Genomic DNA, 57671 nt, shown 5'->3' with positions numbered 1-57671 from the left:
TCGATGATCTTCCCGCACGGCCGAAACCGGCATTCCGACACACGTTTAAGTTTCAATCCTTGACTGCCGATGGCGCAAATAATAGGAATAGTCTGGCTTATCGCTTGTGAATACTTGACAGGGCAAAAACCCTGTTTAGGGCTATGGGGGGTGAATGCTCGAAGCGATGCGGGGGGACTCGTCGTCCGCCTCGTTGCACGGTCCGTCGTCCACTCCACCGGCGCCGACGACGGCTCCCGCTCCCGCCGCCTGGACGGCCGGACCATCCCACACCTCCCCGGACGCGCTGCTGTGCGACCTCGTCGCCGCCCAGGCGGCGCGGACGCCCTCCGCGCCGGCGATCCGCCAGTGGGGGACCGTCCTCACCTACCGCGAGCTGATCGGCGCCGCCACCACGCTTGCGCTGCGGTTACGTGCCCTCGGGGTGGGTCCCGAGGACCGGGTCGGGCTCTGCGCCAGGCGCACACCGCTGATGACCGTCGCCGTCCTCGGCATCATGATGGCGGGCGGCGCGTACGTCCCCCTCGACCCGGCGCACCCGCGCCGGCGGCTCGACGAGGTGCTCGACGACGCGGGGGTCGCGGTCGTCGTGGCCGACGGCCACGGCCGCATGCTGCTGGACGGATGCGGCCGTCCCCTGGTGGAGCCGGAAACGGACTCCGCGCCCGCGGCCGTGTCCGAAAACACCTCCGGAACCACCGGTGAAATCACTGCCGGAACCCCGAGGGAAAGCCTGACCGAAATCGCGGCGGAGCGCACCGGCGCGAGCCCTGACGAAATCCCCGGCATCCCCGACGGGATCACCGGCGGTGGCCCGGCGCTGCCGGGGAACGCCGCCTACGTCCTGTACACGTCCGGGTCGACCGGGCGGCCCAAGGGCGTCGTCGTGAGCCACGCGTCCGCGGTCGCGTTCGCCTCGGCCGCCGCGGCCCACTTCGGCCTGGACGGCACCTGCCGGTCGATCGCGTTCTCCGCGCTCGGGTTCGACGTCTCGGTGCTCGACATGCTCGCGCCGCTCACCGTGGGCGGCTGCGTGCAGCTCGTGCCGGACGACGACAGGACCGACCCGGCCCGCCTGCAGCGGTTCCTGGAGGCGCACGACGTCACCTGGGGGTTCATCCCTCCCGCCCTGCTGCCGCTGGTCGACCCGGCCCGGCTGCCGCACCTGCGCGACCTGGTCACGGCCGGCGAGCCGCCGGGCCCCGAGCAGGTGGCCCGCTGGTCGGCGCACACCCGCTTCCACAACTGGTACGGCCCCACGGAGACCACCGTCTGCGTGGTCGGCACCGAGCTGTCGGGGACCTGGGAGCGGTCGCTGCCGATCGGGTACCCCCTGCGCGGCTGCCGGGCGCACGTCCTGGACGAGGACATGCGCGAGTGTCCCGTCGGCGTCCCCGGCGAGCTGTACATCGGCGGGCCGCAGGTGAGCCGCGGCTATCTGGGCCTGCCCGGCATGACGGCCGAGAAGTTCGTACCCGACCCGTTCGACGCCGTGCCCGGGGCGCGCCTGTACCGCACCGGCGACCACGTCGCCTGGCAGGAGGACGGCCGGATCGCCTTCATGGGGCGGCTGGACCGGCAGGTGAAGATCCAGGGTCAGCGGGTCGAGATCGGCGAGGTCGAGTCGGTGGTGCGGTCCCACCCCGAGGTGGCGCAGGCCGTGGTCGACGCCCCCGGCGAGCTGGTCGCCTACGTCACGCCGATGGACGCGCCCGGACTGGCCGCCCTGCGGGTGCACTGCGCCGGGAGACTGCCGGTCTACATGCTGCCCACCCGCGTGGTGCGCGTCCCCTTCCTGCCGCTGAACGCCTCCGGCAAGGTCGACCTCGCCGCCCTGCGCGGTCTCGCCGAGGACATCTCCGGGACCTCGGGTGACGCGAACGGGGAGAACTCCGGGCTGGCGGGAATCTGGGCGCGGGTGCTCGACGCCCCCGCCCCGGGCCCCGACGACGACTTCTTCGAGCGCGGCGGGCACTCGCTGCGGGCGATGCGCCTGGTGTCGGCCATCAGGGCGGAGCTCGGCCGGGACATCTCGGTCGAGGACGTCTACGCGGCCCGCACCTACGGCGCCCTCTCCTCCGAGGTCGAGAACGCCCCCCTGCGGGACACCTCTCCCCCGGCGAACCCCCTGTCCGGCGAGCCCCCATCGCTGTCGCCCGCGCAACGGCGCATGTGGTTCGTGGAGCGGCTCGCCCCCGACACCCCCGCGCACAACATCGCGATGGCCGAGCGCGTACGCGGCCCGCTGGACCACCGCGCGCTGCGAGGCGCCCTGGAGTCCGTGGTGGCCCGGCACGAGACGCTGCGCTGGCGGATCACCTCCCGCGACGGCGTGCCCCACGTGACGGCCGTCCCGCCCGGCGAGGTGCCGCTCCCGCTCGACGACCTCTCGGCGCTCCCCCACCCCGAGGCCGCGCTGGCGGAGGCGCTGGAGAGCGAGGCGCGGACGCGGTTCGACCTGGCGCACGACTCACTGGTACGGGCCAGGCTGATCCGGATGGCCGAGGACGACCACGTGCTCGCGGTCACCGTTCACCACATCGTCTTCGACGGCTGGTCCCAGGACGTCTTCTACCGGGACCTGAGCGCCGCCTACCGCGGCGACCCGCCGGGTCCGGCGGGCGCGTCGTTCGCCGACTACGCGCGCTGGTCGAGGGAGCGCTCCGACGGCGACGGGCTCGACTGGTGGCGCGAGCACCTGAGGGACGCCCCGATGGTGCTCGACCTGCCCAGGGACACCCCCCGCCCACCTGTGCAAACTTTTTTTGGAGCGCTCCGAACAGCCGAGGTTGACGCCGAGATCGGAGACCGTGTCAGGAGGCTGGCGGTCCGGCTGGGGGTCACCCCGTACCCGGTGCTGCTGGCCGCGTTCGCGCAGTTGCTCTCCAGGCTGTCCGGGCAGCGGGACCTGCTCGTCGGCACCCCGTACGCCGACCGGGGGCACGTCGCGTTCGAGTCGCTGATCGGCATGTGCGTGCGGATGCTGCCGCTGCGGCTGCGCCAGGACCCGGAGGCCTCGTTCGAGGAGCACGTGGCCCGCTGCCGCGACGAGCTCGCCGAGGTCGTCTCGCACGGCGACGTGCCGCTGGAGCGCGTCGTGGAGGCGCTGCGCGTCCCGCGCGACCTGGGGCGCAACCCGGTGACGCAGGTGCTGTTCAACATGTACAACTTCGCCGAGCCCAAGCTGGACCTGCCGGGCTGCGTGACCGAGCCGCTGCCCGCCGGGCTGCCGGGCGCGCTGTTCGACCTGACGATGTACGTCAGCGAGCGCGGCGGCGGATACGCCCTGCAGCTCGTCTACAACCCCGACCTGTTCTCCGCCGCCAGGATGGACGCCCTGCTGGCCGGTTACGCGCACCTGCTGGGCGACCTGATCGCCGAGCCGGGCGGTGCCGTGCGCCAGGCCCTGATGGCCCCGCGGGAGGCGCCCGCCGCGCTGCCGGTCTGGGACGGTCCCGGGCCGCTGGAGACCCTGCACCGCGACGTCGTGGTGGAGGGCGCGGGGCGGGCCCTCGGGTACGCGGAGCTCACCGCGCTGCATCGGCGCACGACCTCGGCGCTGCGCGCGGCCGGGGTGCAGCCCGGCCAGGCGGTCGCGGTGCTCGGCGCGCGGGTCCCGGAGCTTCCCGGGCTGCTGCTGGGGGTGCTGGCCGCCGGGGCCCGCTGGGTGATCCTCGACCCGGCGCACCCGGCTCCGGTGCTGGCCGGGCAGGCCGCCGCCGCCGGGGCCGTGGCGGCGCTGCGCTGCCCCGGCGCCCCCGCCCTGGCGGGCCTTCCGGAGATCGCGCTCCCGGAGGAGGACGGCGGATCGTCGTGGGAGCCGCATCCGGAGCGCGGCTACCTGTCGCTCACCTCGGGGACCACCGGCGACCCCAAGCCGGTGGTGACCGGTGAGGGGCCGCTCGCGCACTTCGTCGGCTGGTACGCGAAGACCTTCGCGGTGACCCCGGGCGACCGCTTCGCCCTGCTGTCGGGCCTGGCGCACGACCCCGCGCTGCGCGACCTGTTCGTGCCGCTCGCCACCGGCGCCCGGCTGTGCGTGCCGGAGCGGGAACTGCCGCGCGACCCCGTCCGGCTCGTCGCGTGGCTGCGCGAGCACCGCGTCACCGTACTGCACCTGACCCCGCAGCTGGCCAGGATGCTCTGCGGGACCGGCGCGGTGCTGCCCGGGGTCCGGCTGGTCGCGACCGGCGGCGACCGGCTCACCCACGCCGACGCCGCGCGGCTGCGCCGCATGGTCCCGTCCGCCCGTCTGGTGGCCTTCTACGGCACCACCGAGACCCCGCAGGCCCACGCCTGGTACGAGATCCCCGGCTGGGTGCGCGAGAGCGCCGAACCCGTCCCGGCGGGGCGCGGCATCGAGGGCAGCGAGCTGGTCGTGGTCGGCGAGCACGGCGGCCGGGCCGGGGTGGGCGAGCTGGGCGAGGTGGTCGTGCGCAGCGCCAACCTGGCGACCGGCTATCTCGACCCCGATCTCACCCGGCTCCGCTTCACCGGGGACTCCTTCGCCACCGGCGACCTCGGCCGCCTCAACCCCGACGGCACGGTGACGATCGCCGGGCGCCGCGACGACCAGGTGAAGATCCGCGGCTTCCGGGTGGAGCTCGGCGAGGTGGAGGCGGCGCTGTCCGCCCACCCCGAGGTCCGCGCCGCCGCCGCGGTGGCCGACCGGGACGAGCGGCGCGAGACGGTGCTGCACGCCTACGCGGTGCCTCGCAGACCCGGGCTGGCCGCGCCGCGGCTGCTCGACCACCTGCGCGCGGTGCTGCCCGAGCACGCGGTGCCCGCCGAGGTGATCGTGGTGCCCGCGCTGCCGCTCACCCCCAACGGCAAGGTCGACCGTGCCGCGCTGCGCCCGCCCGTGTCCCGGCCGGGAGGCGAGGCGGGCGGCGAGGTGTCGGGCCCGACCGAGCGGGCCGTGGCCGAGGTGTGGCGGGCCGTACTCGGCGTGCCCCGGGTGGGCGCGGCCGACAACTTCTTCGAGATCGGCGGCCACTCGCTGGCGATCGCCGCCGTCCAGGCCCGCCTGGGCTCGGCCCTCGGCCGGGAGATCCCGATCGTGGACCTGTTCCGCCACCCGACCATCCGCGCGCTCGCCGCGCATCTCGACGGTGGAGGCCCCACTCCCGGCCTCGACCGCGCCGCACGGCGGCTCGCCGTGCGGCGGGACCGCCTCAAGGACCGCTCAAGGAAGCCGAGCTGACAACCGCGCAATCACCCCCACCCGGATCCGAGCCCAGCCTCGGCCCCACATCCACATCCACATCCACACCTGCACCCGCACCCGGGATCGGATTCGACCTCGCAGCCGACTCCGGACCGGACCCCGACCCCGAGACCGGAACCGGCCCCGCAGCCGGACCCGGACCGGACCCCGACCCCGAGACCGGAACCGGCCCCGCAGCCGGACCCGAGCCGGGCCCGGCGCCCGGACTCACCTGCGAATCGACGTCCTCCCCTCCTCCGGCCCCCGCGGCCGGGCCGACCCCCGCCCACCCCCTCCCCCACGAAGCCTCCGAAGCCTCCGAAGCCCCCCTCGAAGCAGCACCCGAAGACACACCCGAGACCGAACCGGCGACCGCACGACCTTCCGGAGCGCGAACCCGGCCGGTGAACCACCCGACAGCCGAGCCGGCGATCGAGTCGCCACCCACACGACCTTCCGCACCGGAAACCGAGCCACCCCCCGTACGACCCCCCGCACCGGCGCCGACCGCGCCCCGCATGGAAGAAAGGGACCCCCGCATGGCCGAGGAGCCCACCGTCGAACCGATCGCCATCATCGGCCTCTCGTGCCGGGTGCCGGGTGCCGGGGACGCCAGACAGTTCTGGCGCAACCTCGCCGACGGAGTCGAGTCGCTGACGCACTTCACCCGTGAGGAGCAGCGGGCGCTCGGCGTGCCCGACCACATCCTCGACGACCCGGACTTCGTGCCGGCCGCGATGATGCTCGACGACCACCAGGAGTTCGACGCCGCGTTCTTCGGCATGTCGATCAGGGAGGCGGAGATCCGGGACCCGCAGCACCGGCTCTTCCTCGAACTGTCGCACACGGCCCTGGAGGACGCGGGGTACGACCCGTTCAGGTACCCGGGCGAGATCGGTGTCTACGCCGGTTCCGGCGGGGACTTCTACCAGTGGATCAACATCAGGAGCAACGCGCAGGCCCACGCGAACGCGGGCTGGCTCGCCGTCATGGTCGGCAACCATGTCGACTACTGCGCCACGCTGTCGTCGTACAAGCTGGACCTGCGCGGTCCGAGCTACACCCTGCACACCGCGTGCTCGACCTCGCTGGTCGCGATCCACGTCGCCGCCGAGGCCCTGCGCAACGGCGAGTGCGACATGGCCCTGGCGGGCAGCGCGATGCTCGACCTGCCGCAGGGTCAGGGCTACGTGTACGACGAGGACGGCATCGTCTCCCCCGACGGCCACTGCCGGGCCTTCGACGCCAAGGCGGCCGGGACGATCTGGGGCAGCGGCGGCGGCGTGATCGTGCTGAAGCGGCTGTCGGAGGCGATCGAGGACGGCGACAACGTCCGGGCGGTCATCCTGGGCAACGCGATCAACAACGACGGCGCCAGCAAGGTCGGCTTCTCGGCGCCCAGCATGGACGGCCAGGCCGCGGTGATCGCCCAGGCGCTCGGGGTGGGCGGGGTCGACCCGCGTACCGTCACCTACGTCGAGGCGCACGGCACGGGTACCGCGCTGGGCGACCCGATCGAGGTCGCGGCGCTGAGCAGCGTGTTCCTCCAGGACACCGAGGACACCCAGTGGTGCGGCATCGGCTCGGTCAAGAGCAACATCGGCCACCTGGGCCAGTCGGCGGGCATCGCGAGCATCATCAAGGCGGTGCTGGCCCTGGAGAACGGGATGATCCCGCCCACGCTGCACTACGAGAGCCCCAACCCGAAGATCGACTTCACCCGGAGCCCGTTCTACGTGACGGGGACCCCCACCAAGTGGGAGCGCAACGGCTTCCCCCGGCGGGCGGGCGTCAGCTCGTTCGGCATCGGCGGCACCAACGCGCACATCGTGCTGGAGGAGGCCCCGGCGCCGTCCCGCCTGGAGCGTGAGCCCCGCCCGGCGCACCTGCTGCGGCTGTCGGGCAGGACCGACACCGCGCTGGCCGCCGCCGCCGAGCGCCTGGCCGCGCACCTGGAGGCCCACCCCGACGCCGACCTGGCCGACGTCGCCCACACCCTGCGGGTGGGGCGCAGGGAGCTGGCGCGCAGGAGCGCGGTGGTGGCCTCCGACGTCGCCGACGCGGTCGCCGCGCTCCGCGACCCCAAGCGCACGATCCCCGGCGCCACCTCCCGGCGCACCCCGCGCCCGGCGTTCCTGTTCTCCGGGCAGGGCTCGCAGTACGCGGGCATGGGCGCCGAGCTGTACCGCACCGAGAAGGTCTTCAGGGACGCGGTCGACGAGTGCGCCGAGATCCTGCGGCCGGTGCTGGGCGAGGACCTGCGTGAGCTGATCTTCGCCACCGGCGAGGAGGCCGGCGAGCGGCTGCGTCGGACGGAGCTGACCCAGCCCGCCCTCTTCACCGTGGAGTACGCCCTGGCCGCGCTGTGGCGCTCGCTGGGCGCCGAGCCCGCCGGGATGATCGGCCACAGCATCGGCGAGTACGTCGCGGCGACCGTGGCCGGGGTCTTCAGCCTGCCGGACGCGCTGCGGCTGGTGGCCGCCAGGGGCCGCCTGGTGCAGGGCATGCCCGCCGGGGCGATGCTCGCGGTGCAGCTCGCGCCGGACGAGATCGGCCCGCTGCTGCCCGACGGCGTGTCGGTGGCGACCGTCAACGGTCCCGGCACGTGCGTGGTGGCCGGTCCCCCGGCCCCGGTCGCCGAGCTGTCGGCCCTGCTGGAGGAGGAGGGCATCGGCAGGATGGAGCTGCGCACCTCGCACGCCTTCCACTCCTCGATGATGGACCCGATCCTGGGCGAGTTCCGCGCGCTGGTCGCCGGCGTCGAGCGGTCGGCGCCGAGCCTGCCGTTCCTGTCGAACGTGACCGGCACCTGGATCACCGCGGACGAGGCGACGGACCCGTCGTACTGGGCCCGGCACATGCGCGAGCCGGTGCTGTTCGGCGACTGCGTGGCGACCCTGCTCGCCGAGGGCGACTGGATCATGATCGAGTGCGGTCCCGGCAAGCAGCTGGCCGGGCTGGCGAGGGCGCAGACCCCGCCGGGCGCGGTCGCGCCGCTGCACTCCCTGCCCGGCCCCAAGGACACCGGTGGCGATGTGGCCGTGCTGTCGGCCGCGTACGGCACCCTGTGGGTGCACGGCGTCGCGCTGGAGGCGTTCGGCGAGGAGGGGCGCCGGATCTCGCTGCCCACCTACCCGTGGGAGCGCCAGCGCGCCTGGATCGACCCCGACCCGCAGGGCGCGTTCACCGGCGGCGTGGCCAACCCCGCGCCGGTCGAGGACGACCTGCCGCTGGACCGCTGGTTCAGCGTGCCGGTGTGGCGGCAGGTCCCGCCGGGACCGGTGCCGCCGGCCCCGGTCACCCGCGCCCTGGTGTTCGCCGACGACGGCTCCGCCGGGCTGGTGGACGCGCTGCGCGCGACGGGCGCCGAGGTGGTCGAGGTACGGCCCGGCGACGGGTTCTCCGCGGAGGGCACCGACGGCGTCTACACCGTGCGTCCCGCCGAGCGCGCCGACTACGACGCGCTGCTGTCGGCCGTGGGCGCGGTACCGGAGCGGGTGGTGCACGCGTGGACCGTCGGCGGCGAGCCCGCCGCCGGGACCGAGGGCACCTGGAAGGCTCAGGACCGCGGCTTCTTCAGCGTGCTCGCCCTGGTGCAGGCGCTGACCTCGGCGCAGCCCACCGACGCCACGGACGGGGTGGAGCTGACCCTGTTCACCTCGGGGGCCCAGGACGTCACCGGCGGCGACCTGGTCCGCCCGGAGCACGCGACCCTCGCCGGGTTCCCCCGGGTGGTGCCGCTGGAGACGCCGTGGCTGCGGGTGCGCCACGTCGACGTCGACGGACGCGACTGGGTCAGGCACGCCGCCGCGGAGCTGGGCAGGAGGCCCGAGCCGGACGAGGCGGGGCTGCTGCCCACCGTGAGCATCAGGGGTGGGCGTCGCTGGCTGCAGCACTACGAGCAGCTGGAGGTGCCCGCTTTGTCCGTGGAGGCCACGGAGACGGCCGAGGCCGTCGGCGGGCAGGCCGGTCCCCGCGACGGGCAGGTCTACGTCATCACCGGCGGTCTGGGCGGCATCGGCGTCTCCCTCGCCGAGGACCTGGCCGCGCGGGCCAGGGTGCGGCTGGTCCTGCTGTCCAGGTCCGGGCTGCCGGACCGGGCGGAGTGGGACGCGCACGAGGCCGGCCGCGCGGGCCGGGCGATCGCCGCGATCCGCAGGATGGAGGAGGCCGGGGCCGAGGTCCTGGTGCTCGCCGCCGACGTCACCTCCCCCGCCGACATGCGCCGGGTACGGGAGGAGACGGTCGCCGGGTTCGGCCGGGTGGACGTGATCGTGCACGCCGCGGGACTGCCCGGCGGCGGCATGGCCGAGATCAAGGAGCGGGCCGCCGCCGAGGAGGTGCTGGCGCCCAAGGTGGTCGGCACGCTCGCGCTGCGCGAGGCCTTCGCCGATCTCGACCTGGAGGCCGTCGTGCTCTGCTCGTCGATCACCGCGGTCGCGGGCGGCTTCGGCCAGGTCGACTACTGCGCGGCCAACAACTTCCTCGACGCGCACGCCAGGGGCGAGCACGGCTGGGGCGCGGCCACGGTCGTCTCCGCCAACTGGGGCAAGTGGCTGGAGGTCGGCATGGCGGCCGAGGTCGCCGCGCCCGCCGGTTTCGTGGCACTGCAGCGCGGCGACCGGATCAGGGCCGTCGACCACCCGGTGATCTCCGCCTGGCACGAGGCCGACGGCGAGGAGCTCGGCTGGGCCGGTGGCAGCCTCTCCCCCGACACCCACTGGGCGCTCGACGGGCACCGTATCTCCGGGGTTCCGGTGCTGCCGGGCACCGGCCACCTGGAGCTGGCCCGCTGCGCCAGCGAGGCGGTCCTGACCGGCCCCGGCGTCGTCGAGCTGCGCGACGTGGTGTTCGTCGAGCCGCTGTCGGTGGCCGACGGCGCCTCCGCCGAGGTACGGGTGACGTTCAGCACCGAGGCGGACGGCGCGGACTTCCAGGTGCGCAGCGTCATCGGCGGCGAGCAGCGCACCCACGCGCGCGGCACCGCGGCCAAGGTCGACGCCGGGCCGGCCGGGCGGGCCGACGTGGCGGCGATCATCGAGCGCTGCACCCCGGCGTCCGAGGAGCAGGGCGGCGTGCCGCTGTCCGGGCTGCTCACGCTCGGCCCCCACTGGGGCCACATGAGCAAGTGGTACATCGGCCAGAACGAGGCCCTGGGACTGTTCGAGCTGCCCGCCGAGCTGTCGGAGGACCTGGACGGCTGGGGCCTGCACCCGGCACTGCTCGACAGCGCCACCTCCTTCACCTGGATCGACGTCGTCGGCCACTACCTGCCGCTCGGCTACGGCCGCATCACCGTCAGGGACCGGCTGCCCGGCAGGTTCTGGAGCCACATGCGCTTCCGCGACAGCGGCACCGACGAGGTGCTGGCGGTCGACGTGACGCTCATCGACGCAGGCGGCGTGATCGTCACCGAGATCTCCGACTACGTGCTGCGCCGCATCAACACCGACGCCGTGGTGGCCGGGGTGACGGCCGACGCCGGGGCCCAGCGGGCGGGCACGGTCGCCGTCCCCGACCAGGGCGGCCAGGTCGCGACGACCGCCGGGGGTCCCGATGCGGTCGGCATCCGCCCCGCCGAGGGCGCCGAGGCGTTCCACCGGCTGCTGGCCACCCCCCTCGGCGCGCAGGTGGTGATCGCCGCGACCCCGGTGGCCGCCTACCTGGCCGGGGTCGGGTCGGTCACCCAGGAGACGGTCGAGACGGAGCTGGACCCGGCCGCCGTGTCGGACCGTCCCCGTCCCGGCGGCGCGGCGTCCGACGACTACGTGGCGCCGCGCGGCGACGTCGAGACCGCCATCGCCCGGCTGTGGAGCGAGGTGCTCGGCGGCGAGCGCATCGGCGTCGACGACGACTTCTTCGAGCTCGGCGGCAACTCCCTGATCGCCGTGCAGCTCATCGCCCTGATCCGCAAGGAGCTGGGCGTGCGGCTGCCGATGCGCAGCCTCTTCGAGGAGCCCACGGTGGCCGGGGTCACCGCGCTGATCGAGCAGGCGCGCGCCGCCGCGCCGCCGGCGGAGGCCGCCCCGGCCGCGAGCCAGACCATGATTCCCCGTCTCCCCCGCAGGAGTGAGCAGCAGTGACCGAATCCGTTCCCGACACCAAGGTCGTCCTCAACGACGAGGAGCAGTACTCCATCTGGCCCTCGGGCCGTGACAACCCGGACGGCTGGCACGACGCGGGCTTCACCGGCACCAAGGACGAGTGCCTGGCCCACATCGAGCAGGTCTGGACCGACATGCGTCCGCGCAGCCTGCGCGAGGCGATGAAAGCGGGAGACGCGGGATGACCGACCAGGTGGTGGACGTCTTCCCGTCCTCCTCGGGGCAGGAGCGCATGTGGTTCCTCGCCCGTTTCGAGCCCGAGCTCGCCGTCTACAACATCGGCATGCTCATGCCGATGAGCGCCCGCCAGCCGGTCGATCCGCGCCGGCTGGAGGCCGCCGTCACCCAGGTGGTGCGCCGCCACGAGGTGCTGCGCACCGTCTTCGAGTTCCGGGACGGCCAGGTGGTGCAGGTCGTCAGCGGCGCCTTCCCCCCGGTGCGGCTCACCGAGACCGACCTCACCCACCTGCCCGCCGGCGAGCGCGAGGCCGAGCTCGCCCGGCTGGCCAAGTCTGACTCGGTCACGCCGTTCGTGCTGGACCAGGCGCCGCTGTACCGGCTGCGGCAGGTGCGGATGGCCGACGACGACCTGCGGCTGATCTGCGTGTTCGACCACACCGTGTTCGACGGCGTCTCCAGCCACGTCTTCGTCAACGAACTGGAGGAGTGCTACGACGCCATCGGCGAGGGGCGCGAGCCCAAGCTGGCGGAGCTGCCCATCCAGTTCGCCGACTTCGCCGTCTGGCAGCGGGACCGGCTGACCGGGGCGTTCGTCGAGGAGGAGCTGGCGCACTGGCGGGAGCGGCTGGCCGGGATCCCGTCCGACCTCGCCCTGCCCGCCGACCGGCCGCGCCCGCGCAGCCGTTCCTACCGGGGCGAGGCGCAGCTGGGCGCGTTCTCCCCGGAGGTGTCGGCCGGGATCGAGCGCATGGCCAAGGACCTGAACTCGACGCTGTTCACGGTCATGCTCACCGCGTTCGCGACCGTGCTGGCCCGCTGGTCGGGGCAGTACGACGTCGTGGTGGGCACCCCGATCGCGGGGCGGCTGCTGCCGGAGACCGAGCCCGTCATCGGCATGTTCGTCAACGCCGTGGCGCTGCGCGCCGACCTGACCGGCGACCCGACGTTCGCCGAGGCGGCCGGGCGGGTGCGCACCACGGTCGCCGAGGCCCTGGACCACCAGGAGCTGCCGTTCGAGCGGCTGGTGGAGGCGCTGCAGCCGACCAGGGACCTGAGCGTGCCGCCTATCTACCAGGTGATGTTCAACCTGGCCCACGACACCAACGAGGGCCAGATCGCCAACGGGACCGCCAAGGTGGACCTGCAGCTGGACCTCAACATGCGCGGGGGGCGGCTGCACACCCGCCTGGAGTACAGCACCGACCTGTTCGACCGGCCCACGATCGAGCGGTTCGGCGCCTGCCTGCAGACGCTGGTCGAGGCCGCGGTCGCCGCCCCGGGGACGCCGATCTCCCGGCTGCCGCTGCTCACCCCCGAGGAGCGCGACCGCGTCCTCGCGCTCGGCACCGGCGAGGACCCCGCGCGTGCGCTGGAGGTCCTGGCGGGTGCGGGTACCGATACGACGCCGACCTCGCCGACCTCGCTGACCTCGCTCGTCGAGGCTCAGGTGGCCAGGACGCCGGACGCCCCGGCCGTGGTCACCGGTGCCGGGACGCTGACGTACGCGGAGCTGGACGAGCGCGCCACGGCCCTGGCGGGCTGGCTGCGCGGGATCGGGGTGCGGCGGGGCAGCCCGGTGGCGGTGTGCGCCGAGCGGTCGGCCGAGCTGGTCGTCGGCCTGCTCGCGGTGCTCAAGGCGGGCGGGGCCTACGTCCCCCTCGACCCGGAGTACCCGCCGTCGCGGCTGGCGTTCATGCTGGCCGACAGCGGGGCCCGGGTGATGCTGACCCAGCGTCACCTGCGCGACCTGCTCCCCGAGGGCGCCGTGAAGCCGGTGCTGCTGGACGCGCCCGACACCTGGGGACCGCAGCCCCCGGGAACGCCGCTTCCGGCCGTCGGCCCTGACGACGCCGCGTACGTGATCTACACCTCGGGGTCGACCGGGCGTCCCAAGGGCGTCGTCAACACCCACGGGGCCGTCGTCAACCGGCTCGCCTGGATGCAGGACCGGTTCGGCCTCACCCCGGCCGAGGCGGTGCTGCAGAAGACGCCGACGAGCTTCGACGTGTCGGTGTGGGAGTTCTTCTGGCCGCTGGTCACCGGGGCGTCCCTGGTGCCGGTCCGGCCGGGCGGGCACCGCGACCCCAACCACCAGCGCGACCTGATCAAGGCGCACTCGGTGAGCACCGCGCACTTCGTCCCCTCGATGCTGGCCCTGTTCCTGGAGGAGACCGGCATCGAGTCGTGCCACTCGCTCAGGCGGGTGATCTGCAGCGGCGAGGAGCTGCCGCCGCGCCTGGCCGCCCGCTTCCGCGAGCGGCTGCCCAAGGTGGAGCTGCACAACCTGTACGGGCCGACGGAGGCCGCGGTCGACGTGACCGCCTGGCGGGTCGAGCCGGGCGAGACGCCGGAGGCGCTGAACGCGCTGCACACGCTGCCCATCGGCCCGCCGATGCCGGGCAACCGCCTGCACGTCCTGGACGACCTGTTCCGGCCGCTGCCGGTCGGCGTGCCCGGGCACCTGCACATCGGCGGGGTCCAGGTGGCGCGCGGCTACGCGGGCCGCCCGGGGCTGACGGCCGAGCGGTTCGTGCCCGACCCGTACGGGCCGCCCGGCTCGCGGCTGTACGCGACCGGCGACCTGGCCAGGGTCCGCGCCGACGGGGACATCGAGTTCCTGGGACGGCTGGACGACCAGGTGAAGGTGCACGGCTGGCGGGTCGAGCTCGGCGAGATCGAGGCCGTGATGGCCGAGCACCCCAAGGTGCGGCGGGCGGTCGTGGCGCTGCGCGACGACGCCCCGGGCGGGCGCGGGCTGGTCGGGTACGTCGACTGGTCCGGGGACGCCTCGGCGCTCACCGGGGAGCTGCGCAGGACGCTCGCCAAGAAGCTGCCGGCCGCGCTCATCCCGCAGGCGTTCGTCGGCATCGACACCGTCCCGCTCGGCCCGAGCGGCAAGCTCGACCGGGGCGCGCTGCCCGCGCCGGCCGGTTCGGGCCGGGGCGACCTCGGCACGCCGTACACCGAGCCGCGCACCCCGCTGGAGACCGAGCTGTGCGCCCTGTGGAGCGAGCTGCTCGGCCGGGAGCGCATCGGCGTGGAGGACGACTTCTTCCAGCTCGGCGGCCACTCCCTGCTGGCGGTGCTGCTGGTCACCCGCTACCGGGAGACCTACGGCGTGGAGATGCCGCTGCGGCGGTGCTTCGAGATCACCACGGTGACCGAGCACGCCCTCGCCGTGCTGGAGCTGCAGCTCGGGGACGACGACGAGGAGCTGGCGGCCCTGCTCGCCGCCCTGGAGGACCCCGCGGATGAGTGACCTGAGGGCGAAGCTCGCGCGGCTCAGTCCGGAACAGCGGGCCGCGCTGGAGGAGAAGCTGCGGCGGCAACCGCCGCCGCGGCGGCCGTCGGGCATCCCCCGGCGCCCGGACGACGGCGGGCCGCCCCCGCTGTCGTTCGGCCAGGAGCGCCTGTGGTTCCTGCAGCAGCTGGACCCGGCCGACGCCTCGTACAACATGTTCCTGGTGCAGCGGCTGCGCGGGCACGTCTCCTTTGAGGCGCTCGGGTACGCGCTCGACCGGCTGGTGGAGCGGCACGAGACCCTGCGCGCCCGCTTCACCTCGCACGAGGGCAGCCCGGTGCAGGAGATCGGGCCGCCGCTGCCGGTCGAGCCCGACCTGATCGACCTCACCGGGCTGCCCGCCGGCGAGCGTGAGACCCGCGCGACCGAGCTGGTCGCCGACCTCACCAACCGGCCGTTCGACCTGGCGGCCGGGCCGCTGCTGCGGGTCCACCTGATCACCATGTCGGAGACCGACCACGTGCTGTGCGTGGTGCTGCACCACATCGTGGCCGACGGCTGGTCGCTGAAGATCCTGCTGGGCGAGCTCGCCGCCTGCTACGGCGCACGCCTGGAGGGACGCGAGGCGGACCTCCCGGCGCCGGTGCTGGAGTACGCCGACTACGCGGCCTGGCAGCGCGGGCTGCTGGACGAGGAGCGGGTGCGCCGCCAGCTCGACTACTGGAGCGGGCAGCTGGCCGGGGTGCCCGTGCTGGACGTCCCCGCCGACCGGCCCAGGCCGGCGGTGAAGTCGTCCAACGGCGACTACGCGGGACGGCGGATCGGGCGGGAGCTCACCGCCCGGCTGGACCGGCTGGCCAGGGACGAGCGGTGCACCCAGTTCATGGTGCTGCTGGCCGCCTTCCAGACGCTGCTCGGCGCCCACTCCGGGCAGGACGACGTGTGCGTGGGCTCGGTGATCGCCGGGCGGGAACGCCCCGAGCTGGAGCAGATCGTCGGGTTCTTCCCCAACACGCTCGCGCTGCGCGGCGACCTGTCGGGCGACCCGGGCTTCAGGGAGCTGCTCGGCCGCGTCAGGGCGACGGTGCTCGACGCCTTCGCCCACCAGGACATCCCGTTCGAGCGGCTGCTCAACGAGCTGCGCGTCGAGCGCGACCTGAGCACGACGCCGCTGTTCCAGGCGATGTTCGTGATGCAGGACAAGGAGGCGTCCGAGCTGGTCATGCCCGGCATCGAGACCGACGTCTTCGATCCGGGCGCGCGGCAGGCCAAGTTCGACCTGATGCTCGACGTGACGCCCCGCTCGGACTCGCTGTACGCGCTGCTGTCCTACAACGCCGACCTGTTCGAGCCGGACACGGTGGCGAGGATGCTGCGCAGGTACGAGCTCGTCCTGGAGGCCGTGGCCGACGACCCCGACATCCCGCTGTCGCGGCTGCGGGCCGCGATGCTGCTGCCCGAGGACCGCCTGCCCGCCGTCACCGCCTCCCTGTCCACCGCCCTTCCCGCGACCGCCGGTCCCGCCGGGGTGCTGGAGCTGTTCGAGGAGCGGGTGCGGCTGGCGCCGGACGCGGTGGCGGTGAGCCACGGCGACCGGCGGCTGAGCTACGCCGAGCTGCGCGGGCACGCCGCGCGGCTGGCGGCGCGGCTGGCCTCCGAGGGGGCCGGCCCCGAGACCGTGGTCGCGGTGTGCGCCCGGCGCGGCCCCGAGCTGGTCGTGGCCTTGCTGGCGACGGCGATGGCGGGAGGCGCCTACCTCCCGCTCGACCCCGCCTACCCGGCCGAGCGCCTGCGCTGGATGCTGCGCGACAGCGGGGCCGCGCTGCTGCTGTCCCAGGACGGCCCGCCGGGGTGCGACCTGCCGACGATCCCGCTCGACGGCGTCGCGGACGGTCCCGCCACCGGTGACGAACCGGCGACGAGGCCCGGCGGGCCGGGGAACCTGGCGTACGTGATCTACACCTCCGGTTCGACCGGCACCCCCAAGGGCGTGCAGGTCGAGCGGCGGGCGCTGGACGCGCGGGTGGCGTGGATGCGCGCCGAGTACGGCGTCCGGCCGCAGGACCGGGTGCTGCAGTTCGCCTCCGTGGGCTTCGACACGCACGCCGAGGAGATCTACCCGGCGCTCACCTCGGGGGCCGAACTGGTGCTCGCCCCCGACGAGCCGCTGCCCGACTTCCTGCGGACCCCGCGGGGCGCGTCGCTGACGGTGATGGACCTGCCCACCTCCTACTGGCAGGAGCTGGTCGCCGCCCGGATCTCCTGGCCGCCCGCGCTGCGCCTGCTGATCCTGGGCGCCGACCCGCTGCCGGGACCGGCGCTCGCCGCCTGGTACGAGGCCCACGGCGAGCGCGTCACCCTGGTCAACAGCTACGGGCCGACCGAGACGACGATCATCGCCACCGCCGGTGAACTCGACCCGGCCGAGGCTTCCAGGCGGCCGACCGTGGGTCACCCGCTGTCGGCCACCCGCGTCCACGTGCTGGACGAGCACGGCGCGCGGGTGCCCGCCGGGGCGCCCGGCGAGCTGTGCGTCGGCGGCGACGGGCTCTCCCGCGGTTACCTGGGGTCGCCCGCCCTCACGGCGGAACGCTTCGTGCCCGACCCCTACGGCCCGGCCGGTTCGCGCCTGTACCGCACCGGGGACCGGGCCAGGTTCCGGCCCGACGGGCGCCTGGAGATCCTGGGCCGTCTCGACCGCCAGGTGAAGATCCGGGGCTACCGCGTGGAACCCGGTGAGATCGAGGCGCGCCTGCTGGCCCACCCGTGGGTGGGCCGGGCGACCGTGACGGTCAGGGAGGACACCCCCGGCGACCGCCGCCTGGTCGCCTATGTCGTACGCCGTGAACCGGCCGCCGACGAGCGGTCCGGGCACCGGTTCGACGGCGGGAAGCTGCGGGAGTACCTCGCGGCGGAGCTGCCGCCGCACCTGGTGCCGAGCGCCGTGGTGGAGGTCGGGCGCATCCCGCTCACCCCGAGCGGGAAGGTCGACCAGGGCGCGCTGCCCGCCCCCGAGCACCGCTCGGGTGAGGGGTACCTGCCCCCGGAGACCCCCACGCAGGAGCTGGTGTGCTCGGTGTGGGCCGAGGTGCTGGGAGTGGAGCGGGTGGGGGCACTCGACGACTTCTTCCAGCTCGGCGGCCACTCGCTGCTCGCGACCAGGACGATCGCCAGGCTCTCGGCGGCGACCGGGCTGGACCTGCCGCTGAAACTGGCCTTCAGCCACCCGTCCGTGCGGAGGCTGGCGCAGGCGCTGGACGCGCTGGCCGAGGCCGGTCCCGGCGCGGGTCCCGCGGCGGGGGCCGGGCCGGTGCGGCGCCCGGAGGGCACGGCGCCGCCGCTGTCGTTCGCGCAGGAACGGCTCTGGTTCATGGAGCAGTTCAGCCCCGGGACCGGCGCCTACGTGCTGCCCGCGGCGGCCCGGCTGCGCGGCCCGCTGGACCTCGCGGCGCTGGACGCGCGGCTGGACGCCGCCGTGACGCGGCACGAGAGCCTGCGCATGCGCTTCCCCGCCTCCTCCGACGGGCGGCCCGAGGTACGGGTCGTCCCGGCCGGGACCCCGGAGGCACGGATCGCGATCCGCGTCGTCGAGACGCGCGCGGAAGCGGCGCACACGGAGAGGGCGCACACGGAGACGGAAGCGGAGGCGGAGAAGGCCGGAGCGACGCACGCGAAGGCTACGCACGCGGAGACGACGCACACGGAGACGGAAGCGGAGGCGGAGAAGGCCGGAGCGACGCACGCGAAGGCTACGCACGCGGGGACGGCGCACACGGAAGCGGAGGCGGAGGCGCGGCGGATCGTCAGTGCCGACGCGGCGCGCCCCTTCGACCTCGGCGACGGCCCGCTGCTCCGGGTGACCCTGGTCAGGCTCGCCCCCGCGGACCACGTGCTGCTGATCGCCGTCCACCACATCGTGGCCGACGGCTGGTCGGCGGAGCTCCTGCTGGACGAGCTGCTCTACGACCGCGACGACCACACCGGCCACACCGGCCGCGACTCTCATGGCGGTCGGCCGGGGCCGCGCGTCGGGTACGGCGACTACGCGCTCTGGCAGCGCGAGCGCCTGGCCGGACCGCGCCTGGAACGGCACCTGGAGTTCTGGCGGGAGGAGCTGGCCGCGCTGCCCCCGCTCGACCTTCCCCTCGACCGGCCCAGGCCGGCCAGGCAGGGGCACCGGGGCGCGTGGCACGACCTGCGACTGGACGCCGGGCTCACAGGGGCGCTCGGCGAACTGGCGCGGGAACGCGGCGCGACCCTCTACATGGCGCTGCTCTCCGGGTTCCAGGCCGTGCTCTCCCGCTGGTCGGGACAGCACGACTTCGCGGTGGGCTCGCCGGTCGCCGGTCGCGACCTGACGGAGTTCGAGGACGTGGTCGGGTTGTTCGTGAACCTGCTGCCGCTCCGGGCCCGCCTGGAGGGCGACCCCGCGTTCACCGAGCTGCTCGGCCGCACCCGCGACGCGGCCCTGGAGGTCTACGCCCACCAGGAGCTGCCGTTCGAGAAACTGGTCGCCGAGCTGGACCTGGCCAGGGACGCCACCCGCCCGCCGGTGGTGCAGGTGCTCTTCGCCCTGCAGAGCTACCTGGGCGGCACGGTCCCGGCGGGCCGGTCCGTGCCGGTGACCGGGTCCCCGGCGGCGACCGGACAGGCGGCCGAGCCCACGACCGGGGAACATGCCGGGCCAACGGCCGGGCCGGCGGCCGGCCGAGCGGGAAGGCCGGTGGCCGAGCCGTTCGTGCCGGACACCACCTCGACCCGGTTCGACCTGGAGCTGTACGTCTCGGAGACCGGTGACGGCCTCGCGGCGAGGTTCGTCTACAACCGCGACCTGTTCCTGCCGGAGACCGTCGAACGGCTCGCCGCGTCCTTCGGGACGTTCCTGCGCGCGGCCGTCGCCGCTCCGGAGACCCGCGTGGGCGACCTGGAGATGCTCTCCCCCGGGGAGCGGGACCTGGTACTGACCGGCTGGAACGCCACCGGGACCGCGTACCCGGCGGAGGAGACGCTGCACGGGCTCGTCGAGGCCCAGGCCGCGCGGACCCCCGACGCCACGGCCGTGGTCTTCGAGGGCGAGACGCTGACCTACGCCGAGCTGAACGACCGCGCCGGCCTGCTGGCCGCGCGGCTGCGCGCCGGCGTTACCGGTTTCGCCGACGTCGCCGGTGTCGCCGGTGTCGCGGAGAAGGACGGTGACCCGGCCGCGGACAGGGTGTTCGCCGTGCGGGCGGAGCGCTCGCTCGACCTGCCGGTACGGCTGCTCGCCGTGCTCAAGGCCGGGGGCGCCTACCTCCCCCTCGATCCGGGGCTGCCCGAGCGCCGGGTCGAGGCCATGCTCGCCGACGCCGGGGCCGTGGAGCTCACCGCGGCCCTGGACGCCTCGACAGACCCCGGAAACGCGAGTCCCCCCGCGCGGGACCTGCCCGACACACTCGCGTACGTGATCTTCACCTCGGGGTCCACGGGGAGGCCCAAGGGCGTCGGGGTGCCGCACCGGGCGATCGTCAACCGGCTGCGCTGGATGCAGGAGACGTACGGCCTGGACGCGGGCGACGCCGTGCTCCAGAAGACCCCCGCCGGGTTCGACGTGTCGGTGTGGGAGTTCTTCTGGCCGCTGATCACCGGGGCCCGCCTGGTGCTCGCCCGGCCCGACGGCCACCGCGACACCGCCTACCTGCGCGACCTCGTCACCGAACAGGCGATCACCACGGTCCACTTCGTCCCCTCGATGCTCGCCGCCTTCACCGCGGAGGAGCGGATCGAGGAGTGCCGCTCGCTGCGCCGGGTGATCTGCAGCGGCGAGGAGCTCACGGCCGTGGCCGCGGAACGGCTGACCGGGCGGTTGCCCGGGGTGGAGCTGCACAACCTCTACGGCCCGACCGAGGCCGCGGTCGACGTCTCCTGGCACCGTCACACGCCGGGCGAGAAGGTCGTGCCGATCGGCCGCCCGGTGGCCAACACCCGCCTGTACGTGCTGGACGAGGCGTTACGCCCGGTGCCGGTCGGGACGCCGGGGCAGCTGTTCATCGGCGGGGTCCAGCTGGCCCGGGGCTACCTGGGCCGCCCGGCCCTCACCGCCGAACGCTTCGTCCCCGACCCCTACGGCCCGCCCGGCTCCCGCCTGTACGCCACCGGCGACCGCGCCCGGTGGCGGCCCGACGGGGAGCTCGAGTACCTGGGCCGCCTCGACACCCAGACCAAGATCCGTGGCATGCGCGTCGAGCCCGGCGAGATCGAGGCCGTACTCGGCGGGCACCCGGACCTGAGCGCGGCGGCGGTCGGCGTGTGGCACGACGGCGCCGGAGCCAGGCTGGTCGGGTACGGGGTGCGGCGAGAGGGCACCGGGGACACTGCGGACACCGGGGACGCCGATCCCCGCGAGTGGCTCAGGGGCGAGCTGCCCGAGCACATGATCCCCACAGCCTGGGTGACGCTGGACGCGCTCCCGCTCACCCCCAACGGCAAGCTCGACCGGGCGGCCCTGCCGCCACCGCCCGGCCGGGGCGACCTCCCCTGGGAGCCACCGCGCACCGACGCGGAGCGCGCCGTCGCCCAGGTGTGGCAGGACGTGCTCGGCCTGGACAAGGTCGGCCGTCACGACGGGTTCTTCGGCGTCGGGGGCGACTCGATCCGCAGCCTCTCGGTGGTGGCCCGGCTGCGCGACCTGGGCTACGGGCTCGACCTGCAGCAGCTGTTCACCCACCAGAGCGTGGCCGAACTGGCCGGGGTGCTGCGCCCGCCCGGCGACGGGTCCCCGGCGGAGACGCGACGGACGCCCGAACCGGCGGTCGAGGCGTTCGGCCTGCTCAATCCGGCCGACCTGGCCAAGCTAAGGAGAGACGGCCGATGATCGAGGACGCGTATCCGCTGGCCGCGCTGCAGGCGGGCATGCTGTACCACAGCGAGCTCGAACCGGACAGTCCCACGTTCCACGACCTGATGACGATCACCCTGCGCGGCGAGCCGGACGTCCCCGCGCTGACCAGGGCGCTGGCCGAGGTCTCGGCCCGGCACCCGGTGCTGCGCACCTCGTTCGACCTGACCGGGTTCAGCGAGCCGCTCCAGCTCGTCCACGACGCCGTGACCATCCCCCTGGAGGTCGCCGACCTGCGGGAGAACACGGAGAACACGGAGAACACGGAGAACACGGAGAACACGGGCGGGAAGGGGTCGCGGGAACGGCTCGCGGCGTGGCGGGAGCGGGAGAAGCACAACGGGTTCGACTGGTCGTCCCCGCCGCTGCTGCGGGTCCACGTACACGTCCTGGACGACGACGAGTTCGCCCTCAGCCTCAGCTTCCACCACGCGCTCCTCGACGGCTGGAGCGTCGCCACGCTGGTCACCGAGATCCTGCACCGCTACGCCGCCCCTCCGGGGGCCGCTCCCCTCGCGCCGCCGCGGGCCCGGTTCCGGGACATGGTGGCGGCCGAGCGGGCGGCGACGGCCTCGGCGGAGACCGGGGAGTTCTGGCGGGAGCGGGTCACCGACGCCCCGGAGAGCCGGCTGCCCAGGCTGCCCGGGTTCCCCGTCGACGGGCCGCGTGACGTCACGGTGCTGGCCGTGCCCGTACCGCGCGAGACGGTGGACACGCTCGAACGGGAGAGCCGCGAGCTGCGGGTCCCCCTGCGCACGATCCTGCTGACCGCGCACCTGCGGGCGCTGGGCCTGGTCACCGGCGAGCGCGAGGTGATGACCGGCGTCCTCGGCCACAGCAGGCCGGAGACCGAGGGCGGCGGCGAGGTCCTCGGGCTGTTCCTCAACTCGCTGCCGATCCGGGTGCGCCTGGACGCCGCGAGCCGCGCCGACCTGGTGCGGCGGGTGTTCGACGCCGAGATCTCCGCCGTCCCGCACCGGAGCTACCCGCTGTTCGAGATCCAGCGGGCCGCGGGCCGCTCGCCGCTGCTGGACACGTTGTTCGACTTCAGGGACTTCCACGTGTACGGCGGGCTGCCCGGCGGGGGCGCGGCGATCACCGGGCAGGAGTTCTTCGAGCAGACCGACATGCCGTGCACGGTGGCCTTCGTCCGCGTGCCCGGCGGCGGGCTCACCCTCACGATCTCCTACGACCGAACCCAGTTCCCCCGCGACCAGATCGAGGCCCTGGCCGGACGGGTGCTCGCGGCCCTGACCGGCGAGCCCGGCCTCGGCGAGGCGGAGACCGAGGCGATCAACCGGTGGAACGCCACCGGCCGCGACCATCCGGGCGGCACCCTGCACGGGCTGATCCTCGCGCGGGCCGCCCTGACGCCCGACGCGCCCGCGGTCGGGTTCGAGGGGACGTGGATCACCTACCGCGAGCTGGCCGTCCGGGCCCTCGCGGTCGCGGCGGAGCTGCGCGCGGCGGGAGTGGAACGGGACCAGCCGGTCGGCGTCCACCTCGAACGGAGCACGGACCTTCCCGTCGCCCTGCTCGGCATCCTCGCCGCCGGAGGCGCCTACCTGCCGCTGGAGCCCGGCCACCCGGCCGAGCGCCTGCGGACCATGCTCTCCGACGCCGGGGCCTCCGTGCTGCTCACCTCGGCGGCCCTCGCCGACCAGGCCCCGCGGGCCGAACGCACGGTGCTGCTGCCGGACGGCCCGCCCACGCCCGCCGGTCCGGGTGGTCTGGGCGGTCCGGGCCTGCCGGACGGCCCGGGTGGTCCGGGCGACCTGAGCCTGCCGGACACGCCGGACGGGCCGGGGCATGAGGACGCGCTGGCTTATGTGATCTTCACGTCGGGGTCGACCGGGCGGCCGAAGGGCGTCGGGGTGTCGCACCGCGCGATCGTCAACCGGCTGCGCTGGATGCAGGCGGACCACGCCATCACCCCGGCCGACCGGGTCCTGCACAAGACCCCGATCTCGTTCGACATCTCGGTGTGGGAGCTGTTCTGGCCGCTGGTCACCGGGGCCGGGCTGGTGGTCGCCAAACCCGGCGGCCACTACGAGCCCTCCTACCTCGCCAGGCTGATCGTCTCCGAACGGATCACCACCGCCCACTTCGTCCCCTCCATGCTGGACCCCTTCCTCGACACGCCCGAGCTCGCCCCGGGCGAGCTGCGCAGGGTCGTCTGCTCGGGCGAGGCGCTCCCCGCCGAGCTGGTACGGCGTTTCGCGGAACGGCTGCCGGAGGTGGAGCTGCACAACCTCTACGGCCCGACCGAGACGGCCGTGGAGGTCTCGACGCACCGGTGCGACCCGGCCGAGCAGGTGGTCCCGATCGGCCGGCCGGGTGACAACACCCGGCTGGAGGTGCTCGACGACCGGTTCGAGCGAGCCCCGGTGGGCACCCGGGGGCAGCTGTTCATCGGCGGGGTGCAACTGGCCCGCGGCTATCTGGGCCGCCCGGCCCTCACCGCCGAGCGCTTCGTCCCGGACCCCTACGGCCCGCCCGGCTCGCGCCTGTACGCCACCGGGGACCAGGCCAGGTGGCGGCCGGACGGCGAGGTCGAGTACCTGGGCCGCCTCGACACCCAGATCAAGATCCGTGGCATGCGCGTCGAGCTCGGCGAGATCGAGGCGGCCCTGCTCGACCAGCCCGAGGTCCGCGCCGCGGCGGTCGTCGCCGACGGCGAGCGCCTGATCGGGTACGTCGTCACCGGCGACGCCGCCGGCAGTGCGACCGACGGTGGCACCGGCAGTGTGACCGACGACGTCACCGGTGACGCCTCGGTCGACTGGCGGGCGCGGCTGCGCGTCAGGGTTCCCGAGCACATGATCCCGTCGGCGTGGGTGACGCTGGACGCCCTGCCGGTCACCCCCAACGGCAAGCTCGACCGCGCCGCCCTGCCCGCCCCCGGCCGGACGGGCGCGGACGAGTTCCGGGTTCCGCCGAGGGACCCGGTCGAGGGACGGGTCGCGGCGATCTGGGAGGAGCTGTTCGACCTCCCCATGGTCGGGGTGTTCGACGACTTCTTCGACCTGGGCGGGCACTCGCTGCTCGCGCTCCGGCTGGCCGTGCGGATCAGGCAGGAGTTCGGCAGGGAGCTGCCGGTGGCGACCGTGCTCGCCTCCCCGACCGTGGCGGGCCTGGCGGACGTGCTGCGCCGCCCGGAGGACCTGGGCGAGCAGCGGGTGGTGACGCTCAACGCGGACGGCGACCGTACCCCGATCGTCCTGGTGCACGCTCTGGGCGGGCAGGTCTTCCGCTACCACCCGATGGCCCGCAGGCTCGGCCCCGACCAGCCCGTCTACGCGATCGCGGCCAGCGGCCTGGCGCCCGGCGAGGACCCGCACACCACCATGGCCGACATGGTCGAGGACTACGTCGACCGGCTGCGCGCCGTCCGTCCCAGCGGGCCGTACGTCCTGGGCGGGTTCTGCATCGGCGGGAACATCGCGATGGAGATGGCGAGGCGGCTGCGCGACCTCGGCGAGGAGGTCCCGCTGCTCGTGCTCTTCTACTCCGACGCGGACGAGCCGGTGATCACCAGCTCGCTGGAGGACGACGCCTCGCTCATGACCCACGCGCTGGCGGGAGGGCCGCTGGAGGTGGACACCGCGGAGTTCGCCTGCCTCGACCCCGAGGAGATGCTGATGGCGGTCATCGCCGCCGCCGGGCGGGAGCAGCGGCTGGCGCCCGACACCGCCGACGTCGAGCAGGCCCGGCGTTTCCTGCGGGTGTTCCGGGCCAACGCCCACGCGGTCGGCCGCTACCGGCACGAACCGTACGACGGTGACGTGGCGCTGTTCGCCCCCGCCGGTAACCGGCCCGACCTGGGCTGGAACGGCGTGGTGAAGGGGAACCTCGCGATCGAGGCGATCCCCGGCGAGCGCGTGGTCATCCTGTTCGAACCCCTGGTCGCCGAGGCGGCCGCCAAGCTGAGGAGTTGGATCGACCATGGCGTCACCGGACACTGAGAGCACCCCGGGCACGGGAAGCGCGGGGCCGCCACAGGGCACCGGGAGCCCGGCGGGCCCCGGAGGACCCGGCGAGTCCGGGGACCCCGGCGCCCCCGGGGGCGAGAAGCGGCCCGAGGGGGCCGACGGCGGCGACGGTCTCTGGCGCAACCAGGACTTCCTGCGGCTGTGGACCGGCCAGACCCTCTCCCAGTTCGGCTCGCAGATCTCGTACGTGGCGATCCCGCTGATCGCCATCGTCACCCTGGGCGCGAGCGCGACCGAGATGGGGATCCTCGGGGCGCTGATCCGGCTGCCGATGCTGGGCTTCCTGCTGTTCGGCGTCTACATCGACCGGATGCGCAAGCGGCCCGTGCTGATCTGGTCGGACCTGGGCCGGGCCGCGGTGCTGGCCCTGGTACCGCTGCTGTACGTGATGGACAGCCTCACGCTCGGGGTTCTGTACGCGGTCATGTTCGTCCTGAGCCTGCTGTCGGTGCTGTTCCAGGTCGCGTACCGCTCCTACTTCCCGTCGCTGGTCCCGCTGCGGCACCTGGGTGACGGCAACGGCAAGCTGCAGCTGAGCGAGTCGCTGGCGCAGACCGCGGGGCCCGGCGCGGCGTCGGCACTGCTCAAGGTGGTGGCCGCGCCGCTGCTGATCATGATCGACGTGCTCTCCTACCTGTTCTCCGCGATCGCCATCCTCCTCATCCGCAAGCGCGAGGAGGTGCCCGTCCCGGACGACGAGACGGCCAAGAGCGTGCACAAGGCGATCTGGGCGGGCTTCCGGTGGGTGATGGACCAGCCGATGATCCGGCCGCTCGCCATCGCCAGCGGGCTGTACTCGTTCTTCGTCATGGGCGCCATGCAGTCGATCTACGTGCTGTTCCTGCTGCGGGGCGGGCCCAACCTGCCGGTGGAGTGGGTGGGCGTCGTCATGGCGACGGGCGGCGTCGGCGCCATCCTCGGCGCGACCCTGTCGGTGCGGACCATGCGCCGCCTGGGGATCGGCCCGACGCTGCTGTGGAGCACGATCATCGGCAACTGCGCGCTGCTGCTGGTGCCGTTCGCGTCGGGGTCGGTCTGGGTCGCCGCCGGGATGCTCGGTCTCTCCCAGTTCATCGTCTGGGCGAGCAACCAGGTGTTCTTCGTGAGCAACATGACCCTGGTGCAGTCGATCACCCCGCCGCACCTGCAGGCCAGGGTGATCGGCACGATCTACTCGCTCGGGCTGATCCCGGCCCCGCTCGGCGCCCTGGGCGCGGGCCTGCTCGGCGAGACCCTCGGCCTGCGCCCGGCCATCCTGCTCGCGGTGATCGCCGGGGCCATCCTGCCGATCCTGCTGCTGGTCTTCTCCCCGATCCCGAAGGTGAAGGAGATCCCCGGCACCTGAGCGCGCTTCCCGCCCCCCTCGCGGGGGGCGGGAACACCGGGAACACGGGAAGACGACGCTACGGCCGGTAGGGTCCGGTGAACGTGTGGGTGCCCGCGCCCACCTCCTCCGGGAGGTCCCCCTCGCAGGGAAGGTCCAGCTCCGCGACGGTGCCCGGCGGGACCGTGACGGTGACCGTCAGCGTCTCCCCGGCCACCGTCCTGACCATCGTCCAAGCGACCGACGCCGGCCCGTACGGCGTGTGCAGCTCGGCCGAGGCGTGGGTGAGGCCCCCGCCGGGGCGCGGGGCGACGCGCAGGCGGCGGTAGCCGGGCGCCGCCGGGGCGAGGCCCGCGACCGTGCGGTGCAGGAAGTCGGCCACCGCGCCCAGCGCGTAGTGGTTGAAGGACGTCATCTCCCCCGGGTTGACCGAGCCGTCGGGGAGCAGGCTGTCCCACCGCTCCCAGACGGTGGTGGCGCCCATGGTCACCGGGTACAGCCAGGACGGGCACTCGCGCTGGGTGAGCAGCCGGTAGGCGGTGTCGTGGGCGCCGACCGAGGCCAGGGCGTCGCACACGAGCGGGGTGCCGACGAAGCCGGTGGCGATCCGGTGGTCGTCGCGGGCGACCAGCTCGACCAGGCGCCGGCCCGCGCGCTCGCGCTGTCCCGGCCCCTCCAGGAGGTCCAGGTGCAGGGCGAGGGCGTAGGCGGTCTGCGTGTCGCAGGCCAGCCGGCCCGAGGGGGTGACGAACTCGTCGCGGAAGGCCGCGCGCACGGCCGAGGCCAGCTCCGCGTAGCGCTCCGCGTCCTCGTCGTGGCCGAGCAGCCGGGCTGTGTCGGCCAGGATCCGCGCGCTCCACGCGTGGTAGGCGGTGGCGACGAGGACGTGGTCGGTGAGCGACCTGCCCGGCTGGTCGGGAGGCGACGCGGGGTCGAGCCAGTCGCCGAACTGGAAGCCCTCGTCCCACAGGTTCTTCCTGGTCAGCGCGGCGACCTGGTCCACCCACGCCTTCATGCCCGCGTACTGCGCCCTCAGCACCCCGAGGTCGCCGAAGCGCTGGTGGAGCACCCACGGCACGATCACCGCGGCGTCGCCCCAGGCCGCGGCGGGCTCGGCCGGGAACAGCAGGTCGATCCAGGGGACGTAGTGCGGGACGGTGCCGACCTCCGCCTGCTCGGCGGAGAGGTCGGCGAGCCAGGAGGAGAGCATGCCCGCGCAGTCGTACAGGAAGGAGGCGGCCGGGGCGAAGACCTGGATGTCGCCGGTCCAGCCGAGGCGCTCGTCGCGTTGCGGGCAGTCGGTCGGGATGTCGACGAAGTTGCCGCGCATGCTCCAGAGCACGTTCTCGTGCAGGCGGTTCAGCAGCGGGTCGGAGCAGGTGAACGCGCCGGTGCGGCGCATGTCGGTGTGACAGACGACCGCCTCGACGTCGCCGGGCTCCAGTTCGCCGGGCCAGTCGATCACCTGGGCGTAGCGGAAGCCGTGGACGGTGAAGCGCGGCTCCCACTCCTCGGCGCTCCCGTCGCCGCGCAGCGTGTAACGGTCCAGGGCGGCCGCGTCGCGCAGCGGCCGCAGCGACAGCGCGCCGCCTTCGAGGACCTCGGCGTGCCGGAGGGAGACGGTGTGTCCCGCCGGTCCCTGGACCCGGATGCGCAGGCGGCCGGAGATGTTCTGGCCGAAGTCGAGGATCGTCTCCCCATCGGGGCCGGTGAGCACCTCCACCGGGGCGAGGGTCCCGGTCCGGCGCACCGGCGGCCCGGTGGGGGCGACGAGCAGCGCCGGGTCGTGGTCGAGGACGTCGGCGGGCAGCCAGGCCCCGTCGTCGAAGCCCGGCGACGACCAGCCGTCCGGGAGCAGCCGGGCGTCGTGGGCCTCGCCGTCGTACAGGCTCGCGGCGGTGACCGGGCCGCTCGCGCAGCGCCAGCCGCCGTCGGTGACCACCCGCTCGGCCGTCCCGTCGGCGTAGGTGATCTCCAGCTGGGCGACGAGGGCCGTGCGGTCGCCGTACACGCCGGTCTTGCCGCCGAGGAAGCCGAGGCGGCCCCGGTACCAGCCGTCGGCCAGCGTGGCGCCGACGGCGTTGGCGCCCTCCCGCAGCAGGGCGGTGACGTCGTGGGTGCGGTAGCGCAGCCGGTGGCCGTAGCTGGTCCAGCCCGGCGCGAGGACGTCGTCCCCGACGGCCGTGCCGTTGATCTCGACCTCGTACAGGCCGTGCGCGGTCACGTACAGGCGGGCCGACGCGACCGGCCCGCGCACCGCGAAGTCGCGCCGCAGCAGCGGGGCGGGGCCGTCGGGGGCGCCGAGGAGTTCCGGCGGTGGCGCGGCGGCGCCCGCGTGCCAGGACGCCGCCTCCAGCAGGCCGGTCTCGGCCCACGACCAGGGGCTCCAGTCGCTCGCCGAGCCGTCGTGGCCGTGCACCCGCACCCGGACGCCTCGCCGCTCGCGGGAGCCGAGCTCCGCGCCCGGCCAGGGGACGAGGACGGACCGCTCGGACTCGACGGCGCCGGTCGCGGTGAGGACGGTGCCGCTCTCGTCGGCGATCTCTATCTCGTACGCCCGCTGGAGCCAGCCGGGCAGGCCGGCGAGGACCGTCCAGGACAGGCGGGGCGCGCTCTCCCCGATGCCGAGCGGCTCGCGGTGGTGCTCGAAGCGGGGCGGTTCGACGCGGGGCGATCCGGCTCGGGAGGGGTCGACGTGGAGGACGGGTGCGGTGGTCACGGGGTGCGGAACTCCTCGGGTCAGCCCTTGACGGCGCCGGCGGTCATGCCGGCCACGATCTTGCGGTTGAAGAAGACGAAGGCGAGCAGCGGCGGGATCGTGATCAGGACGATGTCCATGAACAGCAGGTTCCACTCGGTGCTGTAGCGGCTCTGGAAGTTGTAGAGGGTGACCTGCACGGTCGCGTTCTCGTCGCCGGGCAGGAAGTACAGCGGGTTGACGAAGTCGTTGAAGATCGCCACCGAGCTGGTCAGGATCACCGTGACCGTCACCGGCCGCAGCAGCGGGAAGATCACCTTGAAGAACAGGGAGAGGCCGCCGCAGCCGTCGATCATCGCCGCCTCGTCCAGCTCCCTGGGGATCGCCGCGACGAACGCCCGGAACAGCAGCACCGCGAACGACAGGTTGAAGGCGACCTCGACGAGGATCAGCCCGGGGAGCGTCTTGAACAGCCCGATCGCCTGCAGCAGCCAGATGGTCGGCACGATCGCGGGCGGGATGATCAGCCCGGACAGCACCAGCAGGTTCGCCAGCGCGCCCACCCGGCCCGCCCTGCGCTGCAGGACGAACCCCGTCATCGCGGCGAACACCACGACCAGCGTGACGGAGGCGACGGTCAGGACGGTGCTGTTGACGTACGCCCGCAGCAGGACGTAGTCCCTCGCGGTCACCACCTCGACGAAGTTGGCCACGACCGGCCAGTTCGCCGGCCAGGCGAAGTCCAGGTCGGCGGCCTGGGTCTTGTCCTTGGCCGCGGTCAGCAGCATGAAGGAGAAGGGGACCAGGAAGACGACGGCGGCCACGACGAGCGCGACCGCCTCGGCCCCGGCCCTGCGCAGCGTTCTCACGAGGGGACCTCTCTTCTGCCCAGGAACCAGGTGAGCGGGAGGACGACGGCGGTGACGACGAGGAAGAGGATGACGTTGCCCGCGGTGGACAGGCCGTAGAAGCCGGCCTGGTACTGCTTGTAGATGATCGAGGCGATGACGTCGCTGGTGAAGCCGGGTCCGCCCCGGGTCATCGTCCAGATCAGGTCGAACGAGCGCAGCCCGCCGATGAAGGAGAGGATGATCACCGAGTAGGTCGCGGGCCGGCTGAGCGGCAGCGTGACGTGCCGGAAGCGGTGCCAGGCGTTGCCGCCGTCGACCGCGACGGCCTGGTGGTAGTCCGGCGGGATGGACAGGATCCCGGCGATGTAGATGACGGTGGCCAGGCCCACCCCCTTCCACACGTCGACCAGCGCCACCGACAGCAGCGCGGTGCTCGCGTCGCCCAGCCAGTCGCGCCCGGAGACGCCCACCAGGGCGAGCGCCCTGTCGACCAGCCCGGTGTCGGGCTTGAGCAGCACGCTGAACGTGATGCCGACCGCGACCGTGCTGACCAGCACCGGGAAGAAGACGACCGAGCGCAGGAACCCGCGCAGCCGCAGCCTCGAAGTGAGCAGGACGCCGAGCGCCAGCCCGAGCACGACCTTCAGGCCGCTGGTCACCACGGCGTAGACGAACGTGTTCTGGAACCCGACGCGCAGGTTCTGCTCGGCGAAGAAGTCCCGGAAGTTCTGCAGCCCGACGAATGTGCTGTCGAAGAGCGTCCACCGGGTCAGCGAGAAGTAGAAGGCCATCACCGTCGGGATGAGGAAGATCACGACATAGACGACCGCCGCCGGCAGGTAGAGCGCGTAGGGGTAGGCCGCGGCGGCCCTCTTCCCCCTGTTGCTGTCCTTCCCCGCGGAACGGGAGCGCCGGGGCGCCGCCGGGAGGCCGGGCCCCGCGTCACCGCGGGACCCGGCGCCCGTCTTCCCGGATCCGGTCACCACCCGGCCAGCCCCAGCTGCCTGGCCTGCTTCTCCACGTCCTTGTCGTACTGCGCGGCGCCCTCCGCCGGCGGGGTGAGGCCCGAGCCGACCGCGACGGTGATCTGCTCCAGGGCCGGGCCCTTGACCGGCGACAGGAACTCCAGGGCGGGCGCGGTGGCGTCGTTGTCGATGTAGGCCTGCAGGTCCTTGGCGACCTGCAGCGCGTCCTCCGGCAGCGTCGAGCCCTTGACCCGGTACGGCCCGGTCGGCGGGACGGCCGTGGTGGCCGCGGCGGTCCCGGCGGGTGAGGCCACGAAGGCGAGGAACTTCTTGACCGCGTCGAGGTGCTCGGTCGTCTTGGCGACGTACACGGCGGCGGGCTCCCAGATCGTGGCCCCGTTCCTGGCCGGGTCGTCACCGGGGATGCCGAAGAAGCCGATGTCGGTCGCCACCTGCGGGTTGTCGGCCAGCAGCGGCGGGACCACGAACGTGAGCAGCGGGAAGTGCGCCCCCTTGCCCGACATCAGGAGCTTCAGCCCGTCGTCGAGGGTCGTCGAGCCGAAGCCCTTGTTGAGGTAGCCCTTCCGGTGGACCTCCGCCAGCCGCTGGAAGCCGGCCGTCGCGGCGGGGGTGGTGGCGTACTTGGCCTTGTTGGCGGTGAAGTCCGCCACGAAGTTCGGCACCGCGGCCTGGACGTTGTAGAAGTCGCCCAGCACGAACAGCTGCGAGGTCCAGGTGTCCTTGAACGAGGAGATCACCGGGGTGAGCCCGGCCGCCTTGATCTTGTCGTTGTTCGCGGTGAACTCCGCCCAGCTCTTGGGCACCTGGAGCCCGAGGTCGGCGTAGACCTTCCGGTTGTACAGGATGCCGCCGCCCGCGGCCGTCCCGACGGGCACGCCGTAGACCTTGCCGCCCTGCGTCACCACGGGCAGGTAGGACTCCTGCACGTCCTTCAGCGCGGGGTCGCCGGTCAGGTCGGCCATCGACTGCGCCGGGTTGAGCGCCTGCAGCAGCGAGCCGGAGTTGTACCAGAACATGTCGGCCATGTCGCCGGTCGACAGCCGCGTCTTGACGATGTTGTCGCCCTCGCCGCCCTGCGGCCGGGTCTCGGTCTCGATCTTGATGTTGGGGTCGGTCTTCTGGAAGGCGTCGATGACCGCCTTGGCCGTGACCAGGGTCGTCTCGTTGTTGTCGATGAGGAAGGAGAGGGTGACCGGGCCACCGGCCGCGGGCTCCTCGCCCGAGCCGCAGGAGGTCAGGGCAGCGAGTGCGAGCGCGGCGACGGCCGCGCCCAGCCTGCGGTGAGAGGTCTTCATGACGCCGCTCCGGGATTCGATTCAATCGTTTTAAGGGCCCCCGTGTGCGGTTAACGTAGTGTTACAAAATAGGCCCGTCAAGACTTGTTTCGGGGAACGGTGCTCAATCGAAACCCCGCGCCATCAAGCAAATCCCTCTCCCCGTGGGCGCGACGTGCCCCAAAAGTGGGTAACGTTACCCACTGCCGTCCCAGCTCGGGGGCGCGCTGCTCGTACACTCGGCTACGGATCTCGTCCCCTGTGGAATCCCGGAGAGGTGGGCCCATGGCCGCGCGCGACGAACGACGGCGGGTGACGATCGCCGATGTGGCGGGCCACGCCCAGGTCTCCACCACCGCCGTCTCCAAGGTGCTGCGCAACGCCTACGGAGTCAGCCCGGCCATGCGCGACCGGGTGAGGCTCGCCATCGACGAGCTCGGCTACCGGCCGCACGCCGGGGCGCGGGCGATGCGCGGCCGCACCTTCACCATCGGCGTGCTGCTCCCGCACATCAGGAACCCGTTCTTCCCCGAGATCCTCGACGGGCTCACCGAGCAGCTCGACGGCACCGACTACCAGGTCATCATCGTCCAGGGCGGCTCCGACCCGAAGACCGAGACAAAGGCGATCGACGCCCTGGTCGACCGGCAGGTGGACGGCGCCCTCATGGTCGCCCCGCTCAGCTCGAAGTCCCGGCTGGAACAGGTCGCGAAGGGCACGCCCACCGTGGTGCTCGGCCGCCACGAGAAGTCGGCGGTCTACGACTCGGTGTTCGACGACGACGACGCCGGGGCCGAGCTCGTCGTCGAGCACCTGGTCGCGCTGGGACACCGCAGGATCGCGCACATCGCGCAGAAGGACGGCAGCCTCGGCCGGGCCGCGGAGCTGCTGCACACGATCAGGGCGGCGACGTACGAGCGCGTGATGCGCGAGCACGGGCTCGGCGACGAGATCGCCGTCGCGACGACCTCCTACGCCGAGGAGGGCGGCTACCAGGGCGCGCTCCAGCTGCTGGCCCGGTCACCGCGCCCCACGGCGATCTTCGCCGGTGCCGACCTGGCCGCCTTCGGCGCGCTGGCCGCGATCCACGAGGCCGGCCTCACCGTCCCCGCCGACATCTCGGTCGCCGGGTACGACAACACCCGGCTGGCCCGGCTGGCCAACGTGTCGCTGACGAGCGTCGACCAGGACGGCGTCGTCATGGGCAGGACGGCGGGGCGGCTGCTGCTGGAGCGGATCGAGGGCCGGACGGCCTCGGTGCGCTTCTCCGTCAACCCGACGCTCGTCCCCCGCCGCTCGACGGGCCCGCTGCCGTCGGGATGAGCGGACCGCCGCGGACTCCCACCGGAGGCGCGCACGCCGCGACCGCGACCGGTGAGAGGCGCGGCCGGGCGCCGTCTCATAATTCGATTGGGCGGATTCGGCGGGTTCGTTAGGGTGTCCGGATGCCTTCCCAGCGTCCCCTGCTGCCACGGTCGGCACCTGCCGCCTCGGGGGTGTCGTCCCGTTCGATCGCCGCGCTGCTGGACCGGCTCGAGGCGCGATCCGTCGAGTGTCACTCCATCATGGTCGTACGCCACGGTCACGTCGTCGCCGAGGGCTGGTGGGCCCCGTACTCGGCCGGCCGCCCGCACCTTCTCTACTCGCTGACCAAGTCGTTCACCTCGGTCGCCGTGGGGCTCGCGATCGCCGACGGGCTGCTCTCGCTGGACGACCGGGTGGTGGACGTGCTGCCCGACCACGTCCCGGACGGCCTCTCGAAGCGGGGACGCCGTCTCACCGTCCACCACCTGCTGTCCATGACGGCCGGACACGGTACGGACAGCCTCGCCGAGGCCTGGCGGCTGGAACCGGGCGACCTGGTGAAGGGCTTCCTGCGCGTACCGTTCCCCGAGGCTGAGGGGACCCGGCACACCTACGACAACTCCACCACCTTCGTCCTGGCCCGGATGGTGGAACGGGTCACGGGCCGCGGCCTGCCGGAACTGCTCGACGAGCGCCTCTTCGCGCCGATGGGCGTCGACCACGCCGAGTGGGACCGGGTGGCGAGCGGCGCCGCCTTCGGGTTCCACGGCCTGCACCTCACGACCGAGGCCGTCGCCGCCTTCGGCGAGCTGCTGCTGCGCGGCGGCCTGTGGGGCGACCGGCGGCTCGTCCCGCGCGAGTGGGTGGAGCTCGCGACCCGGCGGCACGTCGAGACCCTGCAGCTGGAGGACGGATCGGGGGGCGCCGACTTCCTTTGCGGGTACGGCTACCAGTTCTGGACGTCGCGTCACGGCTACCACGGCAACGGCGCCTTCGGCCAGCACTGCGTGGTCGTACCGTCGCACGATCTCGTGGTCGCCGTGACCGGCGCCACCACGCGGGAACAGGAGACCTTCGACGCGATGTGGGAGTGCCTGCTGCCCGGCATGGACCACGTGGACGGCACCCGGGACGACGAGATCCTCGCTGACCGGCTGCGGCGGCTGTCGTTCGCGCCGGTATCGGGTTCGGCCGCCCCGGGGCGTTCCGTCAGGGCGAGCCTCGACGCCTCCGCCGGGGACTCGGCCCTGCCCGACGGGACCACGGTGATCGTCGATCCCGTGGACGGTGGATGGGTCCTGCGACTCGGGGCGTCCCTCGACGTCGAGGCCGGTCACGGCGAATGGCGGGAGAGCTCGCCGCTCGGCCGCCCCGTCGTCGCGGCCGGCGCCTGGCGGGACGGCACGTTCGTCGCCGACCTGTACGTCGTCACCACCCCGCACCGGGTCCGGCTGGCGGTCGACGCCGACGCCGGGACGGCGACGGCGACGTGGAACATCGTGCCCCTGACCGGCCCCGACCTGGCGTTACACCTGCGGGCGCCGCTGATGACACGGCCCGACGTCGCGTAGGCGACCGGGCGGACAAGGACTCAGTACACATCGCGTACGTAGCGCCTGCCTGCGGCCAGGTGCTTGACGTAGACGGCGGCCGCGTCGTCGTCGAGGCCGCCGTGGACGGTGGCGATCTCGCGCAGGGTCCGGTCGACGTCCTTGGCCATCCGGCTGGCGTCGCCGCAGACGTACAGGTGGGCGCCCTCCTGGAGCCAGGACCAGAGCCGTCCGCCGTGCTCGCGCATCCGGTCCTGGACGTAGACCTTGGCGCGCTGGTCACGGGAGAAGGCGAGGTCCAGCCGGGTCAGCAGCCCGTCGCGGTACGACGCGTCGAGCTCGTCGCGGTAGTAGAAGTCGGTGGAGCGCCGCTGCTCGCCGAAGAAGAGCCAGTTGCGGCCGGAGTGGCCCAGCGCCCGGCGCTCGTCCAGGAAACCGAGAAAGGGCGCGACGCCCGTACCCGGACCGATCATTATCATCGGGGCGGACGGGTCGGCCGGGGGGCGGAAGTGCCTGGTGCGCTGGACGAAGACGGGCACGGGGGCGCGCTCCGGGCTGTCCGCGAGGAAGGACGAGCACACGCCCTTGCGCGCCGTGCCGCGCGGGTTGTCGAACCGGACGACCGAGACCGTCAGGCGCACCCGGTCGGGGTCGGCCAGCGGGCTGGAGGAGATGGAGTACAGGCGCGGCCTGAGCCGTTTGAGGACGTCCGCCCACTCCTGGGCCGTGGCCCGGACGGGCAGCTCGCCGACCACGTCGACGGCCTGGCGGCCCCAGGTCCACTTGGCCAGCTCTCCCCCGTTGCCCGAACGCAGGAACCGGGTGAGGTCGCGGTCGCGGGTACGTTCGGCGACGAACCTGAGCAGACCGGGGGTGATCTTCGTGATCTCCAGGTGCTCTCGCAGCGCCTCGCCGAACGGGAAGGCGCCGAGGCCGGGGACCTCGACGTCCTCGGCGGGGTCGAGACCGGTCACGGCCAGCCACTCGGCGACCAGCCCGGCGCTGTTGACCGGCATCACCCCGAGCGCGTCACCGGCCCGGTAGTCCAGCTCGCCCCCGGTGTCGAAGGTGAACTGCCGCACCTCCTTGGCCGACCCGGGCAGGCTGAGCAGCCGGTTACCGGTCAGCGGGGCATGGAACGGCGCGGCCCTGCCGGACTCCGCCTCCGGTTCGGGATCCGGGGACGTCGCCCCGGGGCTCGGCGGCGGCGCGGAGCCCCGGGACAGCGCCGGCTCGGGCCCTGAGCGCGGCGGGCCCGCCGGGAAAGCCGGAGGAGGCGGGGAGGGCGGGGAGGGCTGGGAGGGCGGGGAGGGCGGGGAGGGCGGGGAGGGCTGGGAGGGCTGGGAGGGCTGGGAGGGCTGGGAGGGCGGAGAGGACTGGGAGGGCGAGTCCGCCCCGGAAGACGGAGGCGGCTCGGCGAGGGTGGTGAGCAGGTGCTCAAGCCACCCCAGGGCCCGCGAGTGGTCGTCGGGCTCGCAGTCTACGCGGGGTGCCAGCCGCAGAGCGCCCAGCTCCTCCAGGCGCTGGTCGAGCCGCCGCCCGTGGCCGCAGAAGTCGTCGTAGCTGGAGTCTCCGAAGGCGAGGACGGCGTAGCGCACGCCGTCGAGCCGGGGCGCGCCGGACCCGATGAGGGCCTCCCAGAACCCGACGCCGTTGTCGGGGGCCTCGCCGTCGCCGAAGGTGCTGGAGATGACGAGCAGGTCCGCGCCGCGGGGAATGCTGTCCGGGGCGCAGTCGGCCATGCTGACCAGCCGGGTGGCCCGTCCCGCGCCGGTCAGCCGGTCGACGCTGGTCACGGCGAACTCCTCGGCGTTCCCGGTCTGGGAGGCCCACAGGACGACGATGTCACGCGCCGATGTCGGCGGCGTCGTCGGCGCCGGATCGCCGGTCGTCCGCCGGGCCGGCGGCGCGAGGGTCCGCGAGAACATCCCGGCCAGCACCCCGTTGATCCACAGGGCGTGAGCGGGATCGACGGGCGCGTGCTCGGGCAGGACCGGCACGAGCGTACCGTCCAGGGCGGATACAGAGCCGCCGGGAACGGACGCCGAGCCGTCGAGGGCGGACCCGTTGAGGGCGGACAGGAAACCGGCCATGTAGCGGCGCTCGTGGTCGGCGAGCACCGGCGGCGTCAGGTCGGCCACCCCGAGCAGACCGGCCAGCGCGGCGACCCGGGCGGCCTCCGGCATTGTCCCCGCGTACTCCGGAACCGTGTCACCCGGAACCGCGAGGGCCCCCGCCGTAGACGCCGAGGGCGCCGGGGACGCCGGGGACGCCTCGGACACGACCCTGCTCAGGGAGACCGCGCACACCTTGAACTCGGGCTGGAAGGAGATCGGGTCGACGGCGTCGCTGGTGACCGCGTTGACGCTCAGGTACTCGCCGAACAGGTCGTTCCAGTGGAACGGCGCGAAGCAGTTGCCCGGCATGACCCGGTCGGTCAGGCGGGCGGGCAGCACGGCCCTGCCGCGCCGGGAGGCGATCTCCACCAGGTCGCCCTCGCCGATCCCGTGCCCGGCCGCGTCCCCGGGGTGGATCTCGACGAAGGGCCCCGGATTGAGCTTGTTGAGCTTGGCGACCCTTCCCGTCTTGGTCAGGGTGTGCCACTGGTGCTGCAGCCGTCCGGTGTTGAGGACGAAGGGGTAGGCGTCGTCGGGCAGCTCGGCGGCGGGCAGGTGCGGGCGGGGGAAGAAGGCGGCCCGGCCGCTCGCGGTGGCGAAGGCGAGGCGCGGGCGGCTGCCGTCGGGCCGGGTGAGCGGCGCCTGGCTGGTGCCGTCGTTGAGGTAGCGGACGGGGTTGCGGTCACCGCCGCCCGGCGCGCTCGGCCACTGGACGGGGGTCTCGCGCAGCCGCTCGTAGGTGACGCCCCGCAGGTCGTAGCCCGTCTTGGGGTTCCACGCCCGCTTGATCTCCTCGAACACCTCCTCCGCGCTGTCGTACGAGAAGGCGTCCTCGAAGCCCATCTCGCGGGCGACGCGAGCGATGATCTCCCAGTCGGGCAGGGCCTGTCCCGGTGGTTCCACGGCCTGCCTGAGCAGGGTGAGGTTCCGCTCGGAGTTGACCATCACGCCCTCGGTCTCGGCCCACATGGCGCCGGGCAGGACCACGTCGGCGTAGGCGTTGGTCTCGGTGGCGGCGAAGACGTCCTGGGTGACGACGAACTCGGCGGCCTCCAGGCCCGCGATGACGGTCCTGCGGTTGGCGACGCTGGCGACCGGGTTGGTGCAGATGATCCAGCACGCCTTGATCTCGCCCTCGGCCATGCGCGAGAACATCTCGACGGTCCCCTGACCCACCTCGGTGCGCAGGGTGCCGGGCGGCAGGTTCCACAGCTCCTCGGTGAAGCGGCGGTCCTCCTCCACCAGCACCGAACGCTGTCCGGGCAGGCCGGGCCCCATGTAGCCCATCTCGCGCCCGCCCATGGCGTTGGGCTGGCCGGTCAGGGAGAACGGGCCGCTGCCGGGGCGGCAGATCGCGCCGGTGGCCAGGTGCAGGTTGCACAGCGCGTTGGTGTTCCAGGTGCCGTGCGTGCTCTGGTTGAGCCCCATCGTCCAGCAGCTCATCCACTCCCCCGCCGTGCCGATCCACTCGGCCGCCCGGCGCAGGTCCTCCTCGGGGACGCCGGTGAGCGCGGCGACCGTCTCCGGCGGGTAGTCCCGCAGGAAGTCCGGCATCGCCTCCCAGCCGTCGGTGTGCCGCTCGACGAACTCGTGGTCGACGTGGCCGCCCTCGACCAGCAGGTGCAGCAGCCCGTTGAGCAGGGCGAGGTCGGTGCCCGGCCTGACCTGGAGAAACAGGTCGGCCTTGTCGGCGGTCGCGGTGCGGCGGGGATCGACCACGATGAGCCTGGCCCCGGCCTTGACCCGGTCCATCATCCGCAGGAACAGGATCGGGTGGCAGTCGGCCATGTTCGAGCCGATCACGAGGAACAGGTCTGCGTGGTCGAAGTCCTCGTAGGAGCCGGGCGGGCCGTCCGACCCGAGCGACAGCTTGTAGCCGCTGCCCGCGCTGGCCATGCACAGCCGGGAGTTGGACTCGATCTGGTTGGTGCCGACGAAGCCCTTGGCGAGCTTGTTGACCAGGTACTGCGCCTCCAGCGTCATCTGGCCGGAGACGTAGAACGACAGCGCGTCCGGCCCGTGCTCGTCCAGGATCCCCCGCAGCCGCCGGGCGGTCTCGCCGATCGCCGCGTCCACGCCCGCCGGTACGGGTTCGGCGCCCCGGTCCGGCCTGACCAGCCCGCTCTCGAGGCGGCCGGGGGCGGCGAGCATGTCCGCGGTGGTGACCCCCTTGGTGCACAGCCGACCGGCGTTGGCCGGGTGGCTCCTGTCCCCGGACGCCTTGACGACCCGGCGCCGCCCGTCCACCTCCAGCACGATCCCGCAGCCGACACCGCAGTACGAGCAGACTGTCTTCACTTTCTCTGCCGCCGTCATAGGTCCCTTTTCTCCCTGAGCAGGGGCCCGTGACACCCTCCGCCGAACGACCGAACAGCGGGGACGCCGAAGCCGCATCGGGCGGATCCAACGACGGAAACATAAGAAACAGGCGTTACGCGGACGTCACAGATGCCCGCGCCCAGCTGTTACATCCACCTAACCGCCGATCTCCCCCGGCCACGCACGAGCCTCTTCAAGGCCCCGGCGCCCTGCTTGGTCAGGCCGTACGTGGCTGGCCCGGCTGCCGGGGAGCGGCCGGCGAGCGAGCCGGTTCCGCCGACGGCCGACGTTTCGTTCCGCTTCGGCCGGTGGGGGCGCGGGTGGAGATCTTCTCACCTGTGGAACGCCCTCCGCCCAGGGCATCACGGCTCCAGGTGGATGAGGTTGAGCCGAGCCAGCCGGTCGGGGTCGGACAGGATGTCGATCGTGGCGATCCTGCCGTCGGCGACGGTGAAGTTCATGACGGAGAACACCTGGTCGTCGATGGTGTTGACCAGGCCGGCGAGGCCGTTGACGAGCGCGGGGTGGGTGGCGGTGCCGGTGGCCATGCGCTGGAAGGTGGCGAGCTGTCCGGCCACGGCCGCCACGCCACGGATGACCTTCATGCCACCGGTGAGCGTCCCGCCGTCGGCGCGCAGCACCACGTCGGGGTCGAGGATGGCCAGCAGCGCGTCGAAGTCGCCGCCACGTGCGGCGGCCAGGAACGCGTCCACCACCCGGCGCTGATCGGCCAGGTCGGGGTCGGGGTTCGGGGCCGCGCCGCGGACGCGCAGGCGGGCGCGGCTGGCGAGCTTCTTCGCCGCCACCGGGGTGCGGTCCACGATGGGCGCGATCTGCTCGAACGGCAGACCGAACATGTCATGGAGCACGAACGCCAGCCGTTCGGCCGGGGTCAGGGACTCCAGCACGACCAGCAGCGCCAGCCCCACCGAGTCGGCCAGCAGCACCTCCTGCTCCGGGTCGACGGCGTCCGCGCGGTTGATCACCGGATCGGGCAGGCGGTCCTGCAGCGACTCCTCGCGCCGGGCCTTACGGGTGCGGAGCATGTCCAGGCAGACCCGGCCGACCACGGTGGTCAGCCAGCCGCCCAGGTTGCCGATGTCACCGGAGTCCGAGCGCGCGAGCCGCAGCCACGCCTCCTGGACCGCGTCCTCGGCCTCGCTCAGCGAGCCGAGCATGCGGTAGGCGACCGCCTTCAGGTGCGGGCGGTGTGCCTGGAACCGGTCAGCCAGAAGGTCATGGGGTGTCACAGTCGCATTCCTCTCATCTCAGCCACGTCAGACAGCTGACGTATCAAACCGGCGGAAGGTGACCGCGAACACACCCGGTCACCTTCCCTCCGGACCGTCCGTCATACCGGCGACCGACACTCACTCACAAAGGGTTACCGGCGATGAGCACGACGGATGTCCACGGAACGGTCGCGGACGGCTTCGAGCGGGTACGCGAGGCGTTCGCCGCCGAGGTGGCCGAGCAGGACGGCCAGGGCGGCTCCCAGCTCGCCGTCCACGTGCACGGCCGGCAGGTGGTCGACCTGTGGGCCGGGGACGAGGTGAGCGGCGACACGCTGACCGGAGTTTACTCCTCCACCAAGGGCGCCTCGACGCTGGTGACGGCACTGCTGACGCAGGAGGGGATTCTCGACCTGGACGAGCCGGTGGCCCGGCACTGGCCGGAGTTCGCCGCCGCCGGCAAGGGCGCGATCACGCTGCGGGACGTGCTGACGCACCGCTCCGGCGTCATCGGCGTCGACGGGGGGCTGTCGGCGGCCGAGCTGGCCGACGACGCGGTGATCGCGCGTCGCCTGGCCGGGCAGCGGCCGTACTGGAAGCCGGGTGCGGCCTACGGCTATGGCGGGTTCGTCTCGTTCGCGCCGGTGAACGAGGTGATCCGGCGGGTGACCGGGCGGTCGCTCCAGCAGGTCTACGACGAGCGCATCCGGATCCCGTACGAGCTGGAGCTGTTCCTGGGGCTGCCCGAGGCCGAGGAGGAGCGGTTCCGGCCGATCCGGCGGTGGACCGCGACGCCGGAGCAGGAGGCCGGGTTCTGGTCGGACGTGCCGGGCCCGCACAGCATTCTCGGCATCGGCTACGGGCTCAACAGCACGCCGCCGCTGGACCAGGTGGCCTTCGCCAACACCCGCGCCGTCCGCGCCAACGGCCAGGCGTCGGCCGGCGGGGTGGGCAGCGCGCGCGGCCTGGCGGGGCTGTACGCGGCGGCCGTCTGGGGCCTCGGCGGACGCCCTCCGCTGCTCAGGCCGGACACCGTCGCCGAGTTCGCCCAACTGCACTCCACCGGCGCCGACCTGGTCCGCGGCGAGCAGGGCAACTACGCGCTCGGGTTCCAGGCCAAGGGCCTGCGGTACAGGTTCCTCAGCGCGAACGCGTTCGGCCACGACGGCTCGGCGGGCTCGGAGGCCTTCGCCGACCCCCGTACCGGTGTCGCCTTCGGCTACACGCGGCGCCGTTTCGGGTTCGGCTGGTCCTACCCCGAACACGACCGGCTCGCCGCCGCGGTTCACCGCGCCGTCACCGCCTCCTGAGGAGCCGACATGACCTCGATCGACGCCGCGGCGATGAGCTGGTTCAGCCTGCTGTTCCCTGACCAGAACGCCCTGCCGGCGCTGCCCGCGCAGCTCGCCGGCGGCATCGGCCTGGGCATCGGCCTGGGCATCGGCCTGGGCATCGGCCTCGTCGCCGCCACCATCGGCGGCGTCCAGGGCGTGGCGCCACGCGACTCGGGCATCGCCTCCGGCCTGGTCAACACCAGCCAGCGGATCGGCGGCGCCCTCGGCCTGGCCGTCCTGGCCGAGGGCGCGGTCAGCGCCACCGCGAGCCGGCCGCAGGGGGCGCCCTCGCACGACGCGCTCACCGGTGGCCACACCGCCGGCATGCTCGGCGCGGGCGGTTCGTACCCGGCCGCGATCCTGACCGTCGTCCTCCTCCTGCGCCCCCGGCCCACGAGCCGGGACGCCGAGCCCGCGCCGCGAGTCCTCGGCGGCACGCCCGGATGAGAGCGAATCGCCTCACCGGTCACCTTCGCCCCTCGCGATCCGTCAGAGCAGTGATCCACCGTAGAAACCCAGAAGGGAAACCCGCACCATGACCACCACCGAGTCACGCCTGCCCAACCCCGCCGTGCTCGTCCCCGAGCTCAAGGACATCGGCGGCGCCCTGTACAAGGCGACCGGGAACGGCACGATCCCGCAGACCACCATCGGCCTGGTCCAGCTGCGCGCCGGTCAGATCGCCGGCAGCACGTACCTGACCGTCCTGCACACCGGCAACCTCCGCAGGGCCGGCGCCACCGAGGAAAGCATCACCGCCGTGGCCTCCTGGCGGGACGCGCCCTACTTCACCGACGCCGAGCGCATCGCCCTGGAACTGGTCGAATCCGTGCTCACCGCGAACCCGTCCGGCGAGCGCGTCCCCGACGAGCTGTACGCCCGGGCCGGCGAGCAGTACGACGACAAGGCGCTCGCCACGCTCGTCATGGCCATCGGCCAGGTCTGCTTCTTCCTCCCCCTGGCCCTCGTCGGCAAGCCGCTGCCGGGTGTGTCACCGGCGGAGCAGTGGAGGCCGTGACGCCCGGACGCCCAGGGTGAGGACACGGCACCCCCTACCTCACCCTGGGCGGGGTCAGGTCAGGGCCGGGCCCAGCCGAGACCCGCTCGGGCTCGGCCGCCCCCACGTCGGGCCCAGGCTCGTCCGGCACACCGGCATGCCGAGGAGAAACGCATCATGCCCGCGCGGTGCCGGACGCAGGTGGTCACCGAGAGCTACTTCGGGCTCTCGACTCCCGTCCGGGGACCGAAGGCTCTGAGGGTCGCGTCGACAAGCGAGTCGGCGTATGCGGCGGTCAGCGGACCGCTGCGGTGCAGCCACCGCTGGAAGAGGGGGGCGTAGAGCATTTCGAGGGCCAGGTCGAGGTCGGCGTCGGGGTCGAGCTGGCCGGCCTCCTGGGCGCTGCGCAGGCGCGCCTTCTTCGCCTCTTCCAGCGGCTGGGCCAGCTTCTCGCGGTACTCGGCCGCAAGGGCGGCATCGTTGGCGATCTCGGCGTTGAGGGCGCGGATCATCCTGTCGAAGGACGGGTCGGCGAACTCCTCGGCCGTGGCCCGCATGACGAGCTTGAGGTCGGTGTTGACCTCCCCCGTGTCGGGCAGCGCGAGCGACTGCCCGTCCGCGTCCTCACTCAGAGCCAGAAGGGCCGCGAAGACGACCGCGCTCTTCGAGGGCCACCGCCGGTAGATCGTCTGCTTGCCGACGCCGGCACGGGCGGCGATGGCCTCGACCGTGACCTTCTCGTACGCCTCCTCCGCGACCAGGGCGCGGGTGGCCGCGAGGATCGCCTGCCGGGACCGTTCCTTGCGCCGGGAGTGGTCCGGCCCCTTCTCGGTGGACATGCGCCCAGTCTAGCCGCACACCGAAACGAGACGATCCGTATTGCTATGGGCCAGGACGATGCCCTAGAGTCGAAAAGAATCGAGACGGACCGTTTCCTTTACTGAGAGTGAGGCCCCGTGGAGCATGCGAGAGTTTGGCTCATCACCGGCGCGTCCCGCGGCCTGGGCAGGGCCTTCGCCGAGGCCGCCCTGGCGGGCGGCGACCGGGTGGTGGCCGCCGCCCGTGACGTCGGCCCCCTGGAGGAACTGGCCGAGAAGCACCCCGGCCACCTGGTCCCGCTTCCGTTGGACGTCGCCGACCGCCAGGGCGTGTTCGACGGGGTGAGGCGGGCGGCAGCCGCGTTCGGCAGGCTGGACGTCGTCGTCAACAACGCCGGCGGGATGCTCTACGGCATGGTGGAGGAGGCCACGGAGGAGCAGATCCGGGCCCATATGGATGTGAACTTCTTCGGCGCCGTGTGGGTGGCCCAGGCGGTCCTTCCCCACCTGCGCGCCCAAGGCGGGGGACGACTCCTCCAGGTCACCTCGATGGGCAGCGGCGGCGGCATGGCCACCGTCGGCTTCTACGGGGCGGGCAAGGCCGCGCTGGACTCGGTCAGCGAGGCCCTGGCGATGGAGGTCGAAGGGTTCGGCGTCAAGGTCACCATCGTGCAGATGGGCGGCTACAACACCGGCCTGTTCACCACCGGCACCACGACCACCGAACCCCTGGCGCGGTATCAGTCCCTGCGCACCGAGATGGAGGCGATGTGGGGCGACGACCTCGCCCCGGAGCCGGACACCGCCGCCCCGGTCATCATGCGGCTGGTGGCACTGCCGAACCCGCCCCGGCGGCTGATAGTCGGCAGCCAGTCCTTCGATCACGTCCTGGAGATGGGCCGGGCCCAAGCGGATCTCTATCGATCCTGGGAGCACCTCAGCCGCACCGCCCCGGGCTGACCGCCCCGATCCCGGCGTCGCGACCTCGGCCCGCTGCCGGGCGCTCCCGGCCACCAGGTCCACGTTCCAGCGCGCCCGGCAGCGGTCCGGCGTGCGGTCAGCGCTCGGCGACCTCGGCCGGGGTGTCGTCTCCGCCGAGTCCCCGGCGCCCGCCCCTGTTGACGCGGGCGCCGGGGAACCGGCGGCTCAGCCGACCAGGTCCGCCACCAGTTCCAGTTGTTCCATCCGGAGCCGGAGCGTCGGGGTGACCAGGCCGACGACCAGGGTGGTGGCGCCCGCCTCGCGGTAGGCGGCGACGCGTTCGCGGAGTTTGCCGGGGGGCCCGCACATCGTCATCGCGTCGACCAGGCCGTCGGGGAGCAGCGACATCGCCTCGCCCTGGCGCCCGGCCAGGAACGCCTCCTGGATCGCCTCCGCCTCCTTCTCGAAGCCCAGGGAGCGGGCCAGGCGGTTGTAGAAGTTGGTACGGCGCGAGCCCATGCCGCCCAGATAGAGGGCGAGCATGGGACGCATCATGTCGAAGGCCAGTTCCTCGTCCTCGTCGACGAGGGTGAGGATCATCGGCGCGACGTCGAAGCCGTCCAGCGACCGGCCCGCCCGTGCCGCGCCCGCGCGCAGCTGGGCCGTGCGCTCGGCCAGGTGCTCGGGCGGGAAGTGGATCGCGAGCCAGCCGTCGGCCAGTTCCCCGGCGAGCGCGGTCGTCTCCGGGCCCATCGCGCCGAGATAGACGGGAAGGTGCTTCTGGACCGGGGAGACGCCCAGGGACAGCTCCTTGCCCTGCCCGCCGGGGAGCGGCAGCGTCATGGTCGCACCCGAGTAGCTCACCGGGCGCCCGGCCAGGGCGAGCCGCAGCACCGACAGGTAGTCGCGGGCGCGGGCCACCGGCCGGTCGAAGCGCTCCCCGTGCCAGCCCTCCACGACCTGCGGCCCCGACACGCCCACGCCCAGCCGGGCCCGGCCGCCGGAGACCTGGTCGATGGTGGCGGCCGTCATCGCCGCCACCACGGGCTTGCGGCCCGACATCTGCAGCACCCCGGTGCCCAGCGCGATCCGCTCGGTCTGTCCGGCGATCCACGCCATCAGGCTCGCCGGGTCGGTGCCGTACGTCTCGGCGGCCCACACCGACTCGTAGCCCAGCCGCTCGGCCTCGCGGACCAGGGCGAGGTGGTCGGCGGGCCCGAGCCCGGCGCCGCCCCAGTAGCTCATGCTGTAACCGAGACGCATCCGATCTCCTCTGCGATGACGGCGGCGAGCAGGTCGGGGGTCTCCTCGGCCAGCCAGTGTGAGGCGTCGAGCTCGCGCATCGACGGCCGTGAAACGCTCTGCCTGCGCCAGCCGAGCAGCCCGCCGCGCGACATGGAGCCGTCGCGGCTGCCGTACAAAACGGTGACGGGCACGGGCAGCGGCGGCCCCTGCCGGTGCCGGTACCGGGCGAGCATCCCGAAGTCGGCGCGGAGCGCGGGTTCGAGGATCGGCCGCAGCACCTCGCGCTCGGCCACCTCCGCCGGGACCCCGCCCAGCTCGATCAGCTGGTCCCAGAACAGCCACGACGGCAGGGACGGCAGCCTGCGCAGCAGGAGCGTGACGTCCGGCGCGGCGAAGGACCCCACCAGGAGCCGTTCCGGCAACCGCCCCCCGGCTCCGGGTGACGCCGGGGCGAGTTCGGTCAGGCGGCGGCAGACCAGGTAGGCGAGCAGCGCGCCGCTGCAGTAGCCGAACAGCGCGTACGGCTCGCGGGCGTTCGCCAGCAGGTCGCGGGCCAGGTCGTCGACGAGCGCGTCGAGGTCCTCGACCGGCGGCTCGGCCAGCCTGGCCTGGCGGCCGGGGAGGTTCACCGCCCACACGCCGACCTCGTCGGGGAACCGCTCGGCCAGGTCGGTGAGCGAGGCGGGGCCGCTGCCCGCGTTGGGGAAGGTGTACAGGCGGATCCGGCCCCCGGGCCGCTCCCCCACCGGTACGAACCACGGCGCGGTCATCTGGGTCCTTCCAGCGTGGGGACGTCAGGCGCGAATTCCGGGAAGGGAGTCAAGAGCCCGCCCCTTCCTGGATGAAGGCGGCCAGTTCGGCCGGGGTGGGATGGTCGAAGACCGCGCGGACGTCGATCGCCCGGCCCGCGAGGTCCTCCAGCGGGGCGATCAGCCGTACGGCGAGCACCGAGTGTCCCCCGTTGAGGAAGAAGTTGTCGTGCTCGCCGAGCCCCGGGCGGCGCAGCGCCTCCCGCCAGAGCCGCAGCACCCCCTCGGCCAGCTCCGAGCTCGCCGGGGCACGGGAGGCGGGCGAGGACTCGTCCTCGGGTACGGTCAGCCCCCGATAGTCGATCTTGCCGTTGGCGGTCGTCGGGAACTCGTCGGCCAGCACGATCCCCGAGGGGACCGCGTAGTCCGGCAGCCGCGTCCCCGCGTACCGCCACAGCTCCTCGCGCAGCGCGGTCCCGCTCTCCCCGTCGGGCAGGTCCGTGGGCTGCACGAACGCCACCAGCCGCTCGTCGTGGACGATGACGGCCGCGACCTTGACGGCGTCGTGGTGGTGCAGCACCGCCTCGATCTCGCCCAGCTCGATGCGGTGGCCGCGCAGCTTGATCTGCCGGTCGTCGCGGCCCAGCAGCTCCAGGGCCGCGTCGTGCCTGAGCCTGGCCATGTCCCCGGTCCGGTAGAAGCGCCCGTGGCGGGGGTGCTCGCCGAACCGCTCGGCGGTGAGCTCGGGCCGGTTGACGTACCCGGCGCTCACCCCGTCGCCCGCCACGCATAGCTCACCGGGTACGCCCGGCGGGGCCTCGCGACCGTCGGCGTCCCTGACGAAGATCCGGGTGTTGGCGAGCGGCACCCCGATCGGCACCGGGTCGCCCGGAGGGCCGAGGATCTCGGCGGCGGTGGACCAGATGGTCGTCTCGGTCGGCCCGTAGACGTTGAACAACCGGCAGCCCAGGTCCAGCAGGTCCGTGGCGAGCGCGGCCGGCATGGGCTCCCCGCCGCAGAGCACGACGCGCCCGGCCAGCTCGTCGCGCGCCTCGGGGGCGATGAGCCGCCAGGCCGTCGGGGTGGCCTGCACGACGCGTACGTCCCGTGCCGCGATGAGTTCCAGGAACCTGCGCGGCTGGAGCTGGTCGTCGTCGGAGGCGACGACCAGGGTGCCTCCGACGGTGAGCGGGAGCATCAGCTCCAGGGCCGAGATGTCGAAGGAGGTCGTGGTGGACCACAGCACCGCGTCGCCCGCGCCCGCGCCGAGCCGGTCGGCGAAGTCGAGGACGAGGTTGGCCAGGTTGCCGTGGGTGACGGCCACCCCCTTGGGCCTGCCGGTGGACCCCGAGGTGTAGATCACATAAGCGATCGACTCCTTGGTCACCGTCGCGGCGATCCCGGCCGGATCCAATGCGCCACCACCGGCCCGGGGGGCCTGCGGCATGGGGAGTACGGGGACCTCCCCCGCCCAGGGGGCCTCAGAGTCGGCGACGACCAGGCGGGCCCCGCAGTCCTCCACCTGGTAGGCGAGGCGCAGCTCGGGCTGGCGCGGGTCCAGCGGCAGGTAGGCGGCCCCGGCCGCCCAGACGCCGAGCACCGCGGCGACCATCTCCGCCGACCGGCTCAGCCCGAGCGCCACGATGTCACCGGGACCGGTGCCGTGCGAGACGAGGGTGTCCCTGACGGCGGCCGCCCAGGCGAGCAGCTCGCCGTAGGTGACCTCCCGATCGCCGTCGCGGATCGCCGTACTGGTACGAGCCTCGCGGGCGGCGATCCGTTCCAGCAGTGTGGCCGGGCCCTCCCAGGCCCGCGCGGTGTCGTTGAGCCGGTCGAGCAGCTCCCGGTCGGCCGTGGAGAGGGAGTCCAGCTTCCGCTGCGGCCGGTGCGCGTCCTCGGCGGCCCGCCGCAGCAGCGCGGTCATCCGCGCGACGAACGCGGCGATCTCGGCCTCGTCGTGGACCTCCGTGCTGTGCCAGACCCTGAGCGTGAGCCTGCCGGGCTCCTGCACCGCGATGCACTGCAGGTCCAGGCGGCTGCGGTCGAACAGGTCCTCGACGTACTCGGGTACGGAGCCCAGGATGCTGACCTGGTCGTCGGTCCACGGCCGGTAGTTGAACATGTGCCGGAACAGCGGCACCCGCCAGTCGCCGGTGCCGTGCCCGCGCTCGACCAGTACCGCCTCCACCGAGGCGTCCGCGTGCTCGACCCCCGCGAAGAAGACGTCCTCGACCCGCCTGACCAGGGCGGCGAAGCCCTCGTCCGGGTCGGCGCGCACCCGCATCGGCAGGGTGCTGACGCCGTAGCCGACGTGGCCGCGCATCGCGGCCGTCCTGGTGGTGACCGGCATCGCGGCCACCAGCTCGGGACCGGCGCCGTGGGCGCGCAGGGTGAGCATGAACGCGGCGGCCAGCACGATGTTGTCGGTGGTACGCAGGCCGGTCCGCAGCGTGTCGAGCGCCCGCCGCGTGTCCGCGTCCACCTCCCAGGAGCAGGTGTGCCCGGCGAAGGTGGGCCGGGCGGGCGACGGCCTGCTGCCGGGGAGCACCATCGCGGCCGGGTCGACGTCCGCGAGCCGTTCGAGCCAGTAGTCCAGCGACTCCCGCGACGCCTCCCCCGGCTCCAGCATGGGCGCGACGCCGGAGAGCGCCGCGGGAAGCGGCTCCTGGCTCGTCTGCGCGTCGTAGAGGCCGCCCAGCTCCTCGACGAGGAACTGCATCGAGGTGGCGTCGATGACGATGTGGTGGGCCACCAGGCAGACCACGCTCCCGCCGCCGTCGGGCAGCGCGAAGTGCCCGGCCCGGAAGAGCAGGTCGCGGCCCAGGTCGAAGGGCTCGTCCAGGAACCCCTGGAGGTCGGGGACGAGCGTCTCCTCGGTGGTCGTCCCGTTCGCCAGCTTGATCTGCGCGTCCTGCGGGGCGGTGAGGTGCCGCACGGGCGCGCCGTCCACCACGGGGAACCGCAGGCGCAGTGCCGGATGCCGCTTGAGCAGCCGGTTCACCGCGATCTGCAGCGGGAGCCTGCGCAGCGGCTCGCGGGTCCTGAACGCCACCGCCAGGTTGGACACCCCGCTCGACCCGGCGAGCTGCTCCAGCACCCAGAACGAGTACGGGACCGCCCCGGGCCTGCGGAGCGGCTCGGCGGGCTCGGGCAGTCCCTCCGGGACCCGCGACGCGCTCGCGCCCTCGCTCTCGCCGTCCCGCTCCCGTAACGCGGAAGCCGGCACGGAAACCGGCACGGAAACCGGCACGGAAACCGGAACAGAAGCCGGCGCCGGGGCGGGGCGGTGCCCTCCCGGGACGGGCAGGCGCTGCAGGGGATGGTCGGGGTCGAGGGCCGCCCAGTCCACCGGGCAGCCGAGCGTCCACAGCCGGGCGAGTGCCGCCAGCGGACCCTCGCGGTCGTCCCCGCAGTCGATCGTCCCCTCGTCCGGGGAAGGCGTCCGCGCCGTCCCGATCAGGAGGGAGATCGTGTCTCCCGCGCCGGTGGTCCCCGGTCCGGTTCCCGCCAGGGGCGAGGTCCCCTGCTCCGGGACCGCCTCGCGAGGAGCCTCCGGCTCGTGGAACGTTTCATGGCCGGGCACCGGCTCGGGCGCCGCGATGTCGGCCGGTACCGGCTCGGGCACCGTCAGGTCGTCCGGCACCGGCTCGGACACCGCCATCGCGTCGTCCGTCACCGGTTCGGGCACCTGTCCGGGCACCTGCCCGGCCGCACGCTCCGGCACCTGCTCGTGCACCGCGACAGCAGCGTCGACGACGGAGGCGGCGACGCGGGCGATCGCCTCGTCCAGTTCCAGCGTTCCGGAGAAGGCCGCCGCGACGAGCTCGCCGACACCCTCTCCCGTACAACCCCGGGGGGTGACGCCCCATTCGGTGAAGGTCGCCGCCAGGGAGTAGGTCACCGCGAACGTCACCGGGTCGTCGTCACGCTCCCCGGCGAGCCAGGCGTCGTAGAGGTCGACGCCGTGCCGCTCGAAACCCTCCAGGCAGACGTCCATCACCTCGCTGAACAGCCGCTCGGCCCCGTACAGCGAGGCCCCCAGCCGCCCGGCGCCCCCGGAGGGGAAGACGAACCTCACCTCCCCTGCCGCCCCCGTGAAAGGCGGCTCGTACCTGAGCGCCGTCCCTTCGGGTGAGGCGGCCTCGGCGAGGGCCGCGGACGCCTCGGCGGGGCCGGCGGCCACGACCGCGCCCCGTACGGGACGCTGGGGGCGGCCCAGCTGGAGGACGGCCACGGCGTCGGCGAACCGGTCGGCGCCGAGGGTGGCGAAGAACCCCGCCAGGCTCTCCCGTACGGCGTCGGCCTCCTCCGGCGTGCGTCCCGACCAGGCGACGACGCGAGGCCGGGAGTCCCCCGGGAGGTGGACCGGCGGGAAACCCTCCTTCACCCTCAGCGGTTCCCGCAGGCGCGCGGCCGGGCCACCTCCGCGCGGACCACCGCGCCCACTGCGGGCGGGAACGGTGCCGACGGGAACGGTCCTGGTGGAAACGGTCCTGCTGGGAACGACGCGGGCGGGAGACGCGCCGGGCGGGGATTCGATCACTGCCTCGATCACGGCGCTCACGAGGTCGCCGTCGAGGAGGGCGTCGTCCAGGCGCTTGAGCACGATCGTGGTGCCCCGTGCCGCGAGAGCGTCGAGGCTCGGTCCCGTGACCGTGCTCGCGAGGTCGCAGTCACCGATCGCGAGGGCGAGACAGGCGGCCTCGGCCGACTCGTACCGGGTGTACAGGCCCGGGGAACGCGCGGGGTCGTGCCCGGCGTTCTCCAGCGCCCTTTCGACGATCTCCTCCAGGACGGCACCGGGAGGGGAGAGCTGGGCACGCGGGCCCATGCCGATCACGGCGATCGACGCGGTATCGGTCACCGAGGCGCCCCGCCGCCCCGGCGGATGCGGGCGCGCACGTCCCTGCGGCTGCCCCCGACGGGACGCAGTCGCGCGGGCTCGCTCCTGACGGGTTCCTGCGCTCCCTCGACGAGGCGGCTGAGCGCCCGCACGTTCGGCCGGGTGAACATCGAGGTGACCGGGATGTCGATGCCGAGCACCCCCGTGATGTCCGCGTGCAGCTCGACCAGTGCCATCGAGTTGAGCCCGGCCTCGAAGAAGTTCTCGTCGGGGTCGACCGGCCGGCCCAGGCGGGCCTCGATCATCTCCGCGACCGTGTCGGCGGCCGACACGCGCTGGCCCGATGGGCCCGGAGGTCGCCTCTCGACCTCCTCGCGTTGCCGTTCCGCTCCCACCGGCCGACTGCCCTGGATCATCCGGCGCCTTTCGTTGGATTTGTCCGGTTTATGAGACGAGCCCCGTCCGGGCACGCCATGCACCGATCCTCTGACACCTATTCGGACACGACAAGAGCGTATTTTTCGGCTTTTTTGAATCGGTAGCAACGCGAAAGCCACCGGAAACACGTACGGCCACCGCCGAGGCGGTGGCCGTACACGATCGAGCGGGATCAGCCGGGGTTGGAGACCGCCGCGCCGATGGTGTGCACGCGCAGGGCGTTGGTGGAACCCGCGGTGCCGGGAGGCGAACCGGCGACGATGACGACCTTGTCACCCTTCTCCAGGCGGGAGTTGGCGAGCAGCGAGGCCTCCACCTGACGGACCATGTCGTCGGTGTGGTGGACGAACGGCACCTCGAAGGTCTCCACGCCCCAGGTCAGCGCGAGCTGGTTGCGGACGTGGCTGGCGGAGGTGAACGCCAGCAGCGGGATCGGCGAGCGGTAGCGGGCCAGGCGGCGGGCCGTCTCACCGGACATGGTGAACGCCACCAGCGCCTTCGCGCCGACGATGGCGCCGACCTCGGCCGCGGCGCGGGCGATGGCGCCGCCGGTGGTCTCCGGCAGCCGGTCGAGGCTGTGCGTGGCCTGCAGGGAGCTCTTCTCCGCGGTCGTGGCGATGCGGCTCATCGTCTCGACGACCTCGATGGGGTAGTTGCCGACCGAGGTCTCGCCGGAGAGCATGACCGCGTCGGCGCCGTCCATGACGGCGTAGGCGACGTCGGAGGCCTCGGCGCGGGTGGGACGCGGGGAGGTGATCATCGACTCCAGCATCTGGGTGGCGACGATGACCGGGCGGGCCTTCTCGCGGCAGAGCTCGATGGCGCGCTTCTGCACGATGGGCACCTCCTCCAGGGGCAGCTCGACCCCGAGGTCACCGCGGGCGACCATGATGCCGTCGAAGGCCTCGATGATCTCCGGGAGCCGCTCCACGGCCTGCGGCTTCTCGATCTTGGCGAGCAGCGGGAGGCGGATGCCCTCCTGCTCCATGATGTTGCGCACCACGTCGGCGTCGGAGGGACGCCTGACGAAGGAGAGGGCGACCAGGTCGAAGCCGGTGCGCAGGGCCCAGCGCAGGTCGGTCTCGTCCTTGTCGGTGAGGACGGGGGCGCTGACGTTGACGCCCGGCAGGTTGAGGCCCTTGTTGTCGGAGATCATGCCGCCGATGATCACGCGGGTGGTGACCCGCTGGCCGTCGACCCGGGTCACCTCCAGCCGGACGCGGCCGTCGTCGACCAGGATGCTGTCACCGGGGTTGACGTCCTTGGGAAGGCCCAGGTAGGAGGTGGAGACCTGGTCACGGTCGCCGGGGACCTCCTCAGTGGTGATCGTGAAGACGTCACCGAAGCCGAGGCGGACGGGGCCCTCACCGAACTTGCCGACCCGGATCTTGGGACCCTGGAGGTCGGCCAGCAGACCCACACCACGCCCTAGCTCGGCGGCGGCCTCCCTCACCCTGTCGTAAACCTCCTTGTGCAGCTCGTGGCTGCCGTGGCTGAGGTTGAAACGGGCCACGTCCATCCCGGCCGCGATCAGTTCGCGGAGGCGTTCGGGAGAGGAGGTGGCAGGGCCGAGAGTGCAGACGATTTTCGCGCGACGAGTCACGGATCCCACCCTAATTGGTACAGACCACTTGGTCGTGACGTTGGTCATAGCGCCGATGAAAAATTCGGTGACACAAAGCTACCTCGGATGAACGGGAGGTTGCGAATCGCCCCTTATGTCACCCCATGAGGGCATATGCCATACGATGCCGGGCTCCTTGGGAAGAGCGTGCCCGGGCCGGTCGGTCGCGGACGGCCTCTCCACGACCGGACCGGCGGGGCGCGCCGAGGGTGATCTCCGCCATGGAGAGCAACCTCACAAATCTCACCGGGCCGACGTCCTTCGGGAACGGGCGGTGCCCTCAGGGGCTGAGGGACGCGGCCTTGGCGGCGTTCCCGGCGTTGATGACGCCGTTGCCGTAGAAGCCGTTGTGCGTCTTGGAACCCTCGCACTTGTGGACCTCGTCCACCACGAGGTCGATCTTGTACGCGTACTCGCGCGGCGTGGGGCAGGCCTTCTCGGTGGCGGTGGAGTACAGCAGGCGCTGGACGTCCGCGGGGGGCAGCGCGAGACCGCCCTTGCCCGGCTTGCCGAAGCGGCTGATCAGGATGGCGGCGACGCCGGTGGCGTGCGGGGCGGCCATGGAGGTGCCGACGAGGTACTGGTAGTAGGCGCAGGTGCCGCCGTCGCACTCCCGGACGATCGACTCGGACTTCGGCGTGCCGTCGGCGGAGAGCTGCCCCTTGGCCTTGAGCGCGTTCTCCGGCGCGGCGGCCAGGATGCCCCTGGCGGGGTCGTACGTGCCGCCGCCGTCGAACTCGTCCCCGCCGGGGGCCGCGAGGTCGGCCTGCTCGACGCCGTAGTCGGAGTAGTAGGCCTTGCGCCCGCTCTGGCCCACCGAGGTGACCGAGATGACGCCCTTGGACTCGGCCGGGACGTTGAGGCAGGAGTTGTCGACCTTGCGGGTGCGCTCGGCGTCCTTGGGGTAGTCGGGGCTGGTCGCGTCCTTGGTGGGCCTGCCGAGGTCGGTGGCGCCGTTGCCGATGGCGCTGATGAGCGTGACGCCGCGCTTGCGGGCGTAGTCGAGGGCGCGCTGCATGCCGGTGATGATGCCGCGCTGCTCCAGCTGCTCGGCCTTGGAGTCGGCGGGGTTGGCCTTGCAGTTGAACAGCCAGGGGTCGACGTAGAAACTCATGTTGACCACGTCGATCCCGGCGTCGGCGGCGTAGGTGAGCGCCTCGATGCTGGGCTTGAGGAAGAACAGGCCGGAGTCCTGGCCCGCGCGCAGGTTCACCAGGGACACCTGGGGGGCGACCCCGGCGATGCCCACGCCGTTGAGCGGCGAGGCGATGGTGCTGGCCACGTGGGTGCCGTGGCCGTCGTCGTCCCAGTCGACCGGGTCCTTGCAGCTCTTGAACTCGCAGGGCCCGTCGAGGGTCTTGCCGTTGGGGTCCTTGGGCCGGTCGGTCACGAAGTTGCGGCTCAGCGCGCGGTTGAAGTTGGGCGCGATGTCGGGGTGCTTGCCGTCGACGCCGGTGTCGATGACGCCGACCAGCACCCGCTTGTCACCGGGCTCGGTGGCGTAGGAGCCCTCCACGGTGGCGCCGATCATCTTCATGTCCCACTGCCGTCCGGCCAGCGGCTCGGGCGCGCCGGTGGAGGGCGTGGGGGCGCTGGGGGTGCCCGCCCGCCCGAGGGCGTCGGCGGAGGGGAAGACGAGCGGGTTCCCGGCCTGGGACGCGCTCTCGGCGCCGGGCGTACTGCTCGCAGGCGCCTTGACCGTGGACGCGGTCGCGGAGGCAGTCGTAGACGCGGTCGCGGGGGCGATCGCGGCGGCGGAACCGATCCTGCGGTCGGAGGAGACCCCCTCGACGGCGTCGCTTCCGGCCAGGCTCTCCACGAAACGGGGGCCGGGACCGTCGGCGAGGACGTAGCCGATCCTGGTGTCGGTCGACAGGGCGGTGCCGCCGCTCGCGACGATCGCGTCGACCGCCCGGTCATGGGCTCCGTCCGCGTAGAAGACCAGGTATTCGCGGGTCTGCCCCGCACCTGTCGTGGCCCCGCCGCCCAGGGCTCCCGCCGTGAGGGTCGCCGCCAGGGCGAGCACCGTCGCCGTGCCCGTCAGGCTTTTGATCCCGCGATTCATCGATCCTCCGCACCTGGCCTGATCAAGAAGAATTATCTTTCAGGCATATGTACGACAAAGCAATTTGAACACCCACTCTGCGCATTTTTACCTGAAGCCGCCGCTAAGACACCTGGCACGCCGGACGTTTCCCGGACGCGGCAGGCAGCGCCGCACCAGGGAGGGCCGTGATGTGCTCGAACCCGCCGCGTTCCCGCCGGACCGCCCCGGCCTGACCTGGGCGGCCATGACACCCGCGAACCGGCCCTGACATGCGTGAACCGGTCCGGGTGTGCACGCATCAACCATGACACACCCAAACCGGCCATGACATATCAGCCGACGACGGCCCGGCCCGGCGACCGCTCAGACCGGTGGTCACCGGAACCCGTGACCACCGAGACCGGCGGCCGTTCAGACCGACGACCGCTCGGACCGGTGATCGCTTGAACCGACGACCGCTCGGACCCGCGACCGCTCAGACCAGTGGCCGCGCCGTCGGCGGGATCGCCACCGGCAGGGCCGTCCGGCCCGTGAGGTAGCGGTCGGCGGCCGAGGCGGCCGAGCGGCCCTCGGCGATCGCCCACACGATCAGCGACTGGCCGCGGCCCACGTCCCCGGCGACGAAGACGCCGTCGATCGAGGACATGTAGCCCTTGTCCCTGGCGACGTTGCCCCTGGCGTCGAAGAACTCGCCCCCGGCGACCTCGGCGAGCTCCTCCAGCAGGCCCTTCTTCTCCGGGCCCACGAAGCCCATCGACAGCGTGACCAGCTCGGCCGGGATCTCCCGCTCGGAGCCGGGCACCGGCTTGAACCCGGCCGCGGGACCCTCCACCTCGACCAGGCGCAGCGCCCGGACGTTGCCGTCGGCGTCACCGACGAACTCGGTGGTGGAGACCGCGTAGACCCGGTCGCCGCCGCCGTCGGCCAGCTCCTCGTGGGCGCTCTCCATCTTGAACAGGATGGGGAACGTGGGCCACGGCTGGCTGCCGGGGCGGGCGGCCGGGGGCTGGGGCATGATCTCCAGCTGGGTGACCGAGGCGGCCCCCTGGCGGATCGCGGTGCCGATGCAGTCGGCGCCGGTGTCGCCGCCGCCGATCACGACGACGTGCTTGCCCTCGGCGCTGATCGGCGAGACCGGGAAGTCGCCCTCCTGGACCTTGTTGGAGGGCGGCAGGTACTCCATCGCCTGGTAGACGCCCTTCAGGTCGCGCCCGGCGACGGGCAGGTCCCGCCACTGGGTCGCGCCACCGGCCAGGACGACCGCGTCGAACTCCTCGCGCAGCCGCGCCGCCGTGATGTCCACGCCGACGTTGACGCCGGTACGGAACTCGGTGCCCTCGGCCCGCATCTGGTCGAGGCGGCGGTCGATGTGCCGCTTCTCCATCTTGAACTCGGGGATGCC

Annotated in this window: 27 protein-coding genes (1 of these 27 running past the window's edge); 13 read left to right on the top strand and 14 right to left on the bottom strand. The window is 73.1% G+C overall.

Going from position 1 to position 57671, the window contains the following annotated elements:
• Positions 1 to 154 precede the first annotated feature (154 nt).
• From ACFYWM_RS01230 to ACFYWM_RS01200, 7 genes are all read left to right on the top strand, one after another.
• Positions 155 to 5203, top strand: coding sequence for an amino acid adenylation domain-containing protein (locus tag ACFYWM_RS01230; RefSeq protein ID WP_389907116.1), 5049 nt, complete (start codon positions 155 to 157; stop codon positions 5201 to 5203).
• A 542-nt stretch (positions 5204 to 5745) separates the two neighbouring features.
• Positions 5746 to 11289, top strand: coding sequence for an SDR family NAD(P)-dependent oxidoreductase (locus tag ACFYWM_RS01225; protein ID WP_389907114.1), 5544 nt, complete (start codon positions 5746 to 5748; stop codon positions 11287 to 11289).
• The gene (locus tag ACFYWM_RS01220; protein ID WP_389907112.1) at positions 11286 to 11495 is read left to right on the top strand and encodes an MbtH family protein; all 210 of its coding nucleotides are present in this window, start codon (positions 11286 to 11288) and stop codon (positions 11493 to 11495) included. The genes ACFYWM_RS01225 and ACFYWM_RS01220 overlap by 4 nt, the downstream gene beginning before the upstream one ends.
• On the top strand, positions 11492 to 14749 hold the full coding sequence (locus tag ACFYWM_RS01215; protein WP_389907110.1) for an amino acid adenylation domain-containing protein: 3258 nt from the start codon (positions 11492 to 11494) through the stop codon (positions 14747 to 14749). Before ACFYWM_RS01220 ends, ACFYWM_RS01215 begins: the two co-directional genes overlap by 4 nt.
• The gene (locus ACFYWM_RS01210) at positions 14742 to 21581 is read left to right on the top strand and encodes an amino acid adenylation domain-containing protein (RefSeq protein ID WP_389907108.1); all 6840 of its coding nucleotides are present in this window, start codon (positions 14742 to 14744) and stop codon (positions 21579 to 21581) included. The genes ACFYWM_RS01215 and ACFYWM_RS01210 overlap by 8 nt, the downstream gene beginning before the upstream one ends.
• Positions 21578 to 25570, top strand: coding sequence for an amino acid adenylation domain-containing protein (locus ACFYWM_RS01205; RefSeq protein ID WP_389907106.1), 3993 nt, complete (start codon positions 21578 to 21580; stop codon positions 25568 to 25570). Before ACFYWM_RS01210 ends, ACFYWM_RS01205 begins: the two co-directional genes overlap by 4 nt.
• A complete protein-coding gene (locus ACFYWM_RS01200; RefSeq protein ID WP_389907104.1) occupies positions 25551 to 26942 on the top strand; it encodes an MFS transporter in 1392 nt (463 codons plus the stop codon). The genes ACFYWM_RS01205 and ACFYWM_RS01200 overlap by 20 nt, the downstream gene beginning before the upstream one ends.
• A 58-nt stretch (positions 26943 to 27000) precedes the next feature.
• On the opposite strand, the gene ACFYWM_RS01195 is transcribed toward ACFYWM_RS01200, so the two are convergent.
• The 4 genes from ACFYWM_RS01195 to ACFYWM_RS01180 are packed head-to-tail and all read right to left on the bottom strand — an operon-like array spanning position 27001 to position 32751.
• Positions 27001 to 29640 (bottom strand): family 78 glycoside hydrolase catalytic domain, encoded by a 2640-nt coding sequence (locus ACFYWM_RS01195; RefSeq protein ID WP_389907102.1) that lies wholly within the window; start codon positions 29638 to 29640, stop codon positions 27001 to 27003.
• A gap of 20 nt (positions 29641 to 29660) precedes the next feature.
• Positions 29661 to 30488, bottom strand: a complete 828-nt coding sequence (locus tag ACFYWM_RS01190; RefSeq protein WP_389907100.1) for a carbohydrate ABC transporter permease — start codon at positions 30486 to 30488, stop codon at positions 29661 to 29663.
• Positions 30485 to 31456 (bottom strand): carbohydrate ABC transporter permease, encoded by a 972-nt coding sequence (locus tag ACFYWM_RS01185; protein WP_389907098.1) that lies wholly within the window; start codon positions 31454 to 31456, stop codon positions 30485 to 30487. The genes ACFYWM_RS01190 and ACFYWM_RS01185 overlap by 4 nt, the downstream gene beginning before the upstream one ends.
• Positions 31450 to 32751, bottom strand: a complete 1302-nt coding sequence (locus tag ACFYWM_RS01180) for an ABC transporter substrate-binding protein (RefSeq protein WP_389907096.1) — start codon at positions 32749 to 32751, stop codon at positions 31450 to 31452. The genes ACFYWM_RS01185 and ACFYWM_RS01180 overlap by 7 nt, the downstream gene beginning before the upstream one ends.
• 264 nt (positions 32752 to 33015) lie before the next feature.
• On the opposite strand from ACFYWM_RS01180, the gene ACFYWM_RS01175 reads away from it, so the two are divergent.
• Positions 33016 to 34053 carry a LacI family DNA-binding transcriptional regulator gene (locus ACFYWM_RS01175; protein ID WP_389907094.1) on the top strand — a complete coding sequence of 346 codons (1038 nt, stop codon included), beginning with the start codon at positions 33016 to 33018 and terminating at the stop codon, positions 34051 to 34053.
• 122 nt (positions 34054 to 34175) lie between these two features.
• Positions 34176 to 35606 (top strand): serine hydrolase domain-containing protein, encoded by a 1431-nt coding sequence (locus ACFYWM_RS01170; RefSeq protein ID WP_389907092.1) that lies wholly within the window; start codon positions 34176 to 34178, stop codon positions 35604 to 35606.
• A gap of 20 nt (positions 35607 to 35626) precedes the next feature.
• On the opposite strand, the gene ACFYWM_RS01165 is transcribed toward ACFYWM_RS01170, so the two are convergent.
• A complete protein-coding gene (locus tag ACFYWM_RS01165) occupies positions 35627 to 40018 on the bottom strand; it encodes a molybdopterin-dependent oxidoreductase (RefSeq protein WP_389907090.1) in 4392 nt (1463 codons plus the stop codon).
• A gap of 365 nt (positions 40019 to 40383) precedes the next feature.
• Positions 40384 to 41271, bottom strand: coding sequence for an RNA polymerase sigma factor SigJ (gene sigJ / locus ACFYWM_RS01160; protein WP_389907088.1), 888 nt, complete (start codon positions 41269 to 41271; stop codon positions 40384 to 40386).
• Between the two features lie 143 nt (positions 41272 to 41414).
• Here sigJ and ACFYWM_RS01155 point away from each other — a divergent pair, with 143 nt between their 5' ends.
• The 3 genes from ACFYWM_RS01155 (at position 41415) to ACFYWM_RS01145 (ending at position 43605) form a co-directional block, all read left to right on the top strand.
• Positions 41415 to 42563 carry a serine hydrolase domain-containing protein gene (locus ACFYWM_RS01155; protein ID WP_389907086.1) on the top strand — a complete coding sequence of 383 codons (1149 nt, stop codon included), beginning with the start codon at positions 41415 to 41417 and terminating at the stop codon, positions 42561 to 42563.
• 9 nt (positions 42564 to 42572) lie between these two features.
• Positions 42573 to 43034 carry a hypothetical protein gene (locus ACFYWM_RS01150; protein WP_389907084.1) on the top strand — a complete coding sequence of 154 codons (462 nt, stop codon included), beginning with the start codon at positions 42573 to 42575 and terminating at the stop codon, positions 43032 to 43034.
• An 88-nt stretch (positions 43035 to 43122) separates the two neighbouring features.
• Positions 43123 to 43605 (top strand): carboxymuconolactone decarboxylase family protein, encoded by a 483-nt coding sequence (locus tag ACFYWM_RS01145; RefSeq protein WP_389907082.1) that lies wholly within the window; start codon positions 43123 to 43125, stop codon positions 43603 to 43605.
• Between the two features lie 194 nt (positions 43606 to 43799).
• On the opposite strand, the gene ACFYWM_RS01140 is transcribed toward ACFYWM_RS01145, so the two are convergent.
• Positions 43800 to 44423: a TetR/AcrR family transcriptional regulator gene (locus ACFYWM_RS01140; RefSeq protein ID WP_389907080.1), complete on the bottom strand. Its 624-nt coding sequence runs from the start codon at positions 44421 to 44423 to the stop codon at positions 43800 to 43802.
• Positions 44424 to 44540: 117 nt separating this feature from the next.
• On the opposite strand from ACFYWM_RS01140, the gene ACFYWM_RS01135 reads away from it, so the two are divergent.
• The gene (locus ACFYWM_RS01135; protein ID WP_389907078.1) at positions 44541 to 45362 is read left to right on the top strand and encodes an SDR family NAD(P)-dependent oxidoreductase; all 822 of its coding nucleotides are present in this window, start codon (positions 44541 to 44543) and stop codon (positions 45360 to 45362) included.
• A 186-nt stretch (positions 45363 to 45548) separates the two neighbouring features.
• On the opposite strand, the gene ACFYWM_RS01130 is transcribed toward ACFYWM_RS01135, so the two are convergent.
• The 7 genes from ACFYWM_RS01130 to ACFYWM_RS01100 form a co-directional block, all read right to left on the bottom strand.
• Positions 45549 to 46586, bottom strand: coding sequence for an LLM class F420-dependent oxidoreductase (locus ACFYWM_RS01130; protein WP_389907076.1), 1038 nt, complete (start codon positions 46584 to 46586; stop codon positions 45549 to 45551).
• Positions 46565 to 47338 (bottom strand): thioesterase II family protein, encoded by a 774-nt coding sequence (locus tag ACFYWM_RS01125; protein ID WP_389907074.1) that lies wholly within the window; start codon positions 47336 to 47338, stop codon positions 46565 to 46567. The genes ACFYWM_RS01130 and ACFYWM_RS01125 overlap by 22 nt, the downstream gene beginning before the upstream one ends.
• 49 nt (positions 47339 to 47387) lie before the next feature.
• The gene (locus ACFYWM_RS01120) at positions 47388 to 52181 is read right to left on the bottom strand and encodes an amino acid adenylation domain-containing protein (protein ID WP_389907072.1); all 4794 of its coding nucleotides are present in this window, start codon (positions 52179 to 52181) and stop codon (positions 47388 to 47390) included.
• Positions 52178 to 52576 (bottom strand): acyl carrier protein, encoded by a 399-nt coding sequence (locus ACFYWM_RS01115; RefSeq protein ID WP_389907070.1) that lies wholly within the window; start codon positions 52574 to 52576, stop codon positions 52178 to 52180. Before ACFYWM_RS01115 ends, ACFYWM_RS01120 begins: the two co-directional genes overlap by 4 nt.
• Before the next feature lie 194 nt (positions 52577 to 52770).
• Complete coding sequence (pyk, locus tag ACFYWM_RS01110) at positions 52771 to 54201, bottom strand: pyruvate kinase (protein WP_389907068.1); 1431 nt, start codon at positions 54199 to 54201, stop codon at positions 52771 to 52773.
• Between the two features lie 301 nt (positions 54202 to 54502).
• Positions 54503 to 56287: a S8 family serine peptidase gene (locus tag ACFYWM_RS01105; RefSeq protein WP_389907066.1), complete on the bottom strand. Its 1785-nt coding sequence runs from the start codon at positions 56285 to 56287 to the stop codon at positions 54503 to 54505.
• Positions 56288 to 56744: 457 nt separating this feature from the next.
• A protein-coding gene (locus tag ACFYWM_RS01100; RefSeq protein WP_389907064.1) for a glutamate synthase subunit beta crosses the window boundary here: on the bottom strand, positions 56745 to 57671 show its 3' portion. The gene runs 552 nt beyond the window's last position; the window shows 927 of its 1479 coding nt (coding positions 553-1479); the start codon falls outside the window, past its right edge; its stop codon occupies positions 56745 to 56747.

It is taken from the genome of Streptosporangium sp. NPDC002721 (genome assembly GCF_042888905.1).
Lineage (GTDB): Bacteria > Actinomycetota > Actinomycetes > Streptosporangiales > Streptosporangiaceae > Streptosporangium.
The sequence above is the reverse complement of the archived record's forward strand: the minus strand, read 5'-3'. Positions and strand labels throughout refer to the sequence as shown.

Excerpts from the sequence above, each read along its gene's own strand:
- ACFYWM_RS01155 (WP_389907086.1), top strand. The coding sequence starts at position 41,415 with ATGAGCACGACGGATGTCCACGGAACGGTCGCGGACGGCTTCGAGCGG.
- ACFYWM_RS01165 (WP_389907090.1), bottom strand. The coding sequence starts at position 40,018 with ATGACGGCGGCAGAGAAAGTGAAGACAGTCTGCTCGTACTGCGGTGTC.
- ACFYWM_RS01125 (WP_389907074.1), bottom strand. The coding sequence starts at position 47,338 with ATGACCGCGCCGTGGTTCGTACCGGTGGGGGAGCGGCCCGGGGGCCGG.
- ACFYWM_RS01180 (WP_389907096.1), bottom strand. The coding sequence starts at position 32,751 with ATGAAGACCTCTCACCGCAGGCTGGGCGCGGCCGTCGCCGCGCTCGCA.
- ACFYWM_RS01175 (WP_389907094.1), top strand. The coding sequence starts at position 33,016 with ATGGCCGCGCGCGACGAACGACGGCGGGTGACGATCGCCGATGTGGCG.
- ACFYWM_RS01140 (WP_389907080.1), bottom strand. The coding sequence starts at position 44,423 with ATGTCCACCGAGAAGGGGCCGGACCACTCCCGGCGCAAGGAACGGTCC.
- ACFYWM_RS01145 (WP_389907082.1), top strand. The coding sequence starts at position 43,123 with ATGACCACCACCGAGTCACGCCTGCCCAACCCCGCCGTGCTCGTCCCC.
- ACFYWM_RS01115 (WP_389907070.1), bottom strand. The coding sequence starts at position 52,576 with ATGATCCAGGGCAGTCGGCCGGTGGGAGCGGAACGGCAACGCGAGGAG.
- ACFYWM_RS01215 (WP_389907110.1), top strand. The coding sequence starts at position 11,492 with ATGACCGACCAGGTGGTGGACGTCTTCCCGTCCTCCTCGGGGCAGGAG.
- ACFYWM_RS01230 (WP_389907116.1), top strand. The coding sequence starts at position 155 with ATGCTCGAAGCGATGCGGGGGGACTCGTCGTCCGCCTCGTTGCACGGT.
- ACFYWM_RS01205 (WP_389907106.1), top strand. The coding sequence starts at position 21,578 with ATGATCGAGGACGCGTATCCGCTGGCCGCGCTGCAGGCGGGCATGCTG.
- ACFYWM_RS01200 (WP_389907104.1), top strand. The coding sequence starts at position 25,551 with ATGGCGTCACCGGACACTGAGAGCACCCCGGGCACGGGAAGCGCGGGG.
- ACFYWM_RS01130 (WP_389907076.1), bottom strand. The coding sequence starts at position 46,586 with ATGCGTCTCGGTTACAGCATGAGCTACTGGGGCGGCGCCGGGCTCGGG.
- ACFYWM_RS01150 (WP_389907084.1), top strand. The coding sequence starts at position 42,573 with ATGACCTCGATCGACGCCGCGGCGATGAGCTGGTTCAGCCTGCTGTTC.
- ACFYWM_RS01225 (WP_389907114.1), top strand. The coding sequence starts at position 5,746 with ATGGCCGAGGAGCCCACCGTCGAACCGATCGCCATCATCGGCCTCTCG.
- ACFYWM_RS01105 (WP_389907066.1), bottom strand. The coding sequence starts at position 56,287 with ATGAATCGCGGGATCAAAAGCCTGACGGGCACGGCGACGGTGCTCGCC.
- ACFYWM_RS01170 (WP_389907092.1), top strand. The coding sequence starts at position 34,176 with ATGCCTTCCCAGCGTCCCCTGCTGCCACGGTCGGCACCTGCCGCCTCG.
- ACFYWM_RS01210 (WP_389907108.1), top strand. The coding sequence starts at position 14,742 with ATGAGTGACCTGAGGGCGAAGCTCGCGCGGCTCAGTCCGGAACAGCGG.